Here is a 57671-nt window from a genome sequence, read left to right as displayed (position 1 = left end):
TTAAGCTAAATGATTCAAAAGAGTCAGTTGTTCAAAAGCTTGGAGAGCCTGTAAAAGGGATAAGAAAAGGATTGGTCACGTACCAAGTCCAGAATAATGGCGAATATAACATCTATGAACAGGACAATGGTTATGTGACAGTGTTTTTTGATCAGCATAAAAATGATACAGTGACAGCTTTACAAATCATCAGCAATAGTCTTGAACAGGAGAGGAAAGATTTCTTTGCTCCGGGAACTCAGGAATTAAAAAGTGGCTTCGAGTATCAATTATTTGATCTCACTAATGCAGCAAGAGTGAAACACGGCTTCCCAGCTTTATCCTGGGATGATCACGTAAAGTTGACTGCACGCGGACATAGTACGGATATGGCTGATAAAAATTACTTCAATCATGAGAATTTAGAGGGCCTCTCCCCTTTCGATCGATTGGATCAGGATAGTATCTCCTATTTGGCGGCTGGAGAAAACATTGCAACCGGACAGGTAAGCAGTATTTTTGCCCATGAAGGTTTAATGAATTCTATAGGACATCGGAAAAATATTTTGAGCCCAGACTACACTGCCTTAGGAGTTGGTGTCGCCTTTGATTCTGATTCCAGACCCTTTTATACAGAAAATTTCATTGGAAAATAATACAAACACCCTATATTCAGCTCTAAACAGCTAGATATAGGGTGTTTGTACCTTATTTAAAGATCGCTTTAATGACCTCGTCTTGGGACATATCGCTATCCACTTCATAGGACCCCGGACGCAACTTATTTTCCACTTTTTTCTTTTCAACCGCTTTGGAAAATTTGAATGCATCATCAACGATTTTGGATTTCACAAGCATTCTGCCCACATCGATACTAGTCATTCCGTCCGTGACATTAATCACTACGCGGTAAACGACTTCTTTCTTGTCTTTTTCTTTTGCAGGTTTTTCTTCTTTTTCTGCAATTGCTTTTGCTTCTTTTAGATTTTTATTATACTCTTCAGCCGTCTGTACAATATAGCCGGAGGACTCCAGGTCAGTGATCATTTCTGCTTCAGATGGCTTGCTTTCCTTAATTTCTACTTTTTCTGTTGTTTTTGCAGGAGCTTTTGAAGCTTCGCCTTTTACTGAAAAATAGGCAGCACTGGAAACGGTAGTGGCCAGAAGGACTCCGGCCGCAAAGCTGGCCAAAGGATTAAATTTCATTTGTAACCTTGCTCCTTTCGTTCTTCTTTGTTATGTAAGGAGCTATAATTTGCCTGATCTCATTTTCTGATGCATTTTTTTGACCCGCTATGTTTTCAATTGAATATTTCCGATTGTACAAATCCAACACTTCACGTCTGAAAATTCTTTCCTCAGCGGAAATCGGGATGTTAGATTCATTTGTGATAATTTCTATATCAAGTTCCATTTTCCGAATTGATTCTTTAATATCTTTTATCTCATTCATAGTGGATATATGAATCATATCAATTTCTTTCAATTCCTCTTTGGAGGCCTTGCGTCCTTTAATCCCCGACATTATCAGCAATAAGGCAGAGGCAACAAACAAGCCCCCCAATGTCCATTCCATCAAGTTAGGGTCTCCTCTCCATGTATAATTTGTTCCAACTATTAATTATACATCCATAGATTCAAATTTTCGACTAGATTATGATAAATATGACCAAAGTCGGGTATGATTTACAAATTTCATCCAGATGAACTCATCTATATTGAAAACCTCCGCAATAAAATGCAGAAACCCTTACGCTTATGAAGGGTTTCTGCATTTTTGTATATTAGGACTTTTTTAGTGGTTCCTCAAATACATACGAAGGCGTTTTCAAATTCATTTGATATTTTATTTATCTTCAGGTTCATCACTGCCGCGATAACGCTTATATGGCAGTGGGTTCCATACACGGTATTCAATTTTATCAGCACGTAGCGCCGGAGGAATATCCTCAAGAATTTTTTGGGCAACTTCAAGCTCGCGTTGAGATTCTTCTTTGTCCTGATATAAAAATTCGTCAGATGCTGTTTCAGGAGCCTGCTTCACCTTTTCTTCCAAATCTTCTACAACCATTTCTTGCTGTTGACGCAAGGCTTCGCGGGATTCTGTAACCCATTGTCTCTGAATATCACGATCCGCATCCCCGACATACGTATACTCTTCATAAATGTCCTGATAAATTCGGTCTGCGTTCAAGCGAACATCCAATGTCGCCGCTTCCAAATCCCGCATAGTCAGTTCCTCTGCTGTGAGGTTCTCACGACGGTATGTTCCACCGAGGCGTGTAGCTTCCAAATAGAATGGGAACATGCTTTTAATTGTTTTACCCACTGGAGAGATAGATCTTTGATCCTCGTCTAAGCCTTTAGGCTGTATTCCCTGCATAGCGATCCGGCTTGATTCAGGGCGAACTACTTCTTTTGGCGGCATGATGCCGTGACGTAGCATTTCTCTAATACCGGTTCCAGATATTTTCAGACGGAAACGATCATCATGGAAACAAGTTTTTTCAGTTGCATGATTTGAGCAGCGAGTACAATAGAAAACCTCATGGTACAACTGAATATTAATGCCTAATTCTTCTGGAGAAAACTGATCGAAAATCGAGTGGCTCGCGTATTTATCATAATAATCCCCGACACCGGCATGGTCACGGCCGATGAGTGCATGCGTGCAACCGAAGTTTTTCATAATTAATGCATGTAAGACAGTTTCGCGCGGGCCAGCAAAAATATACGTAACCCTTAGTGGAGCAAGCGAGACTCTCTCTTTTGGATAATAGGTATCTAAAACACTTCGGTAAGACAGCATGCGAAACTCATTTCTCGTATACTCACGTTTAGCCATTTCTACTAATGGCTGCACTAACAAGCCATCAACTGTCTCTAAGGCATTCTTGTGAATATATTCATGTCCTCTATGAAGCGGGTTTGCACCAGTAATGAATCCGCCTACTGAACGAAATTTCTTTTCTTCGTAAAAAATTCTCCATGTATCCTTTGGTTCCAAGCGAATTTTTTCAAACGGTCCCCAATCTACCCTGCGTAAAAGTGTGATGGGTCCCCCTAATGCTATGTCCCCCATTCTGCGGAAAATCGAATCTACACCTGGGTGGTTGCGATCCGTTGTTCCGAACAATTGGGCAGCTCGCTCTTCTTTGTTATAAGAGAAAAGATCTTCTATCTTTAAGATGGCCACGGGCTCTTTTGTTTCATCTGCTAATGCTACTTCATCGCCAACAGAAAGAGAAGCAACAACTTCTTTATTTCTGTTTCCAATCGGTGCAAAGCTGAGCGGAACCGGCCAGACTACCCCACTTTTCAATCGGCCTTCATAAAGTACTGACTTATAGTCTGCCTCATTCATAAAACCTTCATTGGGCGATAGAACGCCAGTAGCGATCATTTCAAGAGTGATGACAGCTTCTAAATCAACCATAATGGTGGGCAGCTCTCTGGCTCTGATTAGCTCTTCTTCTCGCTCTTTGCCTCTCAATACTCTGTCTACCAGCTTTCCGCCATGTGGCTGTTGCGGATAATTGGTGAAGTCCTCGGTTTTTGCAACTGCAATTTTTTGATCCATGCTCTTCTTCCTCCCATTTCTTCTTCTAGCATCTTTTTACAATGGTGAAGATTTTCCCCAATCGACCATTCAATCTATTATTTTATGAAATTTCAATTCATTGAATTAAGCACTAAGCAAGTGATGCCCCCCAGATAAATGTAAACGCTTATACAAATAAAAAACAATGACCTGTAAGGTATTGTCGAAAAGGGATGTTCCATTGTTGTATAACAGATTATGAATTTATTATATAATCACTACACTCAAATTACAAGAAAATTAATAATAGAAAAGCAACGGAGTGCCAGCAACTCTAATCATGATAACGATTTCTATGAGACATGTTCCTAAAATTAAGTGTAGGATATGCCAATTTTCACCAAAATCCTTAAAAGGTGATTGATTAGAAGTCCTTTATATTCTAGCGCAACAGACGATTTCCCAATAAAACTACGTTTCTTATTGAAAAACAATCAGAGCTGACAAAGGTTATTTTTTCAATATTATTAGAATATTTGAGCAAAATATCTCCTTGTTTAAAAATAATAAGTGGAAACGCCTCTCATCAAATATGCTTTGGCGTATGTGCGCCAAAATTGTATGGAGCTTCGCTCAATATATTCCTCTGAAGTATGGCATCCACCGGCGCTTTACCTTGATTCAGCAGGGTTCGAACCCCCATTGAATGGGCAATTCATTTCATTCGGAGTTTGATAATGGCCAAATGATGATTATTATGATTTTGCCAGTCTATGTATAAAAAAGTCGACACAAACTTCTTCATGGTACCTTACAATCCCCCACTCGGATCTATACGTATTGATCCAAGCGGGATAGACATTTTTAATACGATTTTAGTTCCTCATTCAACTTTTTTGCTGATAGAAACGCTACTTCATCCTGCAGCACTTCATTCGGTTTATTGCCTTGGCCGATGATGTATCCACCGAATGACATGCCGACAAATTCAAAGATCCAGCGAAATTGATCAATCAAAGCTAAACCTTTGATATGGGGCTGATCTCCTCCAACCGCAATGACATAGGCCTTTTTAGTGCTCATTCTCTCTTTGAAATCTGGAAACCTCGGATCCCTCAAAGTTTGCGACCAGCGATCTATGAAATTTTTCATCAACCCTGACATGCTGTACCAGTATATAGGTGTCGAAAATAGTATAATATCGCTTTGTTCGACTTCCTTCATAATCGTGTTATAATCATCGTCTACATCATCAAAGCCGTGTTCCGCATGCCTACCATCAACTATCGGTTTAATGGTAAATTCTCTTAGGTAAACCTCTTTTACATTTATCCCGGCAGTTGCCTGTTTGGTTAAAATCTCTGTATTGCTCGATGGTCTGCTGCTTCCGTACAGTACGAGCATTTCGCTCATTGAACGTCCCTCCTCTTATTTCAATAGACTCGGAATCACTTCAGTATCAACGTTCCCTCCCGAAATTAGCGCGACAATCCGTTTGCCTTCAGGGCTCCTTTTCATCGCGCCTGCAACCGAGACTGCACCAGAGGGCTCGATCAACTGCTTCATTCTTGTTAATACATAGGTAAAAGCTTGCTTGATTGACTCCTCTTCAACCAGTACGATATCATCGACATAATGTTGAACAATTGGGAACGTCAACTCACCAGGTATGGAAGTTCTTAATCCATCGGCAATCGTTGAACTTCCGCCAATATTGATCCTTTTTCTTTCCTTAAGTGATAGATAGGTGTCGTTGGCAATTGCCGGCTCCACCCCGATAACTCGGATGTTTGGGTTCGATTCTTTAATCGCGGTAGCAATACCTGAAATCAAACCTCCGCCTCCGATGGGAACGTATACTTCATCAATCTCATCCAGTTGGTCAACAATCTCCAACCCCGCAGTTCCTTGCCCAGCCATAATAAAAGGGTCGTCATATGGGGGAATAAACACACCGTTTCTGTCTTCGCAGATTTGTTTGGCTCTTTCAATCCGTTCTTCTGATGTCGTCCCGCAAAACTCAAGATTTCCGTTATAGGCCATAATGGCATCCCTTTTGCAAGTGGCGGCATCTTCAGGTACGACGATAGTAGATGAAATTCCAAGCTGATTAGCTATGTATGCTACGGCCTGGCCATGATTTCCAGATGAAGCGGCAATCACATGTTTCGTATTTCTCTGTGCCTCATAAATGACCTTATTAGAGGCGCCGCGGATTTTAAATGCGCCGGTTTTTTGGAGATGCTCACACTTGAAGAACAATTCATTGCCAAGATCTTTGGAAATTGTTTCTGAAGTCATGATGGGGGTTTTTTTCACACTGCGAGCTATTCTTTCCCTAGCTTCTCGTATCAAGTTTAAATCAATCATCCACTGTATCACCCTTTATTTTTTATTTTTCACAAATACCGTTCCAAAAACCTTGTAATTGACAATCAATTTGGTGCTCCAATGAGCCGCCCCGTACAAAATGATAAATAAAAGAACAAGGGGTTTGAAGACAATCCACAGAAAAATCCAAAGTAGTATGGCAGCCCATGGCTTAAGTTTTGAAAAAAGTTTGGATGGTAACAGAACAAAACGATAAATTTTATATTGTTTTTGCAGCACTTCCAGGTATTCGACGCGTGTTTGTGGGTTTTCAGGATCAAGACGCACAGCATTTTCTAAAAAATTGAGTGCTTTCCCATACTCGCCTCTTTGATCTGCTGCCCAGCCCAAATATAAAAAGATCAAAGAATTATCGGGATCCAATTCCAATGAAAGCTTTTCTATTTCAATAGAATCTTGCTTATTCCCTAGCAAACTTTGAACATAGCCATAATTGGCAAGATATAAAGCATTATGCGGATCTAATCTCAAAGCATGTTCAAAGCTTTCCTTTGCTTGATGAAATTTTCCTTGTTGATTGTAAATATTTCCATCTAAAAAATAATAATAACTGTTTTCAGGGAAGAGGCTGATTGCTTCCATGATGTTTTTCTTAGCAGCCTTCCAATTCTGCTGGGTATAAAGCGTACCTGCTCTAACTTCCCACCCCAGCGGATTTTCAGGATCTTTTTTCAGCGCTTCCTCGGCCCAATGAAGAGCCTTTTTGTATTCGTCCATTTCCAAAAAAATTTTCCCCAACAACGCATAGCCATCCGGATCATCTGGGTACAATTTTATATACGCTTCTGTTTCTTTAATAGAATCTTGATACCGATTCCATTCTAGCAGCTGAACCGCCCTTTCAAACTGTGAGTATTGGAGACTTTCATTCAACGAGGCTCACTTCCTAACGAATTTTATTATCCTTGATATAATCCAGCACATGCTGATAATCTCTATTAACATCACTGAAAGTCGCATAGTTTTTCGCAGTTGAAAACCATTCCAGTGTTGTCGGTTTCCGGCCTTTTAGAGAGTGATTAATATCATTGTCAGTTAGCGGCTGCAATTCGCCTGTCTCCAATGAACGTTGAAGTGCAGATTCAATTGCATCATTTACAAGCTGCTCCAGATCTGCACCGGAGAAATGCTGAGACTTGCCAGCAAGCTTTTTCAAATTCAATTTAGCCTGAGGTTTGTCTTTCAGCTTTAATTTTAAAATCAGCTCTCTTTCCTGTTCACTTGGCGGCGGAATGAAAATCAATTGATTGAACCGCCCGGGTCTTCTTAAGGCTGGATCTAAATACCATGGCGTATTGGTTGCTCCGATAATATACACGCCGTTATTGTGGGAACTGAGTCCGTCCAGCTCTACTAGTAATTGATTCACAAGCATCCTTTCATGATGTTGTCTCATATTCTGCCTGCTGCCACCCAGTGCATCCAATTCATCAATGAAGAGTACACAAGGCTTTTGTTCGCGTGCTTTTTCAAAAAGGTCATGAAGATTATGCTCACTTTGACCCACATACATTGATAAAATGGCCTGTAATTCCATATGTAAGAAATTCGCATTGATTTCTCCTGCAATCGCCTTTGCCAAAAAGGTTTTCCCGCAGCCTGGCGGCCCGTATAAAAGTAGACTGCCGCCTGCTTCCTTGCCATAAGCTTGGAAGAATTCAGGATTTTGCAACGGTAAAATAAAACTCATTTGGATTTTTTTCTTTACATCTTCCATGCCACCGACATCATCAAAGGTTTCCTGTGGCTGCAACGACTCAATAAGTGTATTTTGATCTTTGTCAAATTGAATGACTTTAAGCTTATTCTTATTCTGCTCATCGTGGGGCATCAAGCCCACCTCCTTTAAAGCAATCTATTTCTTTGGATTTCCTCCGTCACAACGAAAGCTAGATCCTCATTTCCAAACATGGAAAGCACTCCAAGTAAAGTATCATTCGCTATAACTCCAGCTTCTTCCTTTGGCACTGTCAGTTCTAATGCTTCTTTCAAAGCCTGATTTTCCGACTGTTCTGGATAGGCCTTCTTATATAATTGCTCAGGAATCAAATCATGATTAATGCACCATTGTGCAAATACGAGTATCATCATTTTCTCATCTTTACGATAACTATCGATGATTTTCTTTTCCATTTCTTTTGAACTCATGGCGGGCTCCTTATAAGAATGTATAATATTTTTTCAGCGTAAACACCTGAATAAAACTCTTAAAAACAGTGATATATCAACCTTTACTATCTTAATAGTATAACTCAATTTGCAGAATTATGTATAAAAAAGCATGTACTTTGCGTGGGTAGATGCTGTTTACTCCACAAGAAATAGATCTAAGTAACAGCGTTCAATTCAATTTTAATCTCTCGAGCCTCTTGATTTGGCGTACCGACATACCCTTCGCTTAGCTCTCTTAATGTTTCGACAGTCTTCGTAATGATATGCAAATGGGAGTTTTGATGAGTATCATAAGCCGTTTCTGGACAGAGGTAATGAGTATGAAGGTGGTATGCGCCAAGCCTGGCCTCAAAAACCGCCTGTAGCATTGAAATTAAAAAGTTACCTTCATTCCTGATTTAACACCAAATACTCTCCACCATTTTGAAGAAAGGTTGATCAAAATGGTGGAGAGTATTTTTCTCTGGCGTGCATTTTTTAAAAAAGATTGATAATTTCGTAGGCGAACCGTGTACCCTTCTTTAATATCATTTATTATAAAAAATACAATTTCTTTAACTTGTCAACATCGATAGCATCTGATAAATCAATAAAATATTCTACTTGCCATGTTTGAGTCTTAGCAGCATTGGTATTCAATTCAGTTACCCAACTCGGATAAACTCTAAGTGCCATTTTCCCCTTCTGCTTGGGACTTTTCAGTATTCCATATTTAAGAAGCGCTTTTTTAGGGAAAATAAATTGCCCCCTCCTCTCGTTATCTATAACGGATACGATTAATTTCTCTGGTGAATTCTCATAGCTATAAGCTTGATTGATTCCCTTAGTATCTTTCTCCCAAAACGCTACAAAATATCCCTTCTTTTTAGGAGTTAATTTAGCAAGTCTACTTCTGTAAACGTGTTTATTTATTATTAAAAGTAAACCCTCATATTCACTATTTTGGGCTTCTCGTTTCAGGACAAAGCTATCTATACTTCCAACCTCGTTCATAATATCCCTGAACAAACCTTCAGATTTCATTTTAATACCTCTCTTCAACACAAATACCGGAAATATCCGTACTCTTATTATACAAATAACTAATTAAAGATAGCAAAATCATAAAGGTTGCTTTCTTCAAATGCTACATTTAAATATAACCATTGAAGGTCAAGAGAAGGCATATTAACAAAGAACGTACAGGTTTATCCTGTACGAAGAAACTACTTCTTTTTTTGAATAACACAGAACCTCCAGTAAAGAAAGCTACATAACAAACTACAGATATAGCTACTGTCGATACTGCTGACAGATAGTATATAATTTTAACTACTAAGTGTATTGACAATACAATACTATCAAAAGGAATAATAAAATCCGGCCAGTGCGATCCTGTATTAATTCAAGTAAATCTGTCATAAAAATAAAATTTTGTATAATCCTCTAAAACATCAGGACAGCACAAGACAGTACTTTCCCGTACAGGACGATACCAATCATTTGTAATAACGAAAGTTGGCTTTTACAAAAATGATTTCCGCAATATCCACACACTGCTTCCTATTGGAAAACAGCTCTATGAACATGGATGTGACGGGTTTTGCATGATATTAACGAATCTAGCCTTCCATTGGCTTTTTAAGATTTTCGAAGTTTTTCCAATGTAACGTGGCACAAAACATATAAAAATCGAATGACTGAAATCGGACAATAGCTACACTATATATTGGGTGATATATAACATGAATATCCACGGAATTATTTTTTTCTTAAATATTTGTGGAATACCCAAATGACAGCTAACAGCCAAGAGCTGCTTACGAGATACCCCGCAATGACGTCACTCGGATAGTGGACGCCTAAATAAATTCTACTCACACCAATCATAAGAATAAGTAAACTACTGATACTGAGTAACGCAGTACGGCCAGCTCTACCCGGAACATGTTTCCACAGAAGATAAGCCAGAACACCGAAAAGCGAAGCAGCATTCATCGAGTGTCCACTCGGGAAACTGTAACCACCAATTTCAATTAAGCGGTGCAAATAGGGACGGCTCCGCTGAAATACCTGCTTTAACACCTCATTAATAAACGGCGTTCCAAGTACCACTATCCCAAAAATAAACATATTCAGTTTACTTTTATAAAGAGCAAGTATAACCAAAACAAGTAAAAAGATCATCATGATCGTTGAAAACGATCCGATCTGAGTAAAAAATTTCATCACTGAGGTAAGTTGCTTGAACTCTAAACCTTGAATAAATTGAATGATTGCCTGATCAAACCTGTTTAACTTCTGAGCCCCAACAAGAATAGCTATGCTGCAAAAGCCGAGAAAAAGAATGCTTGCTGTTAATAAGATATTTTTAAGCTGTTTTTCATTTAACATTTATAAACCCCTAATAACCTTGTAAATTTATTCATATGATACCCCATTTGTATAGATGATTTTCAATATTTCTTTTTGGTTGAATAATACCCTCTTCATCTCCCTATCAGTGACATATGCAAAAAAATGATAAATAAATCTAGGGTTGATTTATTTATCATGATTAATTCAAGCATGTTTTTTAAAATTTGTATATGTTAATTTTATCATTTAAGACCCGCCTTATGAGGAATCTGCCAACAGGTTTGTCACATGTTGCATCATGATGTAAATGTTCATTTAGCAATTGTAGAAGAAAGTCTCGTTTCTCTTTCATTCGGGGCCTCATTTTTCGCAAGTGTTTTTCATACAATCCAGATTGCTAAAAACGGGATACATAATTTGACCCATAATCTGTTTGCATAGACGTTTCACTACAGCTTTGGGACCTGCCAATAATCCAATTCTTAACCTAGTTGCAAAAACTCCCAAGATAAACTTGCCCGTGTTTATCCAAGGCTTTTAAAGAGGGCGGCAGTGGCCGGTTAATATCGTCTTCTATGACTGGAAAATGCAAGCTCCGGCGTCTCTCAACCAAATTGTCCTCTCCTCTTTCTTGACATTGGATTGAATAAGCTTCAAGTACTAATTCCGTCTCGATCACCAATCTCGACTTGAGCGCCATCTTTTCCGACTGAAACATGAAGTTAAGAAGGAAGGGATTTCAGAAAATATGTCGAATGTTGGTATTAGTTAGCGGAGTTAAAAGTAAAAAATACACTATTTTACATTGTGACGGAGGTGAACAAACATGCTTTGGGCTCCATTATTTGAAAACGATGTACCAGTTGCACTTCTCTGCTCCTAATAGAGAGAAGTAGCTGCATCTCTCCGTTAGGGGCACTCGACCTAAACAAAAACGGAGGGTACAAAAAATGAAAAACACCTTATTAGGTTCTTTATATTTAATTTTAGCTTCCAGTATTTGGGGAGGCATGTATGTTGTTGTTAAAGTGTTAGTATCGGTCATACCTCCCTTAGAACTTGTATGGTTGCGATATTTAGTGGCTATTGTCACACTTCTCATGGTCGGATTTATAACAAAACAAAATTGGCGAATCGAAAAACGTTATTTCATTATAATCACCGCCATTGGGATTATTGGTTACGCCATTTCAATTGTTACTCAGGAAACCGGCACAATGCTATCCACGGCACAAATGGGAGCCATTATAACTTCTTCAACACCAGCATTTATGGTTGTTTTTGCATGGTTAATACTTAAAGAACAGCTGACGTTGAAAAAAGGAATATCTGTTTGCTTAGCGACAAGTGGAGTCTTGATTATTGTTGGCATTGGTGATTTGAATATGTCTAATACACTCGGTGGTATTTCGCTTCTTGTGGCAGCTTTAACATGGGCACTTATGTCTGTTCTTGTAAAGCGCTTGCCGAATGATTATTCACAAATTGTGGTAACCACCTATTCCATCTTGGTAGCGTTGATCGTGTTAACTCCTTTTGTTCTGCCGAGATTACGTCTGATTAATCCTTCTGAACTGACTCATCCAATCATTTGGGGAGGACTCTTGTATCTAGGTATAGTCTCTACGGCATTTGCCTTTTTACTTTGGAATCGAGGGTTACAAATGCTCAACGCTTCAAGTGGAGGGATATTTTTCTTCTTTCAACCCGTTGTTGGAACATTACTTGGCTGGCTTTTGTTGGGTGAAAGCATAGGTGTAACATTTTGGATTGGCTCAATTTTGATTTTGAGTGGTGTTTTGTTAGTGATCTGGGAAAAAAAGTAGAGTAGTAATAAAAAAGAAACCTGCGGAAAATCCAAAGGTTTCTTTTTAAATAAACATTCCGCCATCAGTGGCAATCGGCAGCCGCTGCACATTCTTATGCGTTGCATCGCGTTAAGTCGCGATCTCTAATCTCTGCGGCTGGCCCTCATCCTGTCAAAGATTAAATCTTCATTTAAATAACAGAATTCATCTGATTTTACATTTTTTTCTACCGCATACCATTATTTGATTACTTCTAAAGTCTCCATCGAATCATCCGATGGACTCTGAAAGTATGCTCCCATTTCAAACAGCTCCTTTATTGTATCGATATGTCTTTTAGTTATTTCTTCTCCTGGATTTAATAACGGGATTCCAGGAGGGTAAGGAAGGACTGTTTCAGCGCAGTAAGAACCGATGGATTCATCCAATTTGACTTTATGGTACTGCTTGTTAAAAGCATCTTGCAGGCTTATTTTCGGCTCATATAATGTTCCTTCCGCTTCGAACATGATAATTTCCTTCTGCTCAACTGGAATGAATGACGGCTCCTGCAATTGTTGATCGACCGCCTTGATAGCATTCACTACTTTATCAATATCTTCCTCTTTTTCATCTAAGGAAAATAAAAAAACGATATTACGAGGATCACTGATTTCTGCAACAGCCCCCTCATCATAGAAAAGGTCATGCAGTTGATATCCGGAAACAGCGGCTCCATCTTTGGCAGCAATGATCCATTTAAGAGGATCACGGCGATGAACCTTCGGGCTTCCTGCCCAGATTGTTAGTGATGTAAGCGCTGTCTTCAGCTCTTTCCTACTATTTTCCACTCTTTGAACTGTTTCTTTTAACTCATTCCTGCCCTGCTCCACCAAATATCTTCTTGCGAGATCGAGTGAGCCAAGAAGCAGATACGATGGGCTAGTTGACTGGATCATCCCTAGCACTCTTGCCAATCGCTTGCGATCCACTATGTCGCCATTTACATGAAGCATCGAGGACATGTGCAAGGAGGTTAGCATCTTATGAGTCGATTGGATCACCAGGTTTGCCCCCATTGAAAGGGCGGAAGGCGGGACCTCTTCAACTTGGCCGAAATGTGCACCATGCGCCTCATCAACAATTAGCAGGACTTCAGCTTGACGACACAAATCTGCCAACCGCGAAATGTCTTGGCTCATCCCATAATAATTGGGGTTTGTTACCCATACCCCTTTTATATCAGGATATTTTGCCAATGCATCTTCAATATACCGGATGTCAGATACCATTGCCGTCATTGTATTAGGTTCAATGGCTGGGGCTAAGTAAATCGGGTGGGCGCCAGCAAGTAGCAAACCATTAAATACCGACTTATGCATATTCCGTTGTACGAGGATTTTGTCTCCCGGACCGCAAACAGTCTGTGCAATTGCTAAGTTTCCAATTGTACTTCCACCAACAAGAAAGAACGTTTGATCAGCTCCAAACGCATCAGCTGCCAAGCTCTGAGCCTCAAGGATTGAGCCTGTGGGCTGGTGTAGGTCATCTATTCCTTTTATACAAGTCGCATCGATTTTTAATATATTGGAAAAGTGATGTTGAGCGGCTTTGTCAAATACGCGTCCGTCTTTGTGTCCCGGCACGTGCATGGAGATGTGGTTTGTTTCTTCGTATAAACAAAGTGCTTCATAAAGTGGAGCTTTAGAGTGGTCGAATTTTTTTGATTTTTGTATCGATTTTTTTGTCATATTTACACATATTCCCCCGTTTCTTGCTAGATCAATGATTTATCCATTCCATTAAAGTTGCGTAAGCTAATGATTCCTCATCATCTGGAAGATAATTTTCCAGGATTGCCCTCACCGTAAATCCGTTTCTCAACTGAAATGTAAGAACCGGATCATAAATTTTTCCTTCTGACACTCGCTCTATGTATTCGCTTACAGAGAGTCTGTCAGCATACTTATGAAAATGCGGGATGCGCCCGCCAAACATAATATTTTTCAATTGATGTGTCTGGCAAACCTGCCTGCGGGCTCCGTATAAAAGTCTTCCCAAACCCTGTCCTCTGTATTCCGGATGAACAGTGACATCGAAACCGTATAGTGTTTTGCCTTCAGGATTATGGTTGCGGATAAAATTATTGTCTGTAATTTCCTCAAGTGAGTGATTGAGACCATTCTGCCTTGATCCCCATCCTTAACACAAAATTGACCTTTGGGAAAAATGTCAAGTTGACTTCCCAATTCCTCAGGTACAAAAGCGATCTCTGGTCCAAATACTAGATTAGAAACTTCAACAAACAATCTCCTCTATATCTTCGTGTCTTGTTTGTTGAAGTTCGTATCTATTTGATCGGCTCATACTTTTCCTCCCATTCATTAGATTGGGTCGATGCGTTTTCAAGGTGAGAACAGAAAATAAAAATCCTCTTTCAAAGAGGAAAATATATATTTATCAAATAAATATAAAACGATATTATTATAATTTATCAATATAGTCAATTAAGGAGTTTGCTGTAAGAATTTATTTCTTTAGGAATTGCTCAATTATATCTCTATAATAATCTTTAGGATAATTTTGGTATAAGAAGCTGGATAAACGGACCGGATCGCCGAAAAAATACCTTTCATACTGAGTTTGCCGTGTTCCAAACGGGCTCATTGTCAGATCCCACGCCAGCCGAAACAGCTTTACACGATCCGGAGCAGATTTGCTTTCTCCTCGAAGATATTTTTCTAGGTCTTTTCCAATATTGCTTTCAAAGTCTTGTTCCGTTGGTAAAGTTACCATTCCACTAGCTCCAATTAATTGGATAATTTCACAAAAGCGGGGATACACCCTTGGAAATACATTTCCGGCAACCTGCAATGGCAACATACTTGGTCGCATCACTCCAAATTCATCCAATTCCGCATCCTTCTCCGATTTCTCCAGTAAAGCTTTCAATGTCTCAAGCCCGATAATAATTTCTGAAAGCTTTTCCTGAATATGCTGATATTCTCCAATATTAATAGTATCGACCATTAATTGGGCAACACCGAGGATAAACTCAGTTTTGGCTATTTGTCTAATAAGCACTTGGTGATAGGCAAAAGGGTAAAAAGAGCCTCGGAGCTTAAAATCTGTTGCTGCATCGACATTATCATAAAAAAACACCCTCTCCCAGGGAACCAACACATGATCAAATACAACAATTGAATCCATTTCCTCATACTTTGAACTTAGAGGATAGTTGAAAGAAGAATCTCCGCCAACAAATGACTCCCTACATATGAATTTAAGTCCTTCTGTATCAGAAGGAATAGAAAAGGCAAAGGCTTCGTCTGGATCAAAAAAGAATTTTGGGGCGGTATATACTAATACCTCATCCGTAAATCCTCCCTGTGTCGCCAAAAGGCGTGCCCCTTTGATGACAAGTCCTTTGTTATTTCTTTCAATCACTTTGGCTGAAATAGGTTCCGTTGAAAAGCCTAAATTGAGCTGAGAACGATTGATTTGCGGGGTGATAAAAGTGTGGGTGAAAGATAAGTCTTTTGTCATAGCTCTTTCATATAAAGATTGGATATTTTCAGGAAAGCAATTCTCTTTTCCTTTTAATGAGGGAGCAGAGACAGCGTAGCTCATAAGGGCTGTATTCATATAGTCAGGACTTCTGCCCATCATCCCGTGAGTATGCCGTGCCCAGTGAGCGATCATTTTTCTTCTGTTTTCTAAATCCTTTCTAGTCTTTGGGTGTAAATAAGAAAGTCCAACCGATTCTTTTTGTCCATCAATGGAAAAAGTCATTTCATCTTTTAGCTTTGGGTCGTTTTGCAAATCGTAAAGTGATGATATGGTCTGAATGACTCCCTTGAAAGCAGGATGTTCAGAAATTGGCCCTTTAACTTTTTGACCATCAAACCAAATTTCTGTGTTCAATCCGTTCAAACGAGCAATAAAATCTCTCCCGGTAATAGTTCCCATTTGATCACTCCTTCTAATTGGCTCCATTTCAAATCATTTACGGTTCATTTTCATTTTATTGATTGACGCATTCGTTTATTCTGTGTTTTAAAATCAAGTTTTATTTGAAATTCGATTTAAACAGGTGCGAGCAGCAATAAAGATGCTTGATCGAAATCTTAAAAAGCACGAGAAATCAATGTTTCTATAATTGATTTCTCGCGCTTTTCTAATGTGAAATTTTTAATTGCTTTTTTTCATTTAAAGATGGTTCTACTTCAAATTTACCCCTTTAGGTTGATTGGCGGCAGGCTCTTTAACTATGCTAAAGTCACATTCCTTTAAAGGCACAACCTTTGTTTTATTCATGATTTTATAACCTAGCCAGATGGCTATGAACAAAGGAAGTCCAATATAGGAGACAAGCGCACCGTTCCAGTCGATGGAACCGCTTGTAAAAGCACTGTAGTTTTGACCAAGGATGACTAAAATGCAAAGAGCCAGGGCAAATAAAGGTCCAAATGGGAACCATTTAGCTCTATATGGAAGGTCGTCCAGGCTTCTTCCCTGCGCAATATACGCACGGCGAAAACGATAATGGCTGAGTGAGATTCCTACCCATGCAATAAAACCGGACATTCCAGAGGCGTTTAGCAGCCAAATATAGACTGCTCCATCGCCAAAAAAGGAGGCAAGGAATGCGAGACAGCCAACCAATGAGGTAGCAACCAAAGCACGGACAGGCACTCCTCTTTTGTCAAGCTGACCAAAAAACCTTGGTGCTTTTCCTTCTCGTGCCAAATCCCATAACATCCGAGTGGAGGCATACAGTCCAGAGCTCCCGGCAGACATGACAGAGGTTAAGATGATTGCATTCATGACAGATGCCGCAAAAGCAATGCCTGCCTGATCAAAAACTAGTGTGAAAGGGCTTACGGTTACATCCTCACTAGTCAAACTTTCTGTTGTATATGGAATAATCAAGCTGATGACTAAGATGGCGAAAATATAAAACAAAAGAATCCGCCAGAAAACCGAACGCACAGCTTTTGGAATGGACTTGGCAGGATTGTCGGTTTCCCCAGCTGCAACACCAAATAGTTCTGTCCCTTGGAAAGAATAGCCCGCAGCCATAAATATACCCAAAATGGTCATGAATCCACCATTAAATGGCCCTTCGCCAATATTAAAGTTCTTAAATCCAATAAACTCTCCACCCATTATGCCAAAAATCATCAGGACTCCGACAATCAAGAAAACGATAACGGTTACAACTTTAATCATGGAAAACCAATATTCCGATTCCCCGAAACCTTTGACAGAAAGATAGTTTAACAAGAAGATAATCGCTAAACACAGGCCGCTCCATATGAAGGAAGGACTGTTTGGAAACCAGAATTTCATAATTAAAGTAACCGCTGCCAATTCAGACGCAATTGTAATGGCCCAATTATACCAATAGTTCCATCCTAGAGCGAAACCTAAAGCCGGATCGACAAAACGGGTACCATAGGTGCTGAAGGAACCGGCTACTGGCATGAAAGCGGACATTTCCGCAAGACTGACCATAACGAAATAAACCATGATCCCAATAGCCCCATAGGCTAGAAGTGCACCTCCAGGACCGGCAGTATGAATAGCCGTTCCACTGGCTAAAAATAAACCGGTTCCAATTGTACCGCCAAGGGCGATCATCGTTAAGTGTCTTGACTTTAAATTCCTTTTCAATTCTTGAGCAGGCTGAGCCGCATCCACGCTTCTTGTCTCATTTTCTGCAATATAGGTTTGTTGGGCGGCATTGTTTGACATACAGATAATTTCCTCCTTTTATGACTGTCTACCAACCAATATTTGTTGTTTGAATCCTCGCATTCAACTTTCTTATATTATTTCAAAAGAACCCAGCCGCTTTAATCTAGTCGCGGCTGGGCTTGATAAGCGACTATTTTATGACGTAGAGTGTTTTCATAGTGTCATCTGATGGGCTTTGGAAATAAGCGCCCATTTCATGGAGCTGTTTAATTGTATCGACATGGGTTTGAGTTATTTCTTCCCCTGGTGTCAAAAGTGGAATTCCAGGTGGATACGGAAGAACAGTCTCCGCGCAGTATAAACCTACTGCATCCTCTAGATTCATGCGATGGCGTGGCTTATGAAAAGCTGTACCCAAGGATAAAGCCGGCTTTTGAAGGGTTCCTTCCTCAGCAAAAAGAACAATCTCTTTTGTCTCCTGACGGGTGAACTTCATCTGATTCAGCTTTTTGTCGATCGATTTGATTGCTTTCACCACTTTTTCAATATCGTCTTCTTTTTCATTCAATGAAAATAAGAAAACGATATTGCGGGGATCGCTTATTTCTGCTGTACATCCCTCTGCATAGAATAGATCAAGTAATTGGTATCCAGTTACTGCTTCATCCTTGCAGGAAATAATCCATTTTAATGGATCTCTTCTATGAACTTCCACGCTTCCTTCCCAAATCGTAAGCATCTCTAGTTCTTTGGCCATCTGGACTCTTCTTTTTTCAACTAATTCTACAGTTTTTTTCAGTTCGTCCCTTCCCTTTTCAACTAAATATCTTCTGGCAAGGTCCAATGATGCAAGTAATGGATAAGAAGGGCTGGTCGATTGGATCATACCGAGTATTTGTGCCAATCGCTCACGGTTAATCAAATCCCCTTTCACATGAAGCATGGATGCCATTGTCATGGCTGTCAGCATTTTATGTGTGGATTGAACAACAAGATCAGCCCCTTGAGAAAGTGCGGATGGCGGAACTGAATCCGAGTGCCCGAAATGGGCACCGTGTGCTTCGTCAACGATTAATGGAACCCCTGCTTGATGACAAGTTTCAGCTAAACGTGAAACATCTTGGCTCATGCCATAGTAATTGGGATTTGTAATCCAGACCGCTTTTGCATCCGGATGAAGTTTCAATGCCTCTTGAATATAATAGATATCTGAAACCATAGCTGCTTTGGTTGTTGATTCAATAGCCGGAGCAATATAAATTGGATGAGCACCAGCCAACAGCAATCCATGGAATACCGATTTGTGCATATTACGCTGAACAAGGATCTTGTCTCCAGGTCCGCATAATGTAAGGGCTGCCCCAATATTTCCAACCGTGCTGCCTCCAACTAGGAAAAAAGTATGATCAGAACCGAATGCCTCTGCAGCTAGAGCTTGAGCATCAGCAATAAAATCAGTTGGATGATGCAGGTCGTCAATTCCTACAGATTCAGTCGCATCTATTTTTAAAACATCGTAAAAGTGATCATATCCTTTTTGGTCAAAGACTCTTCCGTCCTTATGGCCAGGAACGTGCATGGATGTTCGATTGCTTTCCTCATATTGACAAAGCGCCTCATAAAGCGGAGCTTTGGAATGGTTTGTTTTTTTGTTCATTAATTTTTCAACTTGCGTAATGTCTATACTCATAACAGCTTCTCCTCCCAATCTTTCTATCTTTTCTTAGTTAAGAGAATCCATATAAAAAGAAGAATGTGACACCGTTTACAAAGCTACCAGATCACATGTTTACTTTTTTCGTGGAGCTCAGTTAAATATATTGCAAGTTTTGTGCCAAGGCAAGAAAATTTTAAATAAAGCGGTGTAAACCTTATCAGATCAGAGGTATTTCATTCAAGAGCAGATTGAAGCGATCCGTAGATATATGTAAAAAACCGCCGAATATTCGGCGGTTTAATTTTCGGCATTTATTTTTGTCAGCTTGTATTGAAGAGTTTGTCGAGGAATATTCAATAATTTTGCGGCTTGCTGTATATTCCCGTCGGTTTTTCTTAACGCTTCAGTAATCAGATTTCTTTCCGTTTCCATCAAAGCTTCCCTCAGTGGTTTAAGGTGAACGCGATTAGATGTTCCTCCACTGCCTGCAATATGCTGCGGGACATGCTCTATTGAAATTGTGTGTCCATCCATGATGTTCATAGCCGATTCAATAGCATGCTCCAGCTCCCGGACATTGCCTGGCCAAGAATAGTCCTGGAACAAATCCAAAACGTCATCACTGATTTGTGTAACCAGTTTGCCGAATTGAAAATTATATTTGCGGATAAAATGCTCTGCGAGTAAAGCAATATCGCCTTTTCTTTCTCTGAGCGGAGGAATGTTTAAATTAACAACATTCAAGCGGAAATACAGGTCTGACCGCAATGTTTTTTCCTCTATACATTTTTCTGCCGGTTCATTCATGGCTGCTATAATCCTAACATTAACAGGATTCTCTTTCGTTCCTCCCACTCTGCGGATGAGTCCGTTTTCAAGAACCCTTAACAGCTTTGCCTGGATATCAAGTGGCATAGAGTTGATTTCATCAAGAAACAGTGTTCCTCCATTAGCAATTTCAAACAACCCAGGGCGATCTGTAGCTCCTGTATAGCTGCCTTTTGATGTTCCAAACAGGATCCCTTCCAAAAGTGATGACGGGATTGCCGCACAATTTTGTGCAATGAAAGGTGCAGATCTGCGAGGCGATGCATTATGAATCGCTTGAACAAACAATTCCTTCCCGGTTCCTGTTTCCCCATAAACCAAGATGGGAGATGATGTTTGAGCGACTTTCGCAGCTTTTTCTTTCAATTGTTTAAAAGAAAGGTCATTCGTGATAATGTCTATTAATTGATACTTTGCTCCTGACTCTCCTTTTGCAGGATGCGGTTGGCTGATGCCGGGTTCCACTTTAGCTTGTAAATCAAGCAATTTTTCTGACAATTGCTTGATTTTAGTAAGATCTTTAGCAATTTCTACAGCTCCAACTATTTCTCCATTCACCATGATTGGAAGGGTTGTATTAACCGTATCGATCAACACACCTCGTATATTGTGATAGGATTGATGCTGGTTATGGATGGGCTGCTTTGTATGGATGACTTTCAGTAATGTACTGGTTTCAACTGTCAAGGAAGGGAATACATCCAGCACATGCTTACCAAGTACCTCTTCTCCCTCCACCCCATCGAGCTTGGCTGCAACATGGTTATAAAAAATGGTTACTCCTTTTGCGTCAACAGCATGTATTCCTTCATCAATTGTACTTAAAATCGAATGGAGAATTTCCTTATCCTTCGTGTCTGTTAAGTTCAATAGCAGGGAAATCATCTCCTTTGCCGTAAAACCATTATTATTTTATAAATAAGATGTGCCGAAATTTCGTCAAGCATGCGCCTGAATTTCGGCACTTTGTGATTATATAAGAATGTACGATGAAACGAAAAACTGCATGATATTGATTTTTTGCCAGATAATGAAGCGTTATTTTTCAAAAACAGAATTGATTTTTGAGTCAATCTCAACTCCCGGGGGAGCGTTCTATGTCACCAGTCCGCCGTCCTTTTAAAAGCCACTTTATTGAAGGGTCAAAAACCCCAAAAAAAATTTTCTTTCCATTGCCAATCATCAGATTGAAAATAATCCGATAGTATCAACACTATAAGGAAGGAAAGATAAAAAACTCAAAATAATATTTACTTTCCCCTAACAATACACAAGCCTATTCAATATTTCACGAACGCCTTCAATCAAATCAGGAGCAGCCACTCCATAATGGGAATATTCTTTGGCCTTCTCCTCTCCAGCTTTTGCATGTAAATAACTTGCTGCGATCATGGCGTCTAAAGACTGGGCCCCCTGCGCGATGAACGACGCAATTAAACCAGTCAGTACATCGCCGCTACCTCCCTTACCAAGAGCATCATGACCAGCCGGGTTAATAAAAATTTCTCCCTCTGGTGACGCAATAATGGAGCGATGGCCTTTTAACAATAAATGAATACCATACTTTTGTGCAAATCTTTTGGCATGTTCCATGCGTTCTTTTTCTACTTCCATTACTGTCATGTTCAATAAACCTGCCATCTCTCCTGGATGAGGTGTAAAAACGATATCGCCTTTATAGCTTTTCAGTAATTGCAAATGATTTCGGGACAAATACAGGGCGTCAGCATCAATGACAATCGTTTGTCCTGTAGCTGATTGAAATAATGTTTCCATCCATTTTTCACCTTCTGGAAATCGACTCATCCCCGGACCGACTGCGATCACATCAAATTCCTGCAGCTTGGATGTAATCTCGTGAATGGAACGTTCAGAAAAATGTCCGTCCGTTTCTGAAAGAGGGGAGAACAAGGCTACTGGCACTTGTGCAGCTGCGATTGGATAGATATTCTCCGGAATCGCCAATGTAACAAGCCCTGTTCCTGAAAGTAGTGCGCTTTTGGTTGTAAACAGCGGGGCACCAACATATTGACGCGATCCTCCGAGTACCAGGACATGCCCAAATGTTCCCTTATGTCCATTGATGGGTCTTTTCGGTACTAGAGACTTTACAAGCGCTTTCGAGATTACTGATGGCATGCTCAATTCAATGTCCTTGGCAGAGGAAGGTGGAACAGAGATATCGACAGCCTTCCAACTTCCAACATGTATAGGGCCATCCTGCAAAAAGAACCCCTTTTTCGGGTAAACAAACGTAATCGTTTGATCGGCATTGATTGCTGGCCCTTCCGCTTTGCCGCTATCACTATTTAAACCTGAAGGAACATCTACGGCAATAACCATTTTTTCTTGTGCGACTGTGTTGATCATGGAGATGATTTCATCGTAAGGCTGCATGACAAGTCCGCTCATGCCTGTACCCAGAATAGCATCAACAATTATATTTGCCCGCTCCAGTATTTCAGGAAGGTCTTTTTTTGGATTTTCATGAATGTACTGAATCGGGAGTCCTCTGTTCAAATAAACATCAAAATGAATCTTTGCATCCCCTTTAATCCGTTTGGGATCACTAGCAAGGCAAAGGAGACAATCATATCCTTCATCATACAGCCGCCGAGCTATAACAAATCCGTCTCCCCCATTATTCCCTGATCCGGCTACTACTACTATTTTCGGATTTTCAGAAGGAAGCTGATTGGTGATTTCTTGTACTACTTTGGCACCGGCATTCTCCATTAATACAACACCGGGAAGTCCTATTCTAGTTATCGTATATTGATCCATTTGCTGCATGTCTTTTTTGCCAGCTGCAAACATATCCATTCCTCCCTAATTAATGGCATTCAATTTGAGAACAATCCTGCACTAGAAAAAACGAATGATCTCATGACCATCCGCTTTTTCCAAATGTTAAACTGCTGATTTTCTTTTTTTGATTTGTTTACTTCTTAATTGACCGCATGCCGCATCTATATCAGTACCCTGCTCCATTCTGACGCCGCAATGTATTCCTTTTTTCTTTAGCGTATCAAAGAATATACGAATAGATTCTGTCTCACTTCGTTGATACTGGCCATGCTCGTCGACTGGATTATATGGTATTAGATTCACGTATGCAAGATGCCTTCTTTTTTCAAGAAGCTTGGCCAATTCCAAAGCTTCTTTTTCATGGTCGTTAACATCCTTTAATAAAATATACTCGATTGTGACCCTTCGATTGCTTTTATCTAAATAATAATCCAGTGCCTCCATCAGCTTGGCTATTGGAAAAGCCCTGTTGATTTTCATAATCTGTGTACGGAGCTCGTCGTTAGGAGCATGCAAAGATAAAGCAAGATTAACTTGTAAATTCTCATCCGCAAAGTCATAAATTTTATGCGCAAGTCCGCTTGTAGAGACAGTTATATGCCTTGCCCCGATGGCCAGTCCTTTTGGATCGTTAACGACCCTCAGGAAGTTCATGAGGTTTGTATAATTGTCAAATGGTTCACCAATTCCCATTACAACAATATGGCTCACTCGCTCATCTTTACCGCGTCCATCAAGGAATTTTTGTACCTGCATAATTTGGCCAACAATCTCGCCACTGTTCAGGTCACGGTTTTTCTTCAAAAGTCCGCTGGCGCAGAAGCTGCAGCCGATGTTACAGCCGACTTGTGTTGTGACACAAACGGATAGTCCATAATGAAAGCTCATTAAAACAGTCTCAATCAGGTTGCCATCTTCTAGCTCAAATAAAAATTTAATTGTCCCATCTTGGGATTCCTGCTTTACTGCCTGTTTGAGTACTTGAATGGAAAAATGTTCATCCAACAACTCTAAACAGTCTTTATTAACGTTCTTCATCTCAGAAAAACTGTCAACTCTCTTTGTATATAACCAGTCCCACACTTGTTGTGCGCGGAATTTTTTCTGTCCGTGCTCGACAAGCCAGTCTGTCAGTTGATCTATTGTTAAGCCATATATTGATTTCTTCAATTGAAAACCCTCTTTTCAAATAAATCCATGCTGTTATTATAATACTAGCATAGAAATAAGGAAACAACCTATTTCTACTCGAGTGATTGAACATAAAAATATATATTTCAGAGGTGTTACATAATGGGCGATTTGGGTATGAAGGGTAATGGAGTACATTATAAGTGGCTTATTTTGATAGTTGCCACGTTTTCCCAAACCTGTGCCTCTTTTGTTATCTTTGGAATGGGACCGATGGCTGCCTTTTACCAACAAGCATTCAATCTTACTCAATTTGAAACTGGGTTAATTGTTTCAGCAGTTAATATCGGGCCGATTTTTTCCATGATAATTTTTGGGGATTTAATGGATAGATATGGTGAAAGATGGGTGGTGGGATTAGGTTCCATTTTGCTGGGTCTCAACACGTTTATTGCCTATTCAATTGATAGTTACATAGTTTTATTGATCAATCTGGTTTTTGTGGGTATTTGGTATGGAACCGCACAGCCTGGAGGCAGTAGCGCAATCGTCAAATGGTTTCCTGGAAAGCAGCGCGGACTTGCCATGGGTATCCGGCAGACTGGGATACCGATTGGCGGAGCGGCGGCAGCGGCATCACTGCCTTTCTTTTTCCATCATTTCGGTCTGGACTCTGCCATATTACTGCAAGCTATTGTAGCAATGGCAGGTGGACTGATTTTCCTTTTCATATATAAAAATTCGGGAATAGATGAACAACAGACAAAACAATATTCTTTCAAAGAAAAATTGGTCCGTATAAAAAACAATTCTCAGTTATATCCTGTATTTTTCATTGGCATCACGATGGTTTCTGTACAACTTATTATTGTTACTCACTTAATTGGCTTCTTAAAGGATGCCTTTCATATGAACCTTGGTCTGGCTGGTTCTCTGTTAAGCCTTGCCTTGGTTGGCGGGATGTTTGGGAGGGTGATACTTGCATGGATCAGCGACAACCTTTTTCAGGGAAACCGAAGCAAACCACTGCAAATGACGATTTGGTTAACAGTTTTCATTATTATCATACTGCTCCTTTCGTCCACTCATCTGTCATTATGGGCAGTCGGCTTGCTTTGTTTCTTTTTTGGATTCCTAGGGATTGGCTGGTATAGCTTATTCATTGTCATGATTGCTGAAAGATCTGACCATCGTTTTATTGGACTGACAGTCAGCTTTGCCCTAACCTTAAACCAATTTTTCATTGTAGCTTCTCCTGCACTGTTCGGTTTATTAGTCGATTGGACCAATGGATACATTTTGCCGTTTGGGCTGTTGGCAGCTGCCATCTCAATTGGAGGAATTTGGTTGAAATGGACTGAGAAAAGCAGATAACTAAAACATAACTGTCACAAAAAATAGCGAAGAATTCTGAAGATTTTGGGAGGATATAAATCCCGTGAACTCAGTTGTTTATAGGTGATTCGACTAACATAAAAAAAGCGCGCTGGATTAAATTGGAAGGTGCAAAAACATGATGACAGATCAAGAATTAGTTATAAACAATTTTGAAGAAAAATTAAAAAGATATACTTAGTGGAGAACTTACAAATGAAGAAGATTTCGTCATAGCGAACACAAAAATTCCGACTGATACATTCAATGTATTATTGCCGAAATCTCCAAATATCAATAGAGATAAAGGTTATGTGAGTGAAATGTTTTAATTCCTTCTAAATCAAACAAAGGATAAACAAAAACCAGTTGTTTTACAAGCTTCTGATGATGGAATCAATATCTATAAGCGCTTTGGGTTTAGAGAAGTCGGAGAAATGGTTGTATTTGAATAAAGTGGTATCTGATGCCACTTCTTTTTTAACTTCGAACTTTGGTAAATTATTAGAAGGTATTTAGCTAAAATAATAAAAGAGACACCCGGACACAACTAGATTAGGTAATCCCATTAAGAACAATCTCATACTTACAGTCGTTCTTCTATGCCTTTCTTCCATTGATTCAGAAGCAAAGTTGGCTCGCATCCGGTCACCGCTTACCGTTGCCCCTAATATAATCATGCTTAAGATGAGGAGAAGCAGCCCGATTCCTCCGGTAAAATTAACAGCCATATTCATCCCCCAAACAGATAAACCGATCACCGTTAAAATAGCGGACAGAAGAATTCCCGTCAAGAAGTATTTCAATATGATCCCTCCCTTTGTATTTTATATACGTTTGCAGGGCCGCTATGTTTCAACTAAAATATAATCGTCCTGAACAATAACTACTTGGTGGTGGTAAGCTTTGAAAAGTAAAGATGAAGAATGTCCTATTTGTGGTCACCTTAACAAATGCTGTTACTCCCAGAACAAAAAACTTGGCATTTGCTGGTGCAGTGAAGAGGCATTTCCAAAAGAAATTTTTGAACAAGTTCCTCAAGAATATTTATTTAAGACTTGTATTTGCAAAAAATGCTTAGAAAAATTTAAGAATAGTGCATTTTAGGTTTACATAATTCAATTATGGTATACTTGTTAATTTTTCATTTTGATATGCTTTTCTATCCAATTCATTACCAAACTATTAAACAGTTCTGGATTGGCTATAGGCAGGCCATGACCGACTCTGGATACAAGGACTCCATGGCAATTAGAATTGCTATTTATAATATTTTGTGCGGATTTTTTCATCAACTTGTTTTCATTTTCCCCAACTGTTACCAACATGTTTGAAGAGGCAAGTTTGAAATCGGGAGGCACCTTAAAAGACATGTTCTCTTCCAATATCCTGATAAGCGTGTCCACTTCCATATCACAAGTTTCTTGAAAATATTTCTCAAAATCATTTTCTGGTATATATAACACCTTTGCCTGGAGTTTTGAAAATTTTTTCCATTTTGTCAACGGATGCGACAATTTAACGAAAGGTTTTAAAAATTTCCAGCCTAGCGGCATTGGCTTTGTCAGCGCACTGTTAATGATGGCGCAGTCTATTAGTTCATGCTTCATTGAAACGATTTGTATTGTGATTTGGGCACCTAGTGAAAACCCGATCAGGATGACTGGCTTCCCTTTTTCTTTATCCTCAATCAAATCAATGATCTTGTCTGCACTTGATCGGATGGAGAACATACCCTCTCCTCTGCTGCGTCCTTGTTCCGGTAAATCTAGGACAATGCAATGATAGTCATTGAAATATTCCAGCTGCTGATTCCACATCCAACCGCTTACGCCACCCCCGTGCAAAAACACAATCAATGGTCCTTCAGTGTCCCCATGTTCTTCATAATACAATGTCAAATCCTCACCTCTGCAACAAAATTTTCTGAGTTATTCATTTATGAATCAATTGTATCAGAAATAAGCTGGTGAAAGTGAAAAAGGGAGCAATTAAGCTGCTCCCTTACATTATATTTGCAATGCTTTTTGATTGGCTAAAGCCCAGAAGCCAACAGATATTTGTAATAAGGCTGCAATGGCAAAAACAGATTGAACGCCAAAATGCTCTGCCACTAACCCCATCATCAAAGAAGATATTCCAAAAACTCCTGTTGAGATGGATTCTCTGGCTGAGATTACTTTAGGTAGCAGATTGGTTGAAGCTTTTAATTGTACGACCGTTTGTTGACCAAGCAGTTTTATTTGAGCAACAGCACCTGTCAATAGAGAAAAAACGAGCGACAGCCATGGTATGGAGGAAAGTCCGAAACAGAGGGTGAAAATTCCGGAAAAAATTGTTACGAAAATAATAGCTCCATGCAATTTGTTTTTTACGCTTTGCTCGATTCGGTATAACCCAATACCACTCAATAAGAGGCCAGCAAAAAAAGCTGAATTGATGTACCCCCACCATGCTTCACTTTTCGCTAAGATTTCCTCAACGTATACATAAAGAATGGCTGCAATCCAGACAACGTTAGCCATTGAGTCAACCAATTCGATAATAGCAATCGTTTTGAAGACGGGAGTCCTCCAAATAGCTGTCCATCCTTCTTTTAACACAATCCATTTTGTAGCTGGATGACTGATCTTTCTTTCTTCCGCGTAATGAATAAAACTAACCATAATGAAGGAGATGAAAAATAAAAAGAGTGTCATGAACAGTAATATTTTCCCGTTTAAAAGGGCGATCAAAATCCCGCTGGCTGGCCACCCTCCAAGTTCCACAATATTTTCTACAATTGAGAAAAAGCTGTTTGCCTTTACAAGTATGGTCTTTTCAACCAAAAGAGGAATCATAGACCGTTGGGCCGGTGCCGTACATCCGTCAATAAATGCAATGAAAGAAATGGCCGGAAAGATGCCGAAAACTTCACCAGAGCTCCAAATATAGGCAACCAAAATAGCCATTAAAACAGACTTGATCAGATGACATAAGGACACGATTCTTCTTAAGGAAAATTGGTTAATGCACAAAGGCGCAAGGATACTTCCCAGAAACCTTGATAAGGTAATGAAAAACGGTACCAAGGACATCATAAAAGCCGATCCGGACATCTGAAAGATGATGCTGATGATGCCTGCAATATAGAAAACATCACCACAGTTGGACAATGCTTGGCTCATCCATAAAAGACGGAATGAACTTTTATTACGGATCATTTCCTATCTCCTTTATAAAAATTATTCAGTTTTTTAAAGGATAGGAAATCTCACATTGGAAAGGTCCTTTCAGATTGATATAATTAAGTATAACATCGATATTTCAGAATATACAAATAAAAATCAAGCGTAACCACAAGGTAAATCTTGATGAGAGGGTTCCACACCACGTAAGCAGAACGGTTCATTTCAATTACATCGTAAAAAACATGCAGCTTTGCAAAGTGGGAAACATCTGCTCTTTGAAGGCGTTATACGACAGGAGTGCATTGTTTCTGAATAAACTTCCGTGTAATTTGATACATGCGTCGAAGGCGCCTGGGGCACCTCAAGTCGCTACAATCCTGTGGCTTCAGTTTCCTGTACGTCAGCAGGCTTAGAATGCGCTTCGCTTGCACTTTAGGCCCAGCTAGATTAAATCGAACAAAATCCGTTTTTAAAATTTCGCTCTAAAAAAACCTTGAACTGCTGCTCAAGGCTCTTTTTACCAGCTTATCCATTTCCATCCTTGCTTTCTTCGTTGACCTCAATTTTTTCGCAGCCCGAATATAGACAAGAATAAATATCCATTCCCTCTTTCGCTTTTGCCAATCCTTTTAAATAGGGAGTGACCAAATCCTTAAAGTCTGCCTCCACCCCTTTCTCCTCCAGCAAACCATGTACATATAATTTCTTTTCATCAAATAAAAAAGCAACATTTCCAACCGCTTTTCCTTTTGCATCCACTATATTTAATAGCTGAAAATGCGGGTTAATCACCTCAGGTGAAAAATATACTTCCACTTTGATTCTCTCCTTTATGTGAACTTTAATTGCTCAAATAACGTGCCGTTGCCTGTAGATGATTCCTCTTTCTTAACCCGGATGAAAAACAAGCACAACAGCATAGCCAAAAGTGTTATTCCAGCAGTGACCAAAAACATCCCTGATCTTGACCAATCCATCATTGCGCTGAAAACCGGCGGGCCGATAGCGACTCCCAAAAACCTCACAGATCCATATAAAGAGGTGACAAATCCTCTGCGTTCCGCAGATACTGAACCGGTAATAAAGCTGTTGATACAGGGAAGAACAAGTCCAGTTCCTATACTGCTGAAAACCAGAATAGAGATGAAAGGGATCAATCCTTTAAAAAAGACTAAAATTGAAAACGATGCTGTCATCAATAATAACCCTATAATAATCAGCTTCTTCATTAATTTCATGTTCTTTCCAATCTTGCTTCCGGTAATATATGAAGTTAATGTCATAAATAATAGAGGGATAGCCAATATTCCACCTTTTAGTAAACCATCAATTTGGTGATCTTTTTCAAGAATATCGGATATGTAAAATAATATTCCGAACAGCGTGAATAAACATGCTGCACCTGTGAAATAGGCAACAAAAAGCCATCGCCCCTCATTTTTAAAGACAGTTCCCAGTCCCTTGATATAATCGCCGACACCTGGTGGTTCTTCATCTTTTTTCTTTTCCCTTACGAAAAATAGTGTCAAAAGAATGGAGATAAGACAGAAAGCGGGAAAAGCAAAAAATGCAGCATACCATATAATCATTGCCAACAACGAGCCAACAATCGGACTGATAACTTTTCCAAATCCATTCGATGCTTCAACCAGCCCGAGTACCTTACTTTGTTCTCCTCCCTTAAAAAGGTCACCAGTCAAAGCCATCGCAATAGGAGCAGTGCCAGCAGCACCAATCCCCTGCAGCACTCTTCCGGCCAAAACCCATAAGTACGCATTAGAAAACCATGCAGAGGCTGCTCCTGCTAGTATCCCTCCTCCTCCATATAAAATAAGTGCCGGGATAATTATGGCCTTACGGGAAAAACGATCAGATAAATAGCCTAAAATGGGGATGGATACAGCTGCAGCCATAGAAAAGACTGTTATAATCAAACTGATTTTAAACTGGGAAACATCCAACTCACTTTTCATTTTCGGCAAGATTGGAATAAGCATGGAATTCCCCAACACTAAAATCAGTGGAATAGATGCAATTGCAGTAATGGTCATCCCCTTGCTTTTTTGCTTCGGCAACTTTTTCCCTCCCATTCGCCGAGTTTCAATATCTTTTTTATTTTGGCGGCATACTTGCTTTTTATGCAAATACAATAAATTAATTCAATATATACAGCACTCTTGCCTAGTTACTGAATACTCTATCCTAGATAATGGAGGAGGGTTATTCCATATGGAATTTTTGGATTTACCGAAAAGGACTTCCGGAACGAGAACCTATGGTATTACATCCATTGTAGATTTTGGCGTTCCTTTGAAGGAATTGGAAAGTATTTTAGACGATTACGGGCATATTATCGATATTGCCAAGCTCGGAATTGGCTCAGCTTATGTAACGCCGAATGTACAAAAAAAAGCAAGCTTATATAAGAAGTTTGGCATCAAGCCATATTGCGGGGGCACCTTATTTGAAAAAGCCTATTATCAAAACAAACTGTCTGAGTATGCAGAATACTTAAAGAGCATGGGGATGGATTGGATAGAAATTTCCAATGGGACAATCGAAATTCCATTGGAGGAACGGCTTAATCTTGTGGATCAATTCAAGGAAGATTTCCATGTGATAGCGGAAGTTGGATCTAAAGATGTAAACAAGCAGATGTCCAGCTTGGATTGGGTGGATGAGGTATGGAGCTTCCTTGAAGCCGGATGCTGCTATGTCATCACGGAAGGAAGAGATTCCGGTACCTCCGGAATTTACGATCAAAGCGGGTTGATTAAATCTGATTTGGTGGATGAATTATTAAAGGAGATTGACTGCAATAAAATCATCTTTGAAGCTCCCCTTCCCAAATATCAAATGTATTTCATTAATAAGATTGGAGCGAACGTCAATTTGGGAAATGTGAAGCTATCTGATGTCTTAATTTTAGAGGCACAAAGATGCGGGTTAAGATGTGAGACATTTTTCTTGGAGCAAAATGAATGCAAGCTACCTTTATAAGACATCTACCCACAGAATGGAATAAAAAAACATGGCTGCAAGGCAGACGCGATATTAGTATTTCTCCTGTTACTGAAAATAACTTGATAGACATTCAAGCTAATACGAAGTACTTGGAAAGCTTAGCGCCTTTTGATCTTGTTTTGGCCAGCACACTAAAAAGGACTCAGGAAACGGCACAGATCTACGGATACGAACCGAAACTTGAGCAACTGCTTGATGAACTGGACTTTGGGTCATTTGAAGGTGTCCCAAAAGAGAAAATGACAGAAGCATTGGGAGCTGATTGGATAAATAATCCGCTGGCTATCACAGTCGGTGAATCCGTTCAACATCTTGAGAAAAGAATCATTTCTTTCCTCCAACTGTATAAAAAACACAAAAATATCCTAGTTTTTGGCCATGGTGCATGGATGCGAGGAATCCGTTCTTATTTAACATATGGAAATATTAATCAAATGAATAAAATGGAAATAAAGAACAATGAGTACTTCTCCATTCAGTTATTACTTAAATAATTCTTATCTTCTTCTCCATCCTAATGACATGAAAGGGATTCGGCGAATGTTTATGTGATAAATAAAATCTATGATATTGGTTGACATAAACTGGCAAATGATAGCATAAATGACGATTTTATAATCGATGATTAAGGAAGTTAAAAGGAAAATGAACAGGTTGATACCCATCATAACTTTTCCCGGGCTCCAATTTTTATGAAAGGCAATCATCAGCGCCGGGATGACCATCCCGCCGCTTGATGCGCCTACACGAATAAGCAAACCGACCCCTACGCCGAAAAATAAGCTTCCGGCTGCCATATCAAATAATAAGTTGTGTGAACTTAATGGTATTTGCATAGTAAAATAGCTGACAGTAGCAGAAGTTGTCGCTACTGAAAGCACAGTCCGGAAAGTCCATGTATACCCAAAGTAATTCAATGCGAATAATAAGAAGACGGCATTTGCCAGCCATAAAGAAAACCCCAATGACAAACCAAACCAATGGTTCAGTAGGAGAGCGATCCCTGCCGCACCACCTGAGGGAATCGAATGAGGAAACAAAAACAAAGACATGGCCATTCCCTGAAGAAATGCTCCTGTGAACAAACATACATACATCAGTAAAATTTTTCTCATAAGATCAAATGCCTATCCCTTAAAGCAGATTTTGCTCCCACACCTATCCCCTCCTTGTCCATTTTATGAGGGAATAAAGATATTATGAGGACAAATAAGAAAGCATCGAAGGGGTTCCTTCAAAATAAAAAAGGGTATTCGGATTATCATGTGGAAACTATCACAATAAGTTATTATCATCATATTGGTGTACAGTCAATAAAAAGGTGGGTAAGCTTTGAAGGGCTTAGAAAAAAGGCTTGTGTACTTATTTACGGGAGAATTTTTTGCAGTGGTAGTTTTTACTTTTGTGTATATTTTTTATTCGGTTAATCCAAGTAATAGTTATTCTCTACTATATGTATTTTTCATATTAAATTTTATTTTACTACAAGGCAGTTTTTACTGGTTTATAAAATGGAAACGATTAAAGATTAAGGAAAATATTCTTCCTAACCTTAACAAGTTACTTAGCATATTGAAAAAGATAAATCTTACACTCCTATATGTTGCTCCAGTTATATTCCTAATTGATATAATTCAGATGGCACAAGTACCTTTTTCTCAATTTTTCCTAACCGTATTCATTTATGCTTTTGCAATCATCGAGTATATTAATTACTACCACATACAATTAACAAATTTTAAAAACGGGAGAGGAAAAAAGTCTTCAATTGCTAAAGAGCTAAACAAAATTAAATAGCCATCTTGGAAGTGTTACGCAACAAGGACGATAGATATAATCATCTTGATTAAACTAAAGAGTATATATTAGTAGAAGGGATGTTAAAAATAATTCCATACTATTTTCCGAATACCCTAAAAAAATAACCTCCCTCAATGAGATGGAGGTTATTTTTTCACATTTATCGTTTGTTTAAGCGGGTGAGAATTCATGAACCCAAACTTTCATTTGGGGAACCCATTTCATACCGGGATGGAACCCTAAAATAACACTCTTATATTCTTCCAAATTCTCATATCCTTCTTGCCTTGCATGCTCATCAGTCATTTCTCCAAGTCTTTGGGAATATACGTTCTCAACGATAAATCCCTTTCCCTGCAATTCCATCATTTCACCAATGTCCGCGTAGCGTCCATTTCTTCTTGTTGCCGTTTTCCGGCCCTCAATCACTTTTTTTACATCAGCAGGCACTGTAACTAGACGTTCAATTGTGCAAGTTTTTGGCGGGAGACTCACATTCATTTGTAAAACCACCTTTGTATATAAGATCTCTAGGAGTTCTATCATGTTTCGAAATCATTTTAACACATCTTACATGTGATAAAAAATCCTCTGGCTCGAATCAATTGCTCAATGTTTTGATATTCCTTCGTCATGATTTAGATGAGTAGCTGGAAGGTGAATGAAAAATGATGTCCCTTCATTGAGCTTACTTTCCACCGTTATTTTTCCTTTATGTGACTCAATGATCTCTTTGCATATAGCTAATCCAAGTCCATGTCCGGCTCGTTGTTTAGTTGATTTTGTGTAAAATCGGTCAAAGATATACGGGAGCTCCTCTTCGGAAATTCCTTGCCCCAAATCAGTGACAGCAAGTATCACTTCATGATTATCACTATCATTCAGAAGGTGAAGGCCAATTTCTCCGGGGTCCGCATGTTTGACTGCATTCGTAATCAGATTCTGAACCACCTGCTCCATCCTTCTCACATCCACTTCTACAAATGGATAGTCTTTGTGAAGAGAATCGTCCATTTCAGCTGAAAAGAACACATTAGAATTTACAATATCATGCTCAAACAGTGTGCGCAAATGGTTGAACAAGTCGTCTGCACGAATCGGTTTCTTGTTAAATATGATTCCTTTGGATTCCAGTTTTGATAATTCGAATAAGTCGTGAATCATTTCATTTAAAGTCAACAAGCGCTGATGGCTTTTGGTGAGATAATGAATCTGCTCTTCTTTGTCCTGAATGACGCCATCCAAAATCGCTTCAATATATCCTTGAGCTGCTGTTATAGGTGAGCGCAGATCGTGAGAAATATCGGAATAAAGCTGGCGTCTTGACATTTCAACATCGGCTAATTCCTGATTAGCTTTCTCTAAATTGTCGTTCGCATCTCTCAGTTTTTTTGTACGATCTATTACTTTCTTCTCCAAGCTTTCATATAACAAAGCATTCTCGATAGAGATAGCTGCCTGTGAAGAGATTAAGTTCAAAATTTCTATCCTATCAGGCGAAAAAGCGGACACGATTAAATTATTTTCTAAATAAATAATCGCTCCGAGTTTCCCCTGATGAAGAACCGGAAAACATAAAACCGATTTTGGTAAATTTTTTTGAATATAAGGATCGGAAGCGAATCTTTTATCAGTAGTTGAATTTGTTAAAATCACAGGCTCAAGACTCTTTTCAACGTAATGCACAATGTGTTTTGGGAAATGACTAGCACTGCTATGGGTAATCCGTGTTCCACCTTCATCAATGCTGCCTTGAACAATGGGCTCAAGGGTATCTGCGTCTTTTATCAACATGACCCCTTTTTGCGCGCCACCGTTCACTAAAACAATATCCATCACTTTGCAAATTAATTTTTCTAATACAATTTCACTTGATAGGGCACGAGCAGCATTTAAAATGGATTTTAAATCAATAGAATAAGCTCTTGCGTCATTTCCAGCTTGTGAAAGCTCTCTTTCTTGAAACATGTCGGGATATTCCTGTTTTAGCATAGTGATTTTTTTCTGAGCTCCCCATTTATCATAAGCATCAACAGCAGCAAACAAGGCTGTTTTTGCCAAGCGAGGAAGGCCTTGATTTTTATAAAATCTTCCCGCCAGCTCATTAATGATTCCTTCATCTTGGTTAAACCCATTTTCAGCCGCTGCCTCTGCCGCTTTTTCAAAGTATGTCGTTGCCTTCTCCACTTCATTTTCTAAAGCGGCTGTTTCAGCTTTAAGTAAAAAGTATTTGTGAGCATAATTAACAGGACTATGGCTCATCCACCTGTTAAATTGCTTCAGATTCCGCTTCATGCGTTTTTTGGCTCGTAATGGATCAAACATCTTACTGTCGTCTTTTAAACTTCTTAATAGCCATAGAGACTCATAGAAGTAATATTCAGGAGCTATGATCAAGAATAGCGATTGATCTACCAATTTCCCTAATTTTTTCACAACGTCTTTGGCAATGCTTTTTTCATTCAGTAGATAGGCAAATTGCAATCGTAATGTATAATGGATAATGATTGCTGATTCATCTGCCGTTTTAAACTCGAAATGCCAATCTGGATGATCTTGTTTTTCTTTTAAAACAGATATCCAATTGTTTAATTCGTATAAAAAATCATCAGCCAGTGTATATTGTATACTCACTGAAAAGTTCCGTTGCCACTCAATTAAATCAGCTGTTTCTTGTAAACTATGTCCTTTCAAGAAGCTAGATAAGCAAAGAAACGAGCTGTTGGCACCTGCAAGATGTAGATTCCCCGCTTCAATACAAAGTTTTTGTGAATGCTCGAGCATCTGTTCGCTTTCTGTTATATGTTTCTTCCAGTGATTAATATAAGTGCCAAAAATGAAATAAGCACTTGCCCTCAAAATGGTGCTTTCATTTTTATCAGCACTTAAAATAGCCATTTTCCCAAAGTCGTAGCTTTCATCATATCGTCCAAAGCCTGCGCTTAAAATAAGAGCATAATTAATATACACGAGTGCTGACATGTCTGTATTCCCATGTTTTAATGTAAGCCGGAACGCCTTTAATATAAGGAGTGCAGCCAAATTTTGATTCAGATGATAAGCAGAGGCATTCATTGCTAATAACGTTTTCGTAATCTGTTGGAAATCCTTGTTTTCCATTTTAGGCAGACGCTCGATTGAATCCATTCCATATTTCCTCAAACAGATTCGGGTTTTGAGGAACTCAGCTCCTACCTTCAGGTTGCCAGGGTTTTTATCAATGACCCATCCATATAGCCTAAGAGCCTTCAGACCTGAATCAACAGAGTCCTCCACCCGATGTATATGTGTGTACAAGGTCATTTTCAAATTGTAAATCTCCAGTTTTTCCTCTTTTGACTTAACTTTCTCTAAAGCTTCGTCAAACTTTTCCTCGGAAAACGAAAATTGATTGTTTATATATGCCAGTTCACCAAGTCCCATAGCAATTTGAACAGCTAATTCATAATGATTGGTCCATGTATCATCCCCGAGCAGTTTGTTGGCTATCTTAAAAAACGAATAGGAATCTTTAAATGCAACACCCTCCTTTGCTTTTTTACCAGCCAGCATATTCCATTCTGCCAATTGAATTTTTTCATAGGGATTCAGCAATGGAATGCATTGATTATAGTGATTCACGATATCAAATATATATTTTTCAATAGATCCCTCTTGCTTAGACAAATCGGAAAGGTACCTGCCAATTGTTAAATGCCTTTCTTTGCGTTCATCGTTGCTCATTGTTGAGTAAATCGCTTGCTGTACTTTATCGTGTAAAAATTGATAGACATCTGATATTCCTTCTACATGATTACTACCTTCCCCTGGATAAGCAGATGAATATGTCGTATTGATCCTAAAAATGAGTCCATCTTCTGTTGGAAGTGATAATAATCTAGCAATCTCACGATTGTCTTTTTCATTTAGTGCAGCCCTCAATAAAGACAGGCCAAATTGATTACCGATACAAGAAGCATGTTTTAACAGATCTTGCGCTTCTGACGGAAGTTTATGAAAACGGTCAATAATAAAATTCACAATATCTTCAGCGAAATTCATATTATGGAGCTTTTTAAAGTCAATTGTCCATGTTTTTTTCACTTCATCCAAAGCGATGAATCTTTGCTCATAAAATGCCTGAAGCAGCTGTTTAGTAAAGAATGGGTTTCCTTTTGTGATTCTTTGAATAAATATAGCCATTTCCTTAGATTCCTTATCGGAACACGCAAAAAGATGTTTGATCCAGGCTTGCATGTCTTGCTCACTTAAAGGCACCAATTGGATCTCTGTAGGTCTAAGTCCTTTTTCTTTAATATCCTGAAGCATGATGTTAAAGGGGGCGCCGGGTGATATCTCGTTGTCACGATATGCCCCTATGATTAATAAATAACGGTTAACTGGTTGTAATATGGCCACATGATGTAGCAAATCAATCGTTGCTTGATCTGCCCACTGCAAATCATCTAAAAACAAGATGAGCGGGTGCCCCTTTTTTGAAAATACTGAAATAAGCTTATCAAACGAGTAGCGTAAGCGGTTATTGGCTTCCAATGCCGTCACATTCTCCGGCTCTTTTTGTTTTCCGACAATCCATTGAAATTCAGGAATAATAGAAGCGAGTACAGGCAAATGCCCTTCAAGCTCCGCTTCCAGTATCTTCGTCCAATAAGCGATCCTTTCACGGCCTTCGGATAGCAGCTGTTTAATTAGGTCCGTAAAGGCTTGAATAAGAGGAGCATATGGTTTCTGTTTTTTTAATAAATTGAATTTTCCAGAAACGTAATAGCCACGATATTGATAGAGTGGTTGCTGAATCATATTCACGAGAGCTGTTTTACCAATTCCCGACTCACCAGTTATAAAAGCAATAGTTGAGTGGCCATTACAGCAGCGATCAAGTGCATGACGCAAAGCTTGTTCATCATTTTTTCTACCGAACAGCTTTTCACCGAAGTCGAACTGCGGCATGTGGTCTTTCTCCCCTAGAGGAAAAGCTGGGCTATCTTCACCAAGTCCAAACCTTTTTTTAAATTCTAATAAATCCTCTTTCAGACCAAAGGCACTTTGGTATCGAGACTCTGGATTTTTTTCCAGTAACTTCATTACGATATCCGAAAGTAAACGTGGGATTTTACTATTCAACTCAATGGGCTGCTTTGGGATTTTTGCAAGATGGGCATGAACGAGATCAGCCGGGTCCTGAAGTTCAAAAGGAAGCGATTGAGTAAGCATCTGATAGAACAAAACACCCAGAGAATAGAGGTCAGACCGTTTATCGACGTCCCGATTCAGTCTACCTGTCTGTTCTGGAGAAATATAGTGTGCCAGTGGACCTGGCAACAATATGTTTTTATCATTATGAGTGGTATCCTGACCAGTTAGTTTCACCTCAAAAGGCTTCATACGTATAAGAACGTTTGCAGGATGGATATGTTTATGAATCATTTGTCTGCTGTGCAATTGCTGAATAATTGATGCTAATTTTATAGAAATGCTGAGAAAGTGAGTGATGTTTAACGTGTTTTCTTTTAATAATGTATCCAAAGAAAGCCCATCAAAAAATTCTGTTACTAGAAATGATTGATTGTTATATTCTCCAATTGTGATAAGGTTCAATATTCCTTCTATTTGATGATTTTCAAGCAGATGTGATTTGTAGTACTGATCTTCAGAGATGTTTGGATTCTCAGTTGAGCGAATTCTTATCAGAACAGGAGAATGAGTGGATTGTTGCACAGCGGATACAAAAACCCACAGCTCGTTTTGATCCAATATCTTTAGCTCTTCAAAACCAGGTAAATGGATCATATTTACGGCAGCTTTCATAACATTTTCACCTCTTATCCATGATACCCGATTTGATTAATCTTTCTTTACTCAAATCGAAAACTTTAACTAAATTTTAGAAAACTTTAACTGAACTTTAAGAAACTTTAATTATGAATTATACAAGTGCGTGTAGACTATTAAATAATATCAAGTTATGGGGGGAACAGTCTTGAACCAATTAATTGTGGATATAAAAAATAAGGATGAGGAATTAGATATGGCGTGGGTATCTTTAATCGTTGAAGCAAAAGAAGCCGGATTGACGATAAATGAGATACGCCATTTTTTAAACAGCTTTCGTCAATCCGAGTAATGAAATTTATAGCCGATGCCCCTTACCGTTAATATAAAATGAGGGCTTGCCGGATTTGTTTCAATTTTTTTCCTTAAGTTGCTAATATGAACCATAACGGTTCGAAAATCACCTGAACTTTCCTCTCCCCACACATGTTCAAAAATTTGTTCAGTTGTATAAACACGATTGGGGCTTTTAGCCAGCAATGTTAAAATATGAAACTCTTTGGCAGATAATTGGATTTCATTTCCATTCATTTGCACAGAATAATTATCTGGATTTATAACAAGTCCATTATAAGAAAGTAGAGGTTGAACGTTTTCCTCTTTCTGCTGAAATAAACGGTTTCGTCGGAATTGTGCCTTGACCTTTGCTGTTAAAACAGAAGGGCTGAAGGGTTTGGAAATGAAATCGTCTCCTCCGATTCCAAGCCCAACGATTTTATCTGTATCATCATCTTTTGCACTTAAAAATAAAACTGGTACATCGCTTTTCTTTCTAATTAGCTGACACACTTCGAATCCATCCAAGCCAGGCATCATAACATCTAAAATCAGCAGATCAGCTCCATGGGCATTAAAAAGTTCCAATACCCTGTTTCCATCCTCCGCCTCAAGTATCCGAAAGCCTTCCCTGCTTAAATATATTTTTAATACTTCTCTGATATCTGGATCATCATCCGCAACAATGATATGCCCTTTCAACAACAGCTTCCCCCTTCCTACTATTGATTGAATGGTATATGAATGACATAGTAATATACTACCATTACTTTTAAATAATTACCTTAAAAATTTTACAAATTTGCAATAGATGTTTCTGACACTCAATAAGCCTTTCATTTACTTATAAAAAGCTGCATAGCTTCTATTGTAGAATAATACCTATTTTGTTCACTCTAAGAACATTTTTTCTTTCACAATAAGCGTAATCAATCTGCATTCAAACAAGCAACATCCCTCAGCAGTGATTCTCAGGTGTTTTATTTGGATCACTCCAGTCTCATGAAGTTTGATAGCTGCTAAACAAAAATAACCTTTCTTGACGAGAGAAAGGTTATTTTATCTGGTACTGAATACCATCGCTTGATACGCGTCGTGGTTTCAAAAACTTATTTAGGTTTTTTATAACACCACTCTGAGTCAAATGGTAAAGACTTTAATTTTTGCATATCCTTCCAACTGTACACCCAATTATAATCTGCAACCCAAAAATAGTCATCAGGATTAGCTTTCAGATAATGATATATAAATCGAAATACTAACTCCTCAACACCATAGATTTCTTCAATTGTCCCTCCCTGATACAGTTTGTGACTGGGATTCAATCCCACACCCTTATAATCAAAAAAATCAAGATTTGGATTATCCAATGCACCTACATAAAGTATAAACGATTCACCGTTCTCTTTTACATTTTTATCATTAATATTCAATGTGGTAGAAAGAAAATGGCCATTGCTGTCATAGTTTTTACTGTTATAAAAATTTAACATGATATCCGCGTGGTAAGCAGAAGCGATTGAATTAGCTAGAAGACGCTCTGGTGTATATTCTTTTTGGCTTATTAGGATAAAAGCGGTAGTTCCCATCTTTATAAAGCCCCCTTTAAATCATCTAATGAGTTAACAATAGTAACCCCTTTCGACTTAATATTTTCTAGCATGGTTTTATGTTCTGGCCTCAAATTGTTTAATGGCTTGTCAATATACAAAATAACCTTTTTGTTCTCATGATTAAAAAATAAATCACTGGCTGTATCAGTAAATTTAGCAAATTGTTCTTCGGTTACCGCTTTAATCGATGTTTTGACTTCAATGATCGCATCTTTTGTTACTACATCTAAATCACCAGCAGCTTCTCCTGTTTTCCTCATAACCTTTTGGCCATATCCTATAACATCTTTTTCTTTCCTTACAAAGTCCGCAACCTTTGCCTCAGTTGCTTTACCAACGTTTTTACTATTTAAGAACTGCTCAATATCTCTATTAATATTTTTGGGAGATTGTTTAACCCAAGTCAGCTCGGTTCCAGCCGGATTGGTATATTTCGTTTTATTTCCTTCTGTAACAATGTTGCCAATGATACTAGGTTTTCTCGTCTGCTCATTGGTTGTCCCCTCATGAACTGCCTCCTCATCCGGCGTTTCGCCATCTGTCTTCTTTGGTTTGTCCGGTTGCCTGTCAGGCTCTTTTCTGTCATTTTTTTTCGGCGGTTCGGGATGAGCCGGAACGTCTGGATTCGATTTACGAAAGCCCAGTTTTTCGAGAAGCTTGTTCACATACGGGCGACCCTTCTTTCCCATCCAGCTAAGCGCTTTGCCGAATGGAATTCGGTTTAGCATAATGCTTCCGGCGACGGAAAGTGCTCTTTCGGGTGTCAACAGCTTCTTTGGATCGCGAATATAACCGGCAATTTCATGCCCACTCCCGGCGACTCCCATCCCCGTCATTGCAATACCCAAAGCCGGCCAGAAGCCAACAAAGATCATAGATAGGGTCAGGGCTCCCAGTAGAAGCGCTCCCTGTTCATACCAATTCAGTCGATCCCACCAATCTTGCAGTGAATCGAACATGCAAGTAAAACATGCCGATTCAGCAGCACCTGCATGTGCTCCCATGCCCGCAAACAGTCCAGCCACAAGCAGACACACTGTAAGCACGGTTAATACCTGACAAAGAGACTTAACCCGGGCATTGATAGGCTCCTGTCTACTAGCGGCTTCGGTGTTCCCATAAAGGATATGAAACCCGAGTTCCCTGCGCTCCCGATAAAAACCAAGCCAATAGATGAATTTCTCACGTTCCAGACAAAAAGAGTAAGTCATATTCCATAGTTCGGTGAACGGATTCAGAAATGGTTCGTTTGGTAATGTCGGAAGCCGGCTCCTGATTTTATTCAAGGACCAGTAGTCAGCAAAAATCGATGTAAATAGCATCAGCAGGAAGGTTGATTGGGTTTTATAACCGTTGCCGGTCCAATCACTAAGCTGCAATACCCAAACTGGAAGCTGATGTTGACCGTTATAAGTAGCATGATCCAAAATGGCCCAAAGCAAAACAATTGTCGGAAACAGAAAAAGCCATTTCGTTCGTTTTTTGCGCAACCGAGAAGTAATTCCAATTGAGAGCGCAATCATAGCAGTATGTACAGGATGACTGACAGTCATGACTGTGGGAAGCAGACTTTCTTCGAAGCGCCCAGGAAATAGTGAGAACAAGTCCCAATGAACCGTTTCTCCGCCAAGCATAGTGAAACTGTATCCAAATTTTTCCGCTAGAACGCCGGAACTTAGCCACCTGCGGGAGAGTTCTTCCATCAGTTGGAAGCCGACGCCAGTTGCTGCACCAATAAGCGTATAGTCACTTAAACTCAAGGCGGAGGAGCGGCGTGAGAACAACAGAAACACACCTAAAGGAAGCAGTTTCCATAGCTCTTCGAAAATAGGAGTAATGGCAGCTATTGACCAAACATCGGATGTCTTTCCACTGAAAACCATGTGAAAAGCACTAACTGTAAGCGTCGTAAATGGTACAACCAAATAAACTCCTGACAGTACAAACAACACGACCGTCTTCCATGGCAATGTTTTGCTTCGGCACAAAACCCAAAATTGAAGTAGGACATAGAACGACCATAAATACTGGACCAGCATAGTACGTGCTTCTTTAACAAAAAATAGGCTTAAAACAAAAATAATGAGCGATAACCAAGAAAATATCGTATAAGCTGTTTTAACGAATGGATGTTTCTCAATCCATGATCGGCAAATTCGGATGCCGGATTCAAGAAAATCCCGTATTCCGGTTCGGATAGACCAAATCGTATTCATCGCAGCCCCCTTCGAGTGCTGACCTTGTTTGAGCGGAGCATCTCCCAGTCATGAGTTTTATCTCGACATACCGACTGGACGAAATATCTTTGCTTTTCTTTTCCCAACATAATGGGACGAGGCGGGATCTCAATATACTCTCTTGGAAGTCATTCCCGCACGCAGCCCTCTTGAGCACGTTCTCTGTTCCCTTTCAGACAATGAATCAATAATCTCTCAAAGCTCGAAGTTTTCATTCATGCCAGCATCGCTCTCTATTTCTAGATTGAAGCATCTGAACAGGCTTTATTTAGTCACCAATTCAGTTAGTAGTATTTTTTTCTGCCTTAATCAATCGGGCTTCCAATAATTTTTTGAAACGTCGCTAATCTTTCTTTTTATTGGTTAGATCATCAATATTCTTGTCCCCTTCCTCTTTGATCTCATCATAAACCTCGTTTCCACTTTTAGTAGCGGCTCTATATAAACGATCCCCTGTATCACGAGCGTAATTCCATACGAAATTCTTGCGTTCAGTAACCTGATTCCAAATCTCGCCGTGAGGGATTGTATTCCCATATTTATTTTCTAGGAATCTTAAGGCCGCCAATAATTTCTCATATTCTTTGTTTGCTAAAATTTGCATATCTATTGTTGTGTTATTAATTATTCCTTGCTTCTTTTCTTTTTGTATATTTGCGTCTCCTTCGCCTTTTTCTTTCCATATGGTCCACTCGCCACGCAATTTATCGTATGCCTTATTGAGGTAATCTTTTAGAGCTTCGCCATTATCAACTGAAGTAAATTCTCCCCCACCTGATGCAGCCACTTGTCGAAGCAGCTTCTGCCCTTCATTATCCACAGCAAAACCAATGATATTTACAACGGTTTTCACTTTGGCCTGATTGAGTTCTTTTGCAACCTTCGCCGGATCACCACCACAAGTTTCAATACCATCACTTACAACATAAACAACCGAGTCTGTTGTCTCTGGGTTCATATCTTTTTTTACAGACTCCAAGGCATTAGCAATCGGTGTCCAGCCAGCGGGCTTAACACTCGCTAAAGCTTTTGAAATCTGCTTTGTCTGGTTACTTGGGCCATGAAAGATTTCTTCTGTACTGCTGCATGATAACTGCTTATCTTTTTCATTCCCGGTACCTTTATGTCCATACACACGCAAAGATACTTCAGCATTCTCAGGTAGTTTATCTGTGAAAGTTTGAATCGCTTCTTTTGCTGAATCCATTTTTGATTTACCGTTTATCTGTGCCTCCATACTGCCACTTGCGTCAAGTAGGATAGAGATGTTCAGTTTCCTGCTTGCAGGTAACGTGACGTTTCCATTCGGCCGCTGATTATCCACTTTCACTTCGGTATCAAAGTTTTTAAACGTAGTAATATAAGAACTGTAGTCTTCGCCCAATAGCAGAAGCAATTCTTCAGTATATTGATCAGCAGTCAAGTTATCTGGTAGTTGGTCCAATTTGGCTTGAACTTTCTGCTTATCATAATTGGAACCGGCAAATGGTCCTGCTGGCTTCATTAACATTTCTTCATCCGTTAAGAGAGTCTGAGGTTCGCTTTTCTCCGATTCCATCTGGGACTCAACTTCGGAATGGGGTTCATTTTCAATTTCAGTTTCAGGTTCACTTTCAACTGTTTTAGATTGTTTCTGAACTTTTACATTCTCCTTTTCAGGTTCATTTTGACTACAGCCCGCAAGCAAAACGATTAAGGTTACAAAAATTAAGATAGATCTTTGAATCATTCACTTACCTCCAATTCAAATTCTCGTAAAATATCATCAAACATAGTGGGGAAATAAAGAAAAGGCACTACCTTAATAGCGTGGTCTTCCTTCTTGTATTCATTAAACTACTGAAGCTCATCCCGAAAATAAACCAGGCTTGTGAAACAATCATTTTCAAACGCCTTCTCATCTTTTCATACTGACTCGTTAGAGAAACATAACGAGCTAGCCAACAATGAGAAGTCTCCTATAAACGAAATATTATAAAAATTTAGACGTATTTAATGTTGGCGTCTGCATTCATGAGTTCAGCCACTGGAGAATCTCAGTGTATTTTTACCGCATGGTATCCTCTATCGCGTTTTCAGATTCACAATAACCGTTCAAACATCGATCTATACCTTTTCAAAGGTTTGCTCTGGTTTGAATTTTAACAATGTTAAAATATGAAATTATCCTATGTACATTTCCAAAAACTATTCCCCCCAACTTAATTAAATGAATGATATTGTAATATATTACCATTATTTTCAAATGTTTGCCTCAAAAAACATAAAAAAAGAACTAGATAACTAAGTAATAGTCTCTAGCGTTATGATGAAGCAAGTATTCAGTTCAGCAAACCCTTCATTTGTCTATAGATAGCAGCAATCTCATCTACTGACATTCGAACTAGACCGCTTGATGAAGGTGCAACAAACTCAATGGTCCCTGGAACAATAGGGGTATTTTGTTCTCCCCAAGCAACATTTCTTCTTTTGCTATATTGCTGATACACTCCTTTTCCAACAAAACAGGCAACTTTCGGATGATAAAACGAGATTTTCTCTACTAATACTTCTCGTCCCGCTCTATATTCTTCTGCAGTAATTTCTTGGGCGTTTCGTGTGGGTCTTGGTACGATATTGGTAAATCCATATCCAATCTCCAACAATGTGCCGTCTTCGCTAGGGTCAAACTTCCTTTCAGTTAATCCTGATTGATGAAGAATTTTCCAAAAGCGATTAGAAGGGTTGGCATAATGATGTCCAGTCTCACTTGACCGAATACTGGGGTTGAAGCCTATGAATAGGATACTTAACCCTTTTTTGATATGGTCGGGAATAGGATTCACTTTATTGCTCCTTTTTCATTTTAAAAAACATTTGGTATACAAGTCTATTTTTACAGATGCAAAAACACGGAATTTCATACAGTGAAACTATAAGCTGAAAGTCCTTGCTTTTGTACGTTTAATGAAAACAGGAGCCGTCTCTCGTGGGCGGCTCCATGTTCATGTTTACTATCTATTCTACTTTTATTCTCCATCCAAACGGATCCTCTTCCTTACCCGTTTGAATACCAGTCAATGAAGTGTAGACCTTTAATGACAATTCGCCTGTTTTTCCGTTATTAATGAGCATTTTCTCGTTTTTCCAGAATAATTCTCCAATAGGTGAAATGACTGCGGCCGTACCGGAGCCGAATGCTTCCTCTAATTGTCCGTTTTGGGAAGCATCATGTAATTCCTCTATTGAGATTCTTCTTTCAGATACTGGTACACCCCAATGCTGTAAAAGCTCTATAACAGACTTTCTGGTAATTCCCTCGAGAATGCTTCCGCTTAGTGCAGGTGTAACTACTTCACCATTTATTTTAAAGAATACATTCATACTTCCTACTTCTTCAATATATTTATTATCTTTTCCATCAAGCCAAAGCACTTGGGAGTAGCCGGAAGCACTTGCTTTTTCCTGCACGATCATGGCACCCGCATAATTGCCGGCTGTTTTTGCATTCCCTGTTCCTCCACGGACAGCTCGGACAAACTCGCTTTCTACCGCTATTTTTACAGGGTTCATTCCTTCTTTGTAAAAGCTGCCGACCGGCGACATGATAATCATGAATGTATATGATTTTGAAGGCGTTACATCCAGATTTGGTTCGGTTGATATGATGAAGGGACGGATGTATAATGACATGCCTTCTTGATTAGGAATCCAGTCTCTGTCAATTGACACAAGCTTTTGGAGTGCTTCAAGCGCGAGCTCTTCGTCCACTTCTGGTATACACATACGGCTGCTTGACCTGTTCAGCCTCTTGATATTTTCATCTGGTCTAAATAAGAAAACTTCTTCATTTTCCGATATATATGCTTTTAGACCTTCAAAAATGGTTTGCCCATAATGGAAAATTGTTGCAGCCGGATCGAGTGTAATTGGTTGGTATGGCACAATTCTAGGATCATGCCAGCCTTTTTCCTCCGAGTAATCCATCATAAACATGTGGTCAGTATAAGTTTTTCCAAATTTCAAGTTGGAAAGAGACGGTTTGTCTTTGCGGTTTGTACTAAGTTGGATGTCAATTTGTTTGTTCAAAACTTATTCTCCTTCTCTCGCTTATAATCTATTTAATATTATTTAATCACTTTATTTACGAACCTGTCCATCACCAGATACATAAAACTTGGTTGATGTAAGGGCGTTAAGTCCCATCGGTCCACGCGCATGCAATTTCTGGGTACTGATGCCGATTTCCGCACCATAGCCAAACTCAAATCCATCTGTAAATCTAGTGGAAACATTATGATAAACAGTTGATGCGTCGACCGCGACTTGGAATATTTGTGCGTTTTCTTCATTTGCAGTGACAATCGATTCAGAGTGCTTAGTTCCATATTGGTTGATATGCTGAATAGCTTCGTTAACATCTTCCACGACTTTTACACTGACACTCAGTCCAAGATACTCTGTTGCCCAATCTTCCGCAGTAGCTTCTGTTGCTTTAGAGAAAACTTCGCGAACTGACTTGTCACCATGGATTTCTACGTTGTTTTGATCAAGCTTTTCAAGCAATTCCTTACCATGGATTTCGAACCAATCTTTTTGTATGAGTACTGTCTCAATAGCATTGCAAACAGATGGACGTTGCAACTTGGCATTTAGCACAATGTTTTCAGCCATTTCTTTATTTGCGGACTCATCCACATAGACGTGGCAGTTTCCGGCTCCAGTTTCGATGACTGGTACAGTTGATTCGCGTATGACTGTTTTAATGAGCTGCTTTCCTCCACGTGGAATCAATACATCCAGATAATCATTCAATTTGAATAATTCCTTAGCTGTTTCTCTGCTCGTATCTTCAATCAATTGAACAGCATCTACTGGAACTGCGCTTTTTCCCAGTGCTTTGTGAATGGTTTGGACGATAGCCAAATTGGAAAATTTAGCGGAAGAACTTCCCCGTAATATAACAGCATTTCCAGTTTTTAAGGATAGAGTGGCTGCATCGATCGTCACATTCGGTCTTGCTTCATAGATCATGCCAACCACGCCAATAGGAACCCTTTTTTTCGTGATGGTCATGCCATTCTCTTTCTTAATAATCTCCAATGTTTCACCAATAGGATCTTTCAAATCTATTAAAAGTTTAATGGCACGTGCCATATCTTCAATTCGTTTTTCATTCAACATGATCCGGTCCAATATAGAATCAGACAGACCTCTTTCCTTTCCTGCTTGCAAATCCTTCTCGTTTTCTTGAATAATATAATCTTTATCCTTCAACAATTGTTCAGCAATCAAATCAAGGGCCCTGTTTTTTTCCTCTGTTGAACGGTTGACAAGTGCTCTGCTGGCTTTTAATGCAGCTTTCCCTTTTTCTTCCACTTCACTTACGGCAGCCTTTTCTTTTAGTGTCATAAGTATTCCTCTCCTATCACTCGTAAAATAATTCTAAACAAATGCGCCTTGACGTATTTGCGCCCCTGATTTTATCGAGCGAAGCTCGATACATTTCCTCTGAAAATCTGTGGCATCCGCCAGTGGCTTTGACTTTATTTAACTGGGGTTTGAACCCCCACCACTTACAGAAATGGGAGACTTCTGCTGAATGAAGTTAATCAGACTTTGACCCATCTATTGCGATGGATGACTTCAATGGTCGGCATTAACGTCTCCTTATTCTCTTCACAACTTCTTTTTTCAATCAAATCTCGAAGCTCCGGAGAGGAGTACGTGACTTCTCCTCTTCCCAGCAGTCCATTTACTCCGTAAACTTCAACAACATCGCCTTTTTGGAAATTTCCCTTCACTTTGAAAACACCAGCAGGCAGCAAGCTTTTGCCCCTATGAAGAATAGCATCCTCCGCTCCCTGATCAACATAGATTTTTCCTGATGTTTCAGAGTGGAAGGCGATCCATTGCCTACTTGTATTAATAGGATCGAGTGATCCGTTCGCAATGTATGTGCCGTCTCCGTTTCCACGAAGAATTTCAAGCAGCTTGTCTTTTCCGCTTCCTTTGCCAATGAAAACAGGGACACCGAGGGAGACTGCCGTTTTTGCTGCCAATAATTTGGATTTCATGCCGCCTGTTCCAACTTTGGAGCCTGTCTCATCAGCAGATTTCAGCAAATCCTTTGTAATATCCTCCAGATAATCAAACTTCTTCGCATCTGGGTTCATCCTTGGATTGGAATCGTACAGACCGTTTATATCCGTTAAGATGATGAGCATGTCAGCGTGTATAAACCCGCTGACAAGAGCGGAGAGCATGTCATTATCTCCAAATGTCAACTCATCGACTGCCACGGTATCATTTTCATTAATAATCGGCAGCAGTCCGCGATCCAAGAGCTCGCTAATTGTTGCAAACGCATTTCTATAGCGGGATCTGTCTGCGAAATCACTTCGTGTGAGCAAAATTTGTGCTGGAATGATGTTAAATTCGCTCAATTTCTCTGTATAGGACTGCACAAGGAGGCTTTGGCCGACTGCTGCAGCTGCTTGTCTTCCTTTTACCGTTACCGGACGGGTAGGATACCCCAGGTTTTTGAAACCAGCGGCAACAGCTCCTGAGGATACAAGTATCACTTCATGATTGGCGCCTCTTAAAGCAGCCAGTGCCTGAACGTGATCAGCAAACTTTTCCTGATCGATTTCTCCTCTGTCATTTGTCAGGGAACTGCTTCCGATTTTAACAACGATCCTTTTTTTTCTCATGGGTCTATCTCCTATTACAATGATCATTCTTAGAAAAATAAAATAGCTCTCCCATCCTCATATAAAGGACGAAAGAGCGTAGCTTCCGCGGTACCACCATTTATTGGGTGCATCAGCACCCCACTTTGCCTGATAACGCCAGGAAACGCCCATGTTTTTGCACGGGACTCTGAAGGCAGGTTCAACGGTTTTCCAGTGGCGAAATTTCTCAGCTTGTAAATTCCGCTCTCTTGTCACGGAACAAATCCGTTTACTAGCCCTTCGTCTACATTCAACGTTCATAATTTGATAACCATTATGAACGTGAAGAATGAATTTGTCAAGGTGAGGAGTCTAGCCGCCAGCTACGAAGTGTACATTTATAAATATCAATTATGAATACTGAAATCCTCTTTAAGTATGTGAATATAAAAATTTAATTTGTACTTTCTAGTTATGTCCCGTTTAAGCTTTTTTTCTCACCAATACTATCCCTATTACTGAAACGTGGTAGAGATTCTAGCACCACACAAAATGCGTAGAACAATCACTTATCGGCTTTTTTGCTCCACCATGTAGCAAGCAACGAGCCTGAAATATTATGCCAGACACTAAAGATGGCACTTGGTACAGCTGCAAGTGGGGAAAAATGCGCTGCCGCCAATGCCGCACCAAGTCCAGAGTTTTGCATGCCTACCTCGATGGCAATGGCTTTCTGGTCAGAATAGTCTACGTTTAATAAGCGAGCAATCCAGAAACCTAACAAATAGCCCAGACAATTATGTAAGACGACAACAAGTAAAATAAGCAAACCTGTCTCGGCGATTTTCTGCTGACTACCACTGACAACTGCTGCGACGATGGCGACAATTGCAATAACAGAAACAAGCGGCATAGCTTTTATACTCTGCTCTACTTGCTTGCGAAAAAGTATTTTTGCAATGAGTCCAAGGATAATTGGTATAAGGACAATCTTCACGACCGATAAAAACATATCTCCTGCCGAAACTGGTAGCCATTTGCTAGCCAGCCATAGAATCAATGCAGGCGTTACAAAAGGTGCCAATAACGTGGTGCAAGATGTGATGGCAACAGATAAGGCCACATTCCCTCTTGCCAAAAAGGTCATAACGTTTGATGAAGTACCCCCAGGGCAGCAACCTACAAGGATGACACCTGCCGCAACTTCAGGCGGCAGCTTAAATCCAACAGCAAGTCCAAAAGCGATGAGTGGCATAATCGTAAATTGCGCAAGGACACCAATCGCCACTTTTTTCGGATGCTTTAATACTTCTTTAAAATCGTCCACAGATAATGTCATACCCATCCCGAACATAATAATTCCAAGAAGAATAGATATGTAAGGTGCAATCCACGTAAAACCGCCTGGCATAAAAAATGCCAATGCTGCAAATAACAATACCCATATTGCGAAGGTATTGCCTGCAAATTGGCTAATCCTATCTAACATCTTCAATTGCATAAACCTCCCTTAATTATAGATTGATTATACATGTTATGCGGAATTTCACAATAACTTTAATAGCACATGTCTACGGAGGTAAATCCACATATTTATTGTACTGATTAAAATTAAAATAACTCGTTCAGCCTGCATATTAAAATCAAAGTAATATTCATTCTCTCAATTCTTTGGCAAAGTTATCATAGTAAAAATGCATAGACACGCGTTTAGTTATTTGACGAGTCTAAAAATTTAAAATATAATGGTATTGATCGCTTCTTATGCCAATGACTAAATTGTCCTTTCATTTTTGTATTTGTAGAAGTCTTTTTTGATCTGTGAGTCTATCGAAGGGGGACATGCATTGGTGAATACATATTTGGCACTTCACTCAACCGATAATCTTCATGTGAAAATGAGAGAGTTGGAATCCCAATGGGGATATTTTGTTTCTGATAAGCAGAAGCCGGTTAAAGTACGGCAAACCATATACCAATCTTGGAAAAGATGTGAGGAATATCAGGTCGATCCACTCCAAAAGCAAACCTCCATCATCATTGATGATCAACGTTTAGACGAAACCTTAAGTCATTCGGAAATGTATAAAGCGTCTCTCCCCATTGTTGAATCGTTACATCAGCAAGTACAGGGCACTGGACACCTTATTACCCTTGCTGATGATAAAGGAACAATCATACATTTGGAGGGGGACCAAAAGATAAAGCAACAGGCTGCAGAGATGAGTTTCATTCGCGGCGCAGACTGGAGTGAAAAAGCTGCCGGATCAAATGCAATTGGAACTGGATTGGCAGTCGGCCACCCTATTCAAATTTTTTCACATGAACATTATTGTGAAGGTGTTCATCCATGGATATGTTCAGCGGCTCCAATCAAGGACCCTTTAACAGGGAAAGTTCTAGGTATTATCGATTTAACCGGACCAAGACAGCTTGTTCAACCTCATTCTCTCAGTGTAGTACAAAATATATCAAAGATGATCCAACATAACTTTAAAACGCATTCACTTAAACAGCGACATCAGTTACAGAAATTTTATGAAGGCTTTGTCAATAAGTGGAAATCGGATAGTGTTATCATGCTTGACGAAATGTTAAATATCGTCCATGCAGACCCAAAATGCCTTTTTTTATTGCAAATTGACCACTGGAAACAATTGGCTGCCCATCAAGAGTTTCACCATATTCGAAATTCATTACTTACAAATAATGAATATGAATGGGAGTTGGATGTCCCCTCCCTTCAAATCAAGGTATTTATTCAAGTGATTGTTCAAGGTTCGGAAAGAATCGGTTATTTGCTTCATTTAGAAAAAACTAATCAAATAAGAAATTATACTTATTGGGGGCGAATCATTGGAAATTCCCAACCAATGAATCAACTAATCGCCAGGGCGAAAATAGTAGCGCCAACTAACGTTTCCATTCTTCTTACTGGGGAAAGCGGAACTGGAAAGGAAGTATTCGCTAGAGCCATCCACAAAGAAAGTTCACGCAGTCAATCACCGTTCATTGCTATAAATTGCGGGGCCATACCGAAAGAACTAATGGCAAGTGAATTGTTTGGCTATGAGCCTGGTGCTTTTACTGGCGGAAACCCTAAGGGGAAAGCCGGAAGATTCGAAGAAGCCGATGGTGGAACTTTATTGTTAGATGAAATTGGTGAGATGCCACTTGATTTGCAAGTACATCTTTTACGAGTGTTACAGGAAAAAGAAATCGTAAGGCTTGGCACATCTCGTTCGAAGAAAGTTGATGTTCGTATTATAGCGGCGACAAATAGAAATATGAGGGAGCTGATTGCAGAAAGGAAATTTCGGGAAGATCTATATTACAGACTTAATGTCGTAGAGTTTCAACTGCCTTCGCTCAGAGAGCGAAAGGAAGATATTCCTCTCCTTACTCGATATTACATTATCCATTATGCAAAAAAACACGATAAACCAGTACCGACAATCGGGAACGAAGTTCTTTCATTGCTGAATCAATACCACTGGCCTGGGAACATTCGAGAGCTAACTAATACAATTGAGTATGCAGTGCTTTTTTGCAGTAATAACCACATTACAATGGATTCTTTGCCAGATTTTTTTAGAGACAGTAGTCAGGGGTTGATCAGTGAACATCATGAACTTACCGTTTTGGAGCAAGAGGAAAAGAATAAAATTAAACAGTTGATCGAGGAAACAGGAGGAAATCTTTCTGAAGTTGCAAGGCGCTGCAAAATTGCCAGGACAACCCTTTATCGAAAAATTGAGAAATACCAACTAAAAGTTACGTAAGGAGAAACGGTTTATCCGACTTAAAGGATAGACCGTTTCTCCGCTTATTAATGATTTTGCATAATCCCTTCGCTAATGATGAGTTCAGGTTCGACAGAAGTTTTAATATCTTCTACCGTATAACCTTCTGTAATTTCGATCAATGTTAATCCCTTCTCAGTAATATCCATTACTGCTCGATCTGTAATGATCCGATGCACTACTTCTTTACCAGTTAAAGGGAGAGTGCAAGATTTTAATATTTTGGGATTTCCTTGTTTATCTGTGTGTTCCATGATGACAATAATTTTCTTGGCACCATGTACAAGGTCCATCGCCCCGCCCATTCCCTTAATCATTTTTCCGGGAATCATCCAGTTGGCTAAATCTCCTGTTTCAGATACCTCCATCGCTCCCAAAATCGCCACATCGATATGACCGCCTCGGATCATTCCAAATGATTCAGCACTGTCAAAAAACGCCGCACCATCTATCGCCGTAATCGTTTCTTTGCCTGCATTAATCAAGTCAGGGTCAACCTCTTCTTTAGTAGGATAAGGACCGATTCCCAATAATCCATTTTCAGATTGTAAAACTACCTGTTTATCTTTTGGAATAAAATTCGCTACAAGGGTTGGAATGCCAATACCTAAATTCACATAGTCGCCGCTTTTAATCTCCTTCTCAGCTCTTTTGGCAATTTGTTCACGTATGATCATTTTATTTTGATTCAAGTTCATTCCCCCTTCCCCGAATCGATTCATTTCTTACAGTCAAACGTTCGATCCGCTTTTCTTGCTGCCCGATGATCATTTTTTGTACATAAACGCCAGGGGTGTGGACAGTATTGGGATCAAGTTGTCCTACCTCAACAATTTCACCTACCTCTGCAATTGTAACTCTACTAGCAGCGGCCATCATCGGATTAAAGTTTCTTGCTGTCTTGTTAAATATCAAATTCCCCATTCGGTCTGCTTTCTCAGCATAAATGAGACTGAAATCCGCTGTCAGTGCTTCTTCCAACAAGTAATATTTTTCGTTAAAATTTCTCACTTCGCGCTCTTCAGAAATGGCAGTGCCGACACCAGCAGGAGTATAAAACGCAGGGATTCCTGATCCACCAGCACGAATTTTTTCTGCGAGTGAACCTTGAGGTGTTAACTGAACTTCAATTTCGCCGGCTAATACTTGCCGTTCGAACTCTTTATTTTCACCTACATATGAGCCAATGATTTTTTTTATTTGTTTATTCCTCAATAATAGTCCAAGCCCCCAATCATCAACTCCACAGTTATTTGAAATAATAGTTAAATTTCTAGCTCCTTCTTTAGCCAATGCTTTAATGAGATTCTCGGGTATTCCAACTAAGCCGAACCCTCCTACCATAATCGCAGCACCGTCATGTATATCTTTTATTGCTTCTTCAAATGATGTCAGAATCTCTTTCAAGCTGCTCCCCCCTTCCTTAATTTTTTTCACAAAAGGCGACGGTTTTTAACCGTCGCCAGATGCATATCAGGATTTGCCTGGTAATGGAGTATTGATCCATTCGTTATAAAATGTATCGATATCCGGCTCAAAGTCCTTAATCACCGGGTACCAAGGGGTAACGGCCTCAACCTCCAATTGGGAAGCACAGCCTGGGCAATAATATTCTCTTAATACTTGCCATTCTGTATCAGGCGACATCAATTTAGGGTATATTTCATTCATTTTTTCTTCAGTATCCCGCACAAATATATTGGCATGTAGTTTCCAATTATCTTTGTAATGGCAGAATTCATATCCGCAGTCACATTTCACAATCCGCTCTCCATCTTTTTTTTGAACAATAAACAAATGCTCTCCAATAGGTAGTAAAATTGGGTCATCCCAAGGAACCCTTTCTTGCATGACACTTAAATAAATAGCGAACCTATCTTTGTCTTTATGGGAAGACATCATAGTTTTTAATTGATAGAAATCTAATGTTCCATCAATTAGTTCCCCGATTAACTTCTTATCGTATTTTGCCATGTTATTTCACCCCTGTCTTGAAGCGATTGATATGCTTTCCAAGCTTAGGCATATTTAATTCTTCTTCATGAATTATCCAGTCCTCAGGTAATGTCCAAAATTCTTTAAAGTCATTTGTGAATTTTTCACTCAGGGCGAAGCTTTCAGCATACATATTTCTTACTTGCAATGATGCTTTTTGATCGAGTATATTTTGCTTCTCCTGATTGAACCATTCCCGTGCAGGGATACTTCTTTTTAAGCGTTCTTTCCGGATTGCTTTCCGTTTTTTCTCGGTTGCCTTGATATCAACTGTATACATACCGTCTTTTTCTTTAAACACACATCCAAACACTTTTTCAGCATAACGCAGGAGAATATGTCTTTGGTTTAAATCCGCTTCCACATCTTTGGGATTACGTTCAATTGGGTCTCCATATCCTGGACCTCCACGCAAATAGTTCATGATGAGGTCATAATCACCAAATTCTTCCTGTGTGGAGCAAGTCTGTCTGTCACGGTGAATGACCTCAGCTTCCATATTTTCCTCATAAAGCGGATTGTCTGGATCTATATCGCCTCCAAGTGGCAAAGGCTGTCTCTTTTCAATCCTCTCTTTTAAATTAGTGTTATAAGCTGTAAAACGATAACCTGAGGAAGCTGGATACCCCCCCATTAATCCGCAATCTGTCGCCATTACACCAGCACCAGCAACAAACATTGTCCATTCTTTCGCGCCCCAGCCCAAACGCAGTGACTGCCATCCGTTACCGCCGCGGTATTTTCCAGCACCGCCTGATCCAGGTAATATTTCCCTTCCCATGTATACAAGCGGTTCAAGAAGTTCCCATATTTCCATGTCCCCCATATCACCTTCCGGGTTCCATAAAGCCGCTGTATGACTAATACCATCATTAACCGCGCTTGCTCCTACACCGCAGGCAGCAGTCTCAAAGCTATTAAGGGCGGAAAGGCCTCCATATTGATCGATTCCGCCTCCCATCAGCCAGTTGGAAGTATGGGCATTTCCTGCATTGACTTCTTCCAGATATCCGCGCCCATAGTATGCTCGACTTAAACCCCGCCATAATGGTGACCAAGCCGCTACAAGTGCATGCCATGTGTTAGAGTGGGCAGAACGAATGTCATCAGGGTTTAGCCACGAACCTAAAGGAGTACCAAATTTACTAGCATAGTAAGCGCCATCATTGATCCGGTCATTTGGCACAAGTGTTTGTGACAGCATAACCCAGATACCGCTTGTCATAGAAACTGGAGTAGCATTAAACGGATGCCATCCCCAACGGCTTGCTCCTTCAAAATCAATTTCTAGCTTTGCATCCTTATGGACAGTGATTTCGGATGGTGAATGCATAATCGTGTCCACCTGAGCAAATTTTGGCAGGTCCAAGCCCTTAAACTGCACGTCGCTGAATGAGACCTGACGATATTTCCCCGGTATTAGCATGGTTTTTACCTGATTGACAAACCCGCGGCGACCATCTTCGATAATTTCTCGGATAAATGTTTTGTACGTGTCAATACCTTCTTCTTGAATAACGTCCAAAACAAGATCACGGATCATATGGCAGCCTGCAACACGTG

The 57671-nt window shown here is 39.6% G+C and carries 48 protein-coding genes and 1 pseudogene (2 of these 49 cut by a window edge); 10 read left to right on the top strand and 39 right to left on the bottom strand.

What is annotated here, in order from left to right; all coding sequences use genetic code 11:
• A protein-coding gene (locus H9631_RS08290) for a CAP domain-containing protein (RefSeq protein ID WP_225220939.1) crosses the window boundary here: on the top strand, positions 1-635 show its 3' portion. It extends 487 nt beyond the left edge of the window; only the last 635 of its 1122 coding nucleotides appear in the window; its start codon lies beyond the left edge, outside the window; it ends in the stop codon at positions 633-635.
• Between the two features lie 52 nt (positions 636-687).
• On the opposite strand, the gene H9631_RS08285 is transcribed toward H9631_RS08290, so the two are convergent.
• The 10 genes from H9631_RS08285 to H9631_RS08240 form a co-directional block, all read right to left on the bottom strand.
• Positions 688-1185 (bottom strand): aminodeoxychorismate lyase, encoded by a 498-nt coding sequence (locus H9631_RS08285; RefSeq protein ID WP_191811705.1) that lies wholly within the window; start codon positions 1183-1185, stop codon positions 688-690.
• Positions 1175-1555 (bottom strand): hypothetical protein, encoded by a 381-nt coding sequence (locus H9631_RS08280; RefSeq protein WP_191811761.1) that lies wholly within the window; start codon positions 1553-1555, stop codon positions 1175-1177. The genes H9631_RS08285 and H9631_RS08280 overlap by 11 nt, the downstream gene beginning before the upstream one ends.
• A gap of 270 nt (positions 1556-1825) precedes the next feature.
• The gene (locus H9631_RS08275) at positions 1826-3559 is read right to left on the bottom strand and encodes a sulfate adenylyltransferase (protein WP_191811703.1); all 1734 of its coding nucleotides are present in this window, start codon (positions 3557-3559) and stop codon (positions 1826-1828) included.
• Positions 3560-4384: 825 nt separating this feature from the next.
• On the bottom strand, positions 4385-4933 hold the full coding sequence (locus H9631_RS08270) for a flavodoxin family protein (RefSeq protein WP_191811701.1): 549 nt from the start codon (positions 4931-4933) through the stop codon (positions 4385-4387).
• A gap of 15 nt (positions 4934-4948) precedes the next feature.
• Positions 4949-5890: a threonine ammonia-lyase gene (locus tag H9631_RS08265; protein ID WP_191811699.1), complete on the bottom strand. Its 942-nt coding sequence runs from the start codon at positions 5888-5890 to the stop codon at positions 4949-4951.
• 15 nt (positions 5891-5905) lie between these two features.
• Positions 5906-6784: a tetratricopeptide repeat protein gene (locus tag H9631_RS08260; protein ID WP_191811697.1), complete on the bottom strand. Its 879-nt coding sequence runs from the start codon at positions 6782-6784 to the stop codon at positions 5906-5908.
• Between the two features lie 13 nt (positions 6785-6797).
• Positions 6798-7742, bottom strand: a complete 945-nt coding sequence (locus H9631_RS08255) for an ATP-binding protein (RefSeq protein ID WP_191811695.1) — start codon at positions 7740-7742, stop codon at positions 6798-6800.
• Positions 7743-7756: 14 nt separating this feature from the next.
• Positions 7757-8059: a hypothetical protein gene (locus H9631_RS08250; RefSeq protein ID WP_191811693.1), complete on the bottom strand. Its 303-nt coding sequence runs from the start codon at positions 8057-8059 to the stop codon at positions 7757-7759.
• A gap of 558 nt (positions 8060-8617) precedes the next feature.
• A complete protein-coding gene (locus H9631_RS08245) occupies positions 8618-9106 on the bottom strand; it encodes a MepB family protein (RefSeq protein WP_191811691.1) in 489 nt (162 codons plus the stop codon).
• A gap of 717 nt (positions 9107-9823) precedes the next feature.
• On the bottom strand, positions 9824-10456 hold the full coding sequence (locus H9631_RS08240; RefSeq protein ID WP_191811690.1) for a phosphatase PAP2 family protein: 633 nt from the start codon (positions 10454-10456) through the stop codon (positions 9824-9826).
• 914 nt (positions 10457-11370) lie between these two features.
• Here H9631_RS08240 and H9631_RS08235 point away from each other — a divergent pair.
• Positions 11371-12246 carry a DMT family transporter gene (locus H9631_RS08235; RefSeq protein WP_191811688.1) on the top strand — a complete coding sequence of 292 codons (876 nt, stop codon included), beginning with the start codon at positions 11371-11373 and terminating at the stop codon, positions 12244-12246.
• 221 nt (positions 12247-12467) lie between these two features.
• Here the strand turns inward: H9631_RS08235 and H9631_RS08230 are convergent, their stop codons facing one another.
• From H9631_RS08230 to rlmN, 8 genes are all read right to left on the bottom strand, one after another.
• Positions 12468-13958, bottom strand: coding sequence for an aminotransferase class I/II-fold pyridoxal phosphate-dependent enzyme (locus H9631_RS08230; RefSeq protein ID WP_191811686.1), 1491 nt, complete (start codon positions 13956-13958; stop codon positions 12468-12470).
• Between the two features lie 31 nt (positions 13959-13989).
• The gene (locus tag H9631_RS08225) at positions 13990-14346 is read right to left on the bottom strand and encodes a GNAT family N-acetyltransferase (protein WP_318246789.1); all 357 of its coding nucleotides are present in this window, start codon (positions 14344-14346) and stop codon (positions 13990-13992) included.
• A 390-nt stretch (positions 14347-14736) separates the two neighbouring features.
• On the bottom strand, positions 14737-16176 hold the full coding sequence (gene hpaB / locus H9631_RS08220) for a 4-hydroxyphenylacetate 3-monooxygenase, oxygenase component (protein WP_191811684.1): 1440 nt from the start codon (positions 16174-16176) through the stop codon (positions 14737-14739).
• 252 nt (positions 16177-16428) lie between these two features.
• On the bottom strand, positions 16429-17964 hold the full coding sequence (locus H9631_RS08215; protein ID WP_225220938.1) for an amino acid permease: 1536 nt from the start codon (positions 17962-17964) through the stop codon (positions 16429-16431).
• Between the two features lie 133 nt (positions 17965-18097).
• The gene (locus H9631_RS08210; RefSeq protein WP_191811681.1) at positions 18098-19597 is read right to left on the bottom strand and encodes an aminotransferase class I/II-fold pyridoxal phosphate-dependent enzyme; all 1500 of its coding nucleotides are present in this window, start codon (positions 19595-19597) and stop codon (positions 18098-18100) included.
• Between the two features lie 264 nt (positions 19598-19861).
• A complete protein-coding gene (locus H9631_RS08205) occupies positions 19862-21262 on the bottom strand; it encodes a sigma-54 interaction domain-containing protein (protein ID WP_318246786.1) in 1401 nt (466 codons plus the stop codon).
• A gap of 390 nt (positions 21263-21652) precedes the next feature.
• Entirely contained in the window at positions 21653-23209 is a 1557-nt protein-coding gene (locus H9631_RS08200; protein WP_191811677.1) for an NAD(P)H-hydrate dehydratase, read from the bottom strand.
• 93 nt (positions 23210-23302) lie between these two features.
• Entirely contained in the window at positions 23303-24370 is a 1068-nt protein-coding gene (rlmN, locus tag H9631_RS08195; RefSeq protein ID WP_191811675.1) for a 23S rRNA (adenine(2503)-C(2))-methyltransferase RlmN, read from the bottom strand.
• Positions 24371-24493: 123 nt separating this feature from the next.
• Here rlmN and H9631_RS08190 point away from each other — a divergent pair, with 123 nt between their 5' ends.
• Both H9631_RS08190 and H9631_RS22315 read left to right on the top strand, forming a co-directional pair.
• The gene (locus tag H9631_RS08190) at positions 24494-25705 is read left to right on the top strand and encodes an MFS transporter (RefSeq protein WP_191811673.1); all 1212 of its coding nucleotides are present in this window, start codon (positions 24494-24496) and stop codon (positions 25703-25705) included.
• Between the two features lie 139 nt (positions 25706-25844).
• Positions 25845-26160: pseudogene (locus tag H9631_RS22315) on the top strand (hypothetical protein).
• Positions 26161-26220: 60 nt separating this feature from the next.
• Here H9631_RS22315 and H9631_RS08185 read toward each other — a convergent pair.
• Positions 26221-26511 carry a DUF5316 family protein gene (locus tag H9631_RS08185; protein ID WP_191811671.1) on the bottom strand — a complete coding sequence of 97 codons (291 nt, stop codon included), beginning with the start codon at positions 26509-26511 and terminating at the stop codon, positions 26221-26223.
• A 100-nt stretch (positions 26512-26611) separates the two neighbouring features.
• On the opposite strand from H9631_RS08185, the gene H9631_RS08180 reads away from it, so the two are divergent.
• Positions 26612-26812 (top strand): cysteine-rich CWC family protein, encoded by a 201-nt coding sequence (locus H9631_RS08180; RefSeq protein ID WP_191811669.1) that lies wholly within the window; start codon positions 26612-26614, stop codon positions 26810-26812.
• A 29-nt stretch (positions 26813-26841) separates the two neighbouring features.
• On the opposite strand, the gene H9631_RS08175 is transcribed toward H9631_RS08180, so the two are convergent.
• The 4 genes from H9631_RS08175 to H9631_RS08160 all read right to left on the bottom strand — a co-directional run bounded on the left by H9631_RS08175 (position 26842) and on the right by H9631_RS08160 (position 30965).
• Positions 26842-27606: an alpha/beta fold hydrolase gene (locus tag H9631_RS08175; protein WP_191811667.1), complete on the bottom strand. Its 765-nt coding sequence runs from the start codon at positions 27604-27606 to the stop codon at positions 26842-26844.
• Positions 27607-27714: 108 nt separating this feature from the next.
• Entirely contained in the window at positions 27715-28908 is a 1194-nt protein-coding gene (locus tag H9631_RS08170) for an MFS transporter (protein ID WP_191811665.1), read from the bottom strand.
• 492 nt (positions 28909-29400) lie between these two features.
• Positions 29401-29691 carry a hypothetical protein gene (locus H9631_RS08165; RefSeq protein WP_191811663.1) on the bottom strand — a complete coding sequence of 97 codons (291 nt, stop codon included), beginning with the start codon at positions 29689-29691 and terminating at the stop codon, positions 29401-29403.
• A gap of 14 nt (positions 29692-29705) precedes the next feature.
• Positions 29706-30965 (bottom strand): MFS transporter, encoded by a 1260-nt coding sequence (locus tag H9631_RS08160; RefSeq protein ID WP_225220944.1) that lies wholly within the window; start codon positions 30963-30965, stop codon positions 29706-29708.
• Positions 30966-31104: 139 nt separating this feature from the next.
• Between H9631_RS08160 and H9631_RS08155 the strand changes: the two genes are divergently transcribed.
• Together H9631_RS08155 and H9631_RS08150 are read left to right on the top strand one after the other, a co-directional pair.
• The gene (locus H9631_RS08155; protein ID WP_191811660.1) at positions 31105-31875 is read left to right on the top strand and encodes a phosphosulfolactate synthase; all 771 of its coding nucleotides are present in this window, start codon (positions 31105-31107) and stop codon (positions 31873-31875) included.
• On the top strand, positions 31857-32393 hold the full coding sequence (locus H9631_RS08150) for a histidine phosphatase family protein (protein ID WP_191811658.1): 537 nt from the start codon (positions 31857-31859) through the stop codon (positions 32391-32393). Before H9631_RS08155 ends, H9631_RS08150 begins: the two co-directional genes overlap by 19 nt.
• A 3-nt stretch (positions 32394-32396) precedes the next feature.
• Here H9631_RS08150 and H9631_RS08145 read toward each other — a convergent pair whose 3' ends face one another.
• Positions 32397-33014 carry a YitT family protein gene (locus H9631_RS08145; RefSeq protein WP_191811655.1) on the bottom strand — a complete coding sequence of 206 codons (618 nt, stop codon included), beginning with the start codon at positions 33012-33014 and terminating at the stop codon, positions 32397-32399.
• Between the two features lie 217 nt (positions 33015-33231).
• Here H9631_RS08145 and H9631_RS08140 point away from each other — a divergent pair, with 217 nt between their 5' ends.
• Positions 33232-33696 carry a general stress protein gene (locus H9631_RS08140; protein ID WP_191811653.1) on the top strand — a complete coding sequence of 155 codons (465 nt, stop codon included), beginning with the start codon at positions 33232-33234 and terminating at the stop codon, positions 33694-33696.
• A gap of 174 nt (positions 33697-33870) precedes the next feature.
• Here the strand turns inward: H9631_RS08140 and H9631_RS08135 are convergent, their stop codons facing one another.
• Both H9631_RS08135 and H9631_RS08130 read right to left on the bottom strand, forming a co-directional pair.
• Positions 33871-34200, bottom strand: a complete 330-nt coding sequence (locus tag H9631_RS08135; protein ID WP_191811651.1) for an ASCH domain-containing protein — start codon at positions 34198-34200, stop codon at positions 33871-33873.
• Between the two features lie 108 nt (positions 34201-34308).
• A complete protein-coding gene (locus tag H9631_RS08130; RefSeq protein ID WP_191811649.1) occupies positions 34309-39507 on the bottom strand; it encodes an ATP-binding sensor histidine kinase in 5199 nt (1732 codons plus the stop codon).
• Positions 39508-39679: 172 nt separating this feature from the next.
• On the opposite strand from H9631_RS08130, the gene H9631_RS08125 reads away from it, so the two are divergent.
• Complete coding sequence (locus H9631_RS08125) at positions 39680-39823, top strand: anti-repressor SinI family protein (protein ID WP_225220937.1); 144 nt, start codon at positions 39680-39682, stop codon at positions 39821-39823.
• On the opposite strand, the gene H9631_RS08120 is transcribed toward H9631_RS08125, so the two are convergent.
• The 9 genes from H9631_RS08120 to H9631_RS08080 all read right to left on the bottom strand — a co-directional run bounded on the left by H9631_RS08120 (position 39811) and on the right by H9631_RS08080 (position 51799).
• On the bottom strand, positions 39811-40509 hold the full coding sequence (locus tag H9631_RS08120; RefSeq protein WP_318246785.1) for a response regulator transcription factor: 699 nt from the start codon (positions 40507-40509) through the stop codon (positions 39811-39813). The genes H9631_RS08125 and H9631_RS08120 overlap by 13 nt on opposite strands.
• Positions 40510-40916: 407 nt before the next feature.
• Positions 40917-41396, bottom strand: a complete 480-nt coding sequence (locus H9631_RS08115; RefSeq protein WP_191811645.1) for a hypothetical protein — start codon at positions 41394-41396, stop codon at positions 40917-40919.
• 2 nt (positions 41397-41398) lie between these two features.
• Entirely contained in the window at positions 41399-43636 is a 2238-nt protein-coding gene (locus tag H9631_RS08110) for a PrsW family glutamic-type intramembrane protease (protein WP_225220936.1), read from the bottom strand.
• 364 nt (positions 43637-44000) lie between these two features.
• Positions 44001-45386, bottom strand: a complete 1386-nt coding sequence (locus H9631_RS08105; RefSeq protein ID WP_191811642.1) for a VWA domain-containing protein — start codon at positions 45384-45386, stop codon at positions 44001-44003.
• A gap of 592 nt (positions 45387-45978) precedes the next feature.
• Positions 45979-46482: a G/U mismatch-specific DNA glycosylase gene (mug, locus tag H9631_RS08100; RefSeq protein WP_191811640.1), complete on the bottom strand. Its 504-nt coding sequence runs from the start codon at positions 46480-46482 to the stop codon at positions 45979-45981.
• Positions 46483-46654: 172 nt separating this feature from the next.
• Positions 46655-47725, bottom strand: coding sequence for a branched-chain amino acid aminotransferase (locus tag H9631_RS08095; protein WP_191811638.1), 1071 nt, complete (start codon positions 47723-47725; stop codon positions 46655-46657).
• Positions 47726-47776: 51 nt separating this feature from the next.
• Positions 47777-49048 carry a glutamate-5-semialdehyde dehydrogenase gene (locus tag H9631_RS08090; RefSeq protein WP_191811636.1) on the bottom strand — a complete coding sequence of 424 codons (1272 nt, stop codon included), beginning with the start codon at positions 49046-49048 and terminating at the stop codon, positions 47777-47779.
• A 200-nt stretch (positions 49049-49248) separates the two neighbouring features.
• Complete coding sequence (proB, locus tag H9631_RS08085) at positions 49249-50349, bottom strand: glutamate 5-kinase (RefSeq protein WP_191811634.1); 1101 nt, start codon at positions 50347-50349, stop codon at positions 49249-49251.
• A gap of 526 nt (positions 50350-50875) precedes the next feature.
• On the bottom strand, positions 50876-51799 hold the full coding sequence (locus tag H9631_RS08080) for a bile acid:sodium symporter family protein (protein ID WP_404801725.1): 924 nt from the start codon (positions 51797-51799) through the stop codon (positions 50876-50878).
• 361 nt (positions 51800-52160) lie between these two features.
• On the opposite strand from H9631_RS08080, the gene H9631_RS08075 reads away from it, so the two are divergent.
• Complete coding sequence (locus tag H9631_RS08075) at positions 52161-54092, top strand: sigma-54-dependent Fis family transcriptional regulator (RefSeq protein ID WP_318246788.1); 1932 nt, start codon at positions 52161-52163, stop codon at positions 54090-54092.
• 47 nt (positions 54093-54139) lie between these two features.
• Here the strand turns inward: H9631_RS08075 and H9631_RS08070 are convergent, their stop codons facing one another.
• From H9631_RS08070 to H9631_RS08055, 4 genes are all read right to left on the bottom strand, one after another.
• Positions 54140-54811 (bottom strand): CoA transferase subunit B, encoded by a 672-nt coding sequence (locus H9631_RS08070; protein ID WP_404801724.1) that lies wholly within the window; start codon positions 54809-54811, stop codon positions 54140-54142.
• Positions 54792-55520: a CoA transferase subunit A gene (locus H9631_RS08065; RefSeq protein ID WP_191811627.1), complete on the bottom strand. Its 729-nt coding sequence runs from the start codon at positions 55518-55520 to the stop codon at positions 54792-54794. Before H9631_RS08065 ends, H9631_RS08070 begins: the two co-directional genes overlap by 20 nt.
• A gap of 66 nt (positions 55521-55586) precedes the next feature.
• Positions 55587-56087, bottom strand: coding sequence for an acetone carboxylase subunit gamma (locus H9631_RS08060; protein ID WP_191811625.1), 501 nt, complete (start codon positions 56085-56087; stop codon positions 55587-55589).
• A gap of 1 nt (position 56088) precedes the next feature.
• Positions 56089-57671, bottom strand: the 3' portion of a protein-coding gene (locus H9631_RS08055) for a hydantoinase B/oxoprolinase family protein (protein WP_191811622.1). The gene runs 703 nt beyond the window's last position; the window shows 1583 of its 2286 coding nt (coding positions 704-2286); the start codon falls outside the window, past its right edge; it ends in the stop codon at positions 56089-56091.

Origin of the sequence: Bacillus norwichensis (assembly GCF_014836955.1) — a bacterium.
Lineage (GTDB): Bacteria > Bacillota > Bacilli > Bacillales > Bacillaceae_C > Siminovitchia > Siminovitchia norwichensis.
Note: the sequence above shows the minus strand (reverse complement) of the source record. Positions and strands in the feature narration are given on the sequence as shown.

Bases quoted from the DNA above. Each gene is read 5' to 3' on its own strand.
- H9631_RS08285 (WP_191811705.1), bottom strand. From the start codon at position 1,185: ATGAAATTTAATCCTTTGGCCAGCTTTGCGGCCGGAGTCCTTCTGGCC.
- H9631_RS08280 (WP_191811761.1), bottom strand. From the start codon at position 1,555: ATGGAATGGACATTGGGGGGCTTGTTTGTTGCCTCTGCCTTATTGCTG.
- H9631_RS08275 (WP_191811703.1), bottom strand. From the start codon at position 3,559: ATGGATCAAAAAATTGCAGTTGCAAAAACCGAGGACTTCACCAATTAT.
- H9631_RS08270 (WP_191811701.1), bottom strand. From the start codon at position 4,933: ATGAGCGAAATGCTCGTACTGTACGGAAGCAGCAGACCATCGAGCAAT.
- H9631_RS08265 (WP_191811699.1), bottom strand. From the start codon at position 5,890: ATGATTGATTTAAACTTGATACGAGAAGCTAGGGAAAGAATAGCTCGC.
- H9631_RS08255 (WP_191811695.1), bottom strand. From the start codon at position 7,742: ATGCCCCACGATGAGCAGAATAAGAATAAGCTTAAAGTCATTCAATTT.
- H9631_RS08250 (WP_191811693.1), bottom strand. From the start codon at position 8,059: ATGAGTTCAAAAGAAATGGAAAAGAAAATCATCGATAGTTATCGTAAA.
- H9631_RS08245 (WP_191811691.1), bottom strand. From the start codon at position 9,106: ATGAAATCTGAAGGTTTGTTCAGGGATATTATGAACGAGGTTGGAAGT.
- H9631_RS08240 (WP_191811690.1), bottom strand. From the start codon at position 10,456: ATGTTAAATGAAAAACAGCTTAAAAATATCTTATTAACAGCAAGCATT.
- H9631_RS08235 (WP_191811688.1), top strand. From the start codon at position 11,371: ATGAAAAACACCTTATTAGGTTCTTTATATTTAATTTTAGCTTCCAGT.
- H9631_RS08230 (WP_191811686.1), bottom strand. From the start codon at position 13,958: ATGACAAAAAAATCGATACAAAAATCAAAAAAATTCGACCACTCTAAA.
- hpaB (WP_191811684.1), bottom strand. From the start codon at position 16,176: ATGGGAACTATTACCGGGAGAGATTTTATTGCTCGTTTGAACGGATTG.
- H9631_RS08215 (WP_225220938.1), bottom strand. From the start codon at position 17,964: ATGTCAAACAATGCCGCCCAACAAACCTATATTGCAGAAAATGAGACA.
- H9631_RS08210 (WP_191811681.1), bottom strand. From the start codon at position 19,597: ATGAGTATAGACATTACGCAAGTTGAAAAATTAATGAACAAAAAAACA.
- H9631_RS08200 (WP_191811677.1), bottom strand. From the start codon at position 23,209: ATGTTTGCAGCTGGCAAAAAAGACATGCAGCAAATGGATCAATATACG.
- H9631_RS08190 (WP_191811673.1), top strand. From the start codon at position 24,494: ATGGGCGATTTGGGTATGAAGGGTAATGGAGTACATTATAAGTGGCTT.
- H9631_RS08170 (WP_191811665.1), bottom strand. From the start codon at position 28,908: ATGATCCGTAATAAAAGTTCATTCCGTCTTTTATGGATGAGCCAAGCA.
- H9631_RS08160 (WP_225220944.1), bottom strand. From the start codon at position 30,965: ATGGGAGGGAAAAAGTTGCCGAAGCAAAAAAGCAAGGGGATGACCATT.
- H9631_RS08155 (WP_191811660.1), top strand. From the start codon at position 31,105: ATGGAATTTTTGGATTTACCGAAAAGGACTTCCGGAACGAGAACCTAT.
- H9631_RS08150 (WP_191811658.1), top strand. From the start codon at position 31,857: ATGCAAGCTACCTTTATAAGACATCTACCCACAGAATGGAATAAAAAA.
- H9631_RS08145 (WP_191811655.1), bottom strand. From the start codon at position 33,014: ATGAGAAAAATTTTACTGATGTATGTATGTTTGTTCACAGGAGCATTT.
- H9631_RS08135 (WP_191811651.1), bottom strand. From the start codon at position 34,200: ATGAATGTGAGTCTCCCGCCAAAAACTTGCACAATTGAACGTCTAGTT.
- H9631_RS08130 (WP_191811649.1), bottom strand. From the start codon at position 39,507: ATGAAAGCTGCCGTAAATATGATCCATTTACCTGGTTTTGAAGAGCTA.
- H9631_RS08115 (WP_191811645.1), bottom strand. From the start codon at position 41,396: ATGGGAACTACCGCTTTTATCCTAATAAGCCAAAAAGAATATACACCA.
- H9631_RS08110 (WP_225220936.1), bottom strand. From the start codon at position 43,636: ATGAATACGATTTGGTCTATCCGAACCGGAATACGGGATTTTCTTGAA.
- H9631_RS08105 (WP_191811642.1), bottom strand. From the start codon at position 45,386: ATGATTCAAAGATCTATCTTAATTTTTGTAACCTTAATCGTTTTGCTT.
- H9631_RS08090 (WP_191811636.1), bottom strand. From the start codon at position 49,048: ATGACACTAAAAGAAAAGGCTGCCGTAAGTGAAGTGGAAGAAAAAGGG.
- proB (WP_191811634.1), bottom strand. From the start codon at position 50,349: ATGAGAAAAAAAAGGATCGTTGTTAAAATCGGAAGCAGTTCCCTGACA.
- H9631_RS08080 (WP_404801725.1), bottom strand. From the start codon at position 51,799: ATGTTAGATAGGATTAGCCAATTTGCAGGCAATACCTTCGCAATATGG.
- H9631_RS08070 (WP_404801724.1), bottom strand. From the start codon at position 54,811: ATGAACTTGAATCAAAATAAAATGATCATACGTGAACAAATTGCCAAA.
- H9631_RS08060 (WP_191811625.1), bottom strand. From the start codon at position 56,087: ATGGCAAAATACGATAAGAAGTTAATCGGGGAACTAATTGATGGAACA.